A 57,671-nucleotide genomic window follows, 5' to 3' on the forward strand; every position below is an offset into this window, starting at 1 on the left:
ATAAATTATTAGTGTTTACGGATATACAAAATATATAATATCAAAAATTATTATTTTGTTCTGTTATTGATGTTTTTTTAGGTTTATAACTAATTGAAGGTTTTGAAACTAATTAACTGATTTTTAATAGTTCGAGTCCAGTTCCACTACTATCAAATATACATCGGTAGTGAGGTTAGTTAAAATAATCTAAGTTGTTAATCTATTTACTATAATTTGTTTTGGAATTAATAATTCAATATGCAGGTTTGATACATATACTGCTTCATTTAAATAGTAACATGCAGTTTTGTTCCAAAATAGTGGTTTAAGTATTGAGTTGTAATCTCGTTAATTTCCTAACTTTATTATTATATTGTAATTCCATGAAACTTCATATTCTTACATAAATATTATATATGTGTATTAGCTTTGTAAAAGTCATTGAAATCGAAATTGTTAAATCTTATAACTGTAGTTTCAATGATAGCTTTTCGCCCCACTTGTATTAATTCTTGGTTAATTTGTTACATTTTTTTCTATGTCCATAAATAATTTTAGTTTAATTAATAATTTAAGCGTTAACAATAAATCAAAAAGAGAGGGCTCTAAAACTTAAATATTATGAAGTAAAAATTACTATTATTAATTATTTTGACATTTACTTTTGCTACTATTAAAGCACAAACGTTGTCTAATCTGGTTTTGAAACTACTATCACGCCAACCACAACGAAAGTAGATTTAACCTTTGACTTTAGCGGAGTCTCAACTGGTGATACTTTTGAATGGTAGTTATATTCTAGCTTTACCTGATGGGGCTCCAGATTGGGGTTCAGTAAGAAATATAGCGTACGAAACAGCAATCGTTCCTAATACTTTGGGTTGAGGAACTCAAACAGTTAACTTTGGAGTTTATAATACCCCAGTAAAAGGTGAGGTTTTTACTTAGGCAGGAAAAGAATCCCAATGACTATATATTGCATAATAATTAAATTCTTTTAAGAAGCTAAAGCTTTTACTTTTAACCACCCGCTTTTAAAAAAGCATTTTGAATAAAATTAATTCAATTGGATTTCAAACCTCTTTTTAGAAAAACAATCTGATGGTGGGTTTTTTGGTAATGTCTTTTCGAAAATTTCTAGTTTTTTCAACAGTTCACTAACTTTTTGTGGATTCTTATTTGAGACATCATTTTGCTCCGCCCAGTCCAAATTAATATTATATAATTCTGTTTTTCCAAGTTTGGTGTTTGTTAAAAGTTTCCAGTTATCTTCTTGAATAGCAGCTGAGGGCCAAAAACCTGGCCTTTTTGAAGCATACAACCAATTCCAATAAATTGCTTTATCACGTTTAAACGCTTTACCTTTTAGCGCCTTTGCAATATTAACACCATCTGTTTGGTAACCATCTGGTAAATCGGTTTGAGCTAAATTTAAAAAAGTAGGTAATAAATCAACTGTTGATAATTCTGTTGTTTTATCTACAATTCCTGATGGTATAGTTTCTGGCCATCTAGCAATGAATGGTATCCGAACACCGCCTGCAAATAACGAGCGTTTCTCTCCTTTTAATTCTTTCGCTTCCCCAACAGAATAATAAGTCCCTAAACCTGGCCCCGTAGAATTATCATCAGTTTTAAGTTTGGTTCCTGTTATTTCTGGACCATTATCTGATGAAAACAGCACTAGTGTGTTATTATCAATACCTAAATCTTTTAAAGTCTTAAACAATTCACCAATACGTTCATCATACTCTGCCACAACTGCCGCGTAAACTTGTTGCTGTTCACTTAAATGAGAAAATTGATTCATATATTTTTCCTTTGGATAATGAGGTGTATGCGTAGCATGAATCCAAGCATTTATAAAGAACGGTTGGTCTTTATGGCGTTTTGCAAAATCTATAGTTTTATATAATGTAGAATCAACGTGCATTTGATGTAAATTACTTGGTAAATTAAACGCTCCATACTCATCGTAGCCATATTCCAAGGGAGAAGGCGCATCGGCAACATGTGTGTTAGATAAGTGCCATTTTCCAAAATGTGCAGTAGTATATCCAGCATTTTTAAGCATACGGGGCAGAGAAGGTGCCTTTGGGTCTAACCAATCTGGCATGCCTCTTTTGATATGAGATTCAACAGATGCAAAATGACCATGTACATTATGTCTTGCGGGAAATTGACCAGTCATGACTCCAACTCTACTAGGAGAACAAACAGGATTGACTACAGAGAAATTTTGAAAATCAATTCCCTCTGCTGCCATTTTATCAAGATTAGGCGTTTTACAAAATGAACTCGCATGAACTCCTAAATCACTATAGCCCCAATCATCGGCGAATATAAAAATGATATTAGGTGGCGTTTCTTTGTTTTCAATTGGTTTATTGTTGCCATTGGTTTTGCAACTATGCGCAAGTATAATAGTAAATAATAAAGATGTAATTAGATTTACGGTTTTCATAAGAAGTAATTTTGTGTAAAAATATTTAAATAAAAAATTAAACACTTGCTCATTTAGATTTAGTTTATTCTCAAATCAATCATAATTAGAGTTGTACTTAAGATATTGAGCCAAATTTTGACTCCTAAATATCATTGATTTTTAAACAAGGCATGAAATTCAATGATTTGATTTAGTATCGGTTTTATGCTCCTTGCATTAAATAAGCAATAAAATGGGTAAATAGAGAAACACAAAAGCTTGGTATTTCATGAAATTTACACTCAAATATGAAACCATGAAATTTTACATTAAGGCTTTACTAATACTAGGCGTTATTTTTTTATTTGCTTCCTGTAAGAACGAACGAATTATAAAAAAATCTGCTTTTTGCGAATCTCATGTTCCAGGAGATTATATTCTAGATGCTCCAGAAGGTTGGTGGCATTGGTGTATGGCTCCAATATATGATAGCTCTGAAAAGCTACATGTGTTTATGTCTGCTATTCCAAATGAGGGTAATTGGAGTAAGGATAGTAAGATTGTGCATTACACCGCAAATTCTCCAGAAGGACCCTATACTTTTATAGATACCACATTTGCCAGCAAAACCCATACGTATCATAATCCACAAATATCTCAAGTAGATGATACTTACGTGCTTGTTTACTTATTAAAAAACAGAGAAACCCCAGGTATAAATCAAGAAATTGGAATAGCAACATCTAAATCGTTGGACGGTCCATGGACTGAAAGCCCACATAATCCTATTATTAAAGCATCGGGAAAACAAGGGGATAACACAAATATTATACATGCATCTAATCCTACTTTTTTAAAAGACAAAGAAGGAAAATTTAGAATTTATTATAAATCAATCACAGATGCTTATAAACCAAAACAACATCGTGAAATTTCTTTAGCATTAAGCGATAACATCGAAGGGCCTTATGAAAATTATTCAAAAAATCCACTTATTTCTTATGCTAATGAAGAATTGGATATTGAAGATTGCTACGCCTTTTACTATAAAGACATGTACTATATGATTGTGGAAGATAGAAAGGGAGTGAAAAATATGTTAGAAGGTAATCCTATTCCTCAGAAAGAAATAAAACCCGGCGGAAATCGTCCAGGTCTTATTTATAAATCAAAAGATGGAATAAACTGGGGAGAACCCGAGGTTGGTTATAATACGAATGAGCAATACTTTGGTGATAAACTTGCACGCACAGAACGTCCTCATATTTTATGGAAAAACGGAGAGCCTGAATATCTTTTCCTTGCTTGTCATGATGAAGACCCCTCAGCAGGTTTTTTTGTGAAAATTGATGGATGGATTCCGAATTAATTTAAATAAATAACAAATTCAAATAATTAATGAAACAGATAAGTTTAATAATAATGGCAATTTTAGTATTGTCTTGCGGTACCTCTAAAAAAAATGTAAGTTCTAATTTAACGAATAAAAAGGTTCAATTTCTCATAAGTGACGGCTCTGAGTTTATTCCTCATAATTCTTACCCTAGTTTTAATTGGGAAGTTACTCCTCAATATTGCATGTTTGGTGATGGTACTAGATTATTGAGTTCTAAGGAAGTGAAAACAATAGCTGCTAAAACAAATTTTATTTGTATTGAAAAACATCATGCCCATAGAGCAGTTGGATATGCTGAAATTGGTGCTAAAAAGGAAATAGCTGCTTTTAAAGCTTTAAACCCAGAGATAAAAGCCTTGTACTACTTTAACTCAGCTTACGCATGGCCATTCACGTCGTATAATGAGAATTTCACAAGAAGTAAAATTGATGATTATCCAGAGTTGAAGAAATTTATATTGGTTGATAAAGAAACAGGGGAGCTTAAACATAGAAGAAATACATTCTGTTTTGATGTTTTAAACCCAGACTTTAGAGCGTGGTGGGTTAAGACAGTTGCACAAGGAGTAATAGACTCTGGAGCCGATGGTGTTTTTATTGATCAAATGCATGGTTTTGTTTGGCTTCGTAATTCTCAAAAGAAGGAAGTTGAAAAGGCAATGGGTATGATGATGATGAATTTAAAAAAAGCTATTGGACCAGAAAAGATATTGTTAGGTAATAATGCATCTGGCGTAAAAGATGTTTTTCCTGCAATAGATGCAGCTATGTTTGAGCATTATAATAGCAAAAAATTAAGTAAAGAAAACCTACTTAAAGAATGGGGATACATGTTAGCAAATGCCAAAGCAGGTAAAATGTCTATTTTTAGAATAGGTGTTGAGGCTGAAAAAGAAGAGGCAAGCCAAACATTAATAAAGGGATCAAGAGGTGCGTCTCTTAAAGGATTGTCAAAAGAACGTTTAGAGTACTACCAAGCATGTTACTTAATAGGAGCACAGCCATATTCTTACTTCCAATACGGTTGGGGTTGGCGTTTAAATACTGGGCCTTTGGTAGACTATCCTGAATTAATGAAGCCACTAGGAGCACCAAAGGGAGCATATAATCGTGTTGTAGATAATGGATGGGAGTTTACTCGGGAATTTGAACATGCAAGTGTTTGGGTAAATACAGAGATTCAAGAAGCCAAAATAACATGGAAATAGTTTTATAAAAATTAAATTTTACTAAGTAATATAATTATGGAATTAAATTCGGTTTTTAAAAGACAGTTTTTTTTAGTCTTAAATTTAGTTTTTATCTTCTTTTCTTGTTCTAATAATGATGAACCTAAAGAAGTAATAGATGAAGAAGTAGTTACCGAGTTAACAATAAGTGATGGAACTTTATTTGAACCAAAGGATTTTTATCCTAAGTTTAGCTGGAGTGTAACACCTCAATATTGCATGTTTGGAGATGGGTCTAGAACACTTACACCATCAGAGATAAGTATTATTTCTGAAAAATCCGACTTTATCTGTTTAGAAAAAGATCATGCTTGGAAAGAACTTGGCTATGCTGAAATGGGAGCAAAACATGAGGTAGCCGCTTTCAAACAAATTAAACCAGATATAAAAGTGCTTTATTACTTTAATTCAGCTTATGCATGGCCTTTCACTTCATACAATGAAAACTTTACAACAAATAAAATTGATGATTACCCTGAACTTAAAAAGTTTCTAATTATAAACGAGGAGACAGGAGAATTAGAGCACAGAAATAATATATTTTTCTTTGATGTTTTGAATCCAGATTTTCGGAGATGGTGGGTAGAAACCGTGGTTTCTGGAGTTACATTTTCTGGTGCCGATGGTGTTTTTATTGATCAAATGCATGGCTTTTCTTGGCTTCGAAATGATAAGGCCGAAGAGGTTAAATTAACTATGGGAGAAATGATGGCTAGTCTAAAAGAAAAATTAGGAGCAGATAAAATCTTGCTAGGAAACAATGCCGCTAGATTAGAGGATGTATTTCCTGTAATTGATGCTACGATGTTCGAGCACTATAGTGAAACTGTTACGAATAGTAAAGAAAATTTATTAAAAGAATGGGATGATATGTTAAGAATAGCAAAAGCTGGAAAAATATCAATATACCGTTTTGGTGTAGAAGTGGAAAATGATGTATCTATCGAAGGCTTAAGTGGGTCAGAAAAAGAAAATGCTTTAGAGCAACTATCGAAAGAACGATTAGAATATTATCACGCCTGCTATCTTATTGGGGCGCAACCTTATGCTTATTTTCAATATGGTTGGGGATGGAGATTATGGAAAGGGCCTTTGGTAGATTACCCTGAGTTAAATAAGCCACTTGGACTGCCAAAAGGAGCATATAAACGTGTTATAGAAAATGGCTGGGAATTTACTCGAGAATTCGAGAACGCTTCTGTTTGGGTAAATACAGAGACTAAGGAAGGCAAAGTTTCATGGAAATAATTTAGCTAAACCTGTTATAACTCATTTGAAAACGTAGATAAACTAATAAAAAGAGTATTTATTGAAACATAATTTATAGTTACGCAACTTGTTTCTCCATAATGGGGATATGCAAGTTTTGAGTGGTTTAGCGTAAAAGACTAAAAACTTGCATAACGATATTATTGTTTTACAGCCTAATGGAGGAAATGCACATGGAGAAAGACCTATCATAAGAAGTGAGGATGGTCATTCCATAGTTTTGAAAACAGATATGGATTTTAATCTCTTCTATCATCCATCAAATCCAGATTGGATGGAAGTACTTTTCCGTAAAATGCGTGCTGTTTGCAAAGAGCCAGCAAGTGTTTTAATTAATCTAATGTTTGCTATTACTGCAGGCGTGGAATTTATTTTTTTTAAAAAAAAAGTCCAGCTTTAGAATTAGGGATTGAAACATTAAATATGTCAAAAAAGGGGATACAAAAAATGAAATAAACAATATTATGAATTTAAACATGATAACACATTTATCATTCTCCTTAGTTTTCATTTCTATGGTTGCTAAGGCTCAAGTTGTAGAGCCTGGAGATTGGTCTTCCCTTTGCCTGTATGGATATGCCTATAACATAAATGGATTTATAGATGCAGAATATGATTTTATCGCTAATCATAACTATTTATTCACTATCGAGATACGTCATGCCCGTAATATTTATGGAAATCCGACTTTAGAATATGCATGTGGAATTGCGGCACAGGAAATTAAAGTGAATAATCCAGTTTGCAGACCTTTATTCTACTGGAATTCCAATATTGTTTACGCCGATATTTATGAAAGTATTACAACGGCTCTTGCTGAGAATCCATCTTTTGTGGCTTTCAACGAGAAATTTAATTATGAGAACGCCGATTTTCCAGACTGGTGGGTTACTGTTCCCCAAGATCAGGTAAATAATACCGTACTTGAAGGGGGTTTTATTGATGCCTGTAAGAATGTAGAAGCTGTTTGGGGAGCTGATGCGATGCCAATATTGTACAATATGCTTGATGCCTTACTTGAGGTTCCGAAAATAAATACATAATCACCAGCTCCACACCCGATGGGGTTTGGTCAAATGGAACAATCTGAAGTAGATGTAAAATTCATATTGCAAAACAAAAGGCTTAAGGATTATTCTTTTTTTGGAGCACAAGATTAAAAATAATACAAATATTAGGGGTAAATATGGATAAAATAACTTCTAAGAAATAGACAATAACTAATTACTGAATTCTATAACAAAAACAAAAAAACTCGAAATTTTAAATTATGAAAAGATATTTACATTTATTGAGACTAAAACACGCTATTACACTTATAGCTATTTTATGTACACATATTTCTAGATCACAAACCGATTTTATGGATTATTTGCCTCAGCATTTATCTCATCTCGATACCTATACTTGGGATAAAGTTCAGCGAGGAGTTTTGATACGTTATCGTCATGATCCCCCTTTCCCGAGTGAGGCTGTTGATATTATTGCTAAAAACTGTATGTTTATTCAGCTTCAAAGTAATCTCACGCAGAGCTCTAGAGAAGATTTTACAATCCCTTATCCCAATAGGATTTATAGATTTGCTTATAAAAATTTGACAAAACACTACGAAGGAAAGGATGCTATATTTACAAATGTACCAGAGTGGTTTATGCATAATGCTGGGGGATCGCCTAATATCTATCTTGATCCTACGTATCCATATTACAACTTGCGAAATGACAGTACAGAATATTCTGGTAAAAATTTACAGGAATGGTGGATAAGTGAAATGCACACAGAAATAGATTATCAGGTTCCTGGTAATGCGCTATTTGTTGATGCATTAACTGATGCCATTCGAATTGGGCAGGGAGTTTCGCGCGGTGGATATGACTATTGGGGAAACGAAATTGGAGAAGATCCTTATTATGATAATAGCTATACTGAAGATTATTTAAAACCCTTATTAGCTTCAATTCGTGATGAATTTGCCGATAAAATGATTATAACTGGTAATCTTTTAAAACCATGGTTTCTACCTGATGGAAACTATAGTTATGTGAAGGATTATGCTCATTGTAATTATATAGAGAATTTTGAACGTTATGGGGATAGTTATATAAAACACCTTAATACGGGTATTGAACTTTATAAGACCATTAGCGAAGACGGTAAAATGACTTTTTTTAATATGTCAATTGAAAAACCCACACCTGCACCAACACTTACCATTGAAGAAATGCGAACAAAAGCTTCGGATGCAATGCCAGAGTTTTATAGCTCCTTACCTAACCAAACGGAAAAGGATGATTTGGCTGAGCTGTATGCGTATTTTGAATTTAGACTCGCTATATTTCTTTTAGGAGCTAACGAGTATTCTTACATGGCCTATCAAAGCACTCCCGTTGCTGATGATGCTGGAAAAGATCTATTTAGAACAATCCCCCCGTTTCCAGAATTTAAATACCCTTTAGGTGAACCTCTTGGTGCTGCTGTCCGAAATGGAGATATATGGACCCGAGAATTTAAACACGCTTCAGTTTGGCTTGATGCGGCTAATGGTTTAGCCAAGATAGATTGGGAATTAAAATCTTTAGGTGTGGCTTCATTAAACTTAGAAGACCATCAGTTAAAGGTTGTTCCTAATGTGATTAACCAAGATACTTATGAGGTGATTATTCAAGGCGTTCCACTTGATCAAAAGGATATTAAACTTTTCAACCTTAATGGCCAAGTAATAAGTCAAAATTTTTCGTATGTAAATACATATACTGGCGCTGACGGAAGGAAATATAATAGATGGAAATTATTTGGTTTTCAAAATCGTCTCAGTAAAGGTATTTATATCCTTAAATCAGGACATTTAAACACTTACCTAATTGTTAAATAGAATAGTGAAAACATGAATAATAGAGCTTTCTGTTGTATTAATTTATGAGAAAAAAGAGAAAAATAAAGAATAAGAAATAGACAATTTTATTCAAAAAAATGAATTTTACAACAATGAAAAAAACAACATTCATCTTACTTACCATGTTTATAATGGTACAGCAAACTTATTCTCAAACTTTTGAAATTAATTCTCCGAATGAAAACATCCAATTACAGGTAATGATTAATGGTGGGATCTCCTGGTCTGTCTCTCTTAATGAAAATGTAATTATTAAAGAAGCTAAAGTAGGAATGGATTTCTCTTCAGGACAAGATTTTGGAGTGAATTCACAAGTTAAACATCATAAAATAAAAGAGTTTTCGTCAACAATTACTCCTGTAGTACCTCATAAAGATGCTGTAATTAAGGATGAGTTTGTTCAATTAACACTTACATTCAAGGGAAAATATCAGCTCGAATTTCGCGCATACAATGACGGGGTGGCGTACCAATTTGTTGATGAAAGCACCAGTAACCGAGATGTAATGGAGGAAGAAATGTTGTTAACTTTTCCTGAGGGAGCAAGATCCTTTTTTCCAAAAGAAAACAAAATGTATTCACATAATGAACGTCGCTATTTAAAAAAATCATTATTTGAAATAGTGTCTGATGAATTTTGCAGTTTGCCAGTAGTTTTTACTACAGATAACGCAAAAGTTTTGTTTACCGAAACAGCACTTCATGATTACCCTGGAATGTTTGTAAAAGGAAATGGAAACACTACTATGGATGCTATCCATCCTAAATATGTTCTTGAAATAGACACTAAAAAAAAACAAGATCGTCATCAAACCATTACCAAAGAAGCTGATTATATTGCTAAAGTATCAGGAAAAAGAGACTATCCTTGGAGAGTTTTTATGATAAGTGATGATGACCGAACATTTGTAGAGAGCAACCTAACTTTCCAATTGTCCAAACCTTTGGCTATTAAGAATACAGAATGGATTAAACCAGGTAAAGTTGCATGGGATTGGTACAATGCTAATAACATTTATGGAGTTGATTTCAAATCTGGTCTGAACACAGCTACTTATAAATATTATATTGATTTTGCTTCGTCTAATAATATTGAATACGTAATACTTGATGAAGGTTGGACTAAATCAACCACTAAAATCCTTGATTTTAATGCTGATATAGATGTGCCTGAGTTGATCAGGTATGGAAAAGAAAAAAATGTAGAAATTATTCTGTGGGTTCTTTGGAAGCCATTGGATGCAAACCTTGTTCAAATACTTGAAACTTACAAGAATTGGGGAGCAAAAGGAATTAAAGTAGACTTTATGCAACGTAATGACCAATATATGGTTAACTCGTATGAGAGAATAGCTAAGGAATGTGCAAGACTTGAGTTGTTGGTTGATTTTCACGGAGCATTCAAACCTTCAGGTTTAAGAAGAGCCTATCCGAATGTTGTTAACTACGAAGGTGTTAAGGGAAGCGAAAACAATAAATTTAATAAAGGTATAACACCTGAACACAATGTAACCATTCCTTTCATTAGAATGGCTGCGGGCCCCATGGACTATACACCAGGAGCTATGATTAATAGGCAAGATGCCAATTTTCATGTCAACTTTGAGCGTCCTATGAGTCTTGGTACACGTGCACATCAAGTAGCTATGTATGTAGTTTATGAAGCACCGCTACAGATGCTTTGCGATTCCCCTTCTAAATATTACGAAGAACAAGAAACGGTTGATTTTATCTCACAAATTCCAACAATATGGGATGAGACCATCGTGATACACGGAAAAATTGGTGATTATATTGCAGTAGCCAGAAGAAAAGGGCATAAATGGTATATTGGAGCAATGACTGATTGGACTCCAAGAAAATTAGAAATGGATTTCTCTTTTTTGAAAGAAGGAAACTTTAAAATGGAGGTGTTTAAAGATGGTATAAATGCAGACCGATTTGCAGAAGACTATAAAATAGACGTGATAGAAGTAAATCAGAATTCAAAAATTACTGCAGAAATGTCCGCTGGTGGCGGATGGGTAGCAATAATCTCAATTCAAGACATTAAATAAAGACATAAAACAAGACAATGTATTTATTGAAGAGAATTACAATTTTAACAGTTAGCATTTGTTGTCTAGTTGTACTTGGTTGTAAAAATCAACAAGTGGAAACGAATTCGGTAGATTATATAACCGACACTTCTGGGAAAGTTGATTTTGGTAAAACAGACACATCTGCCTATACACCAGAAATTAGGGTGAATATGAAGAAATTATATGAAGACAAATTTGGAATGTTTGTTCATTGGGGGCCTTATGCGCAACTTGAAGGCGTCTGGAATGATGAAGAGGTTTCAGCTGAATGGATTATGCACAACGCAAAAATCTCCGTAAATGATTATGAAAAATATGCCGCGGGTTTATTTAAACCTGATAAATTTAATGCTTCAGATTGGGTAGATATTGCTGAAAACGCAGGCATGAAATTCATAGTGCTTACTGCCAAACATCATGATGGTTTTGCAATGTACGATTCTAAACATCCATATAATTTGTTGGATTTTGCTGGTTTTGGACGAGATGTTTTAAAGGAATTATCAGATGAATGTGCAGAACGAAATATGAAACTAGGATTCTATTATTCTCAGAGCCAAGATTGGCATGAAGAAGGTGGTGCTGGTAATAGTTGGGATTTTGGTTCTAGAATTAAACCTCAAGATAAATTTGATGCTTATTTCAAAGAAAAAGCAGTTGAACAAGTAAAAGAACTCACCACGAATTATGGCGACATTTTTATGGTCTGGTTTGATACACCTATTCAAATGGATGACGAAAAGTGTCAGCTAATGATGGATGTTGTAAAAGAGAACCAGCCAGGGGCATTGGTCAACTCTAGATTAGGACAGGGTTTTGGTCATTTTGATGTTTCCATAGATAATGGAAAAACACCTAGTGTGAGCAAAGCGACATGGCTACCCGATTTAAAAGTACCATGGCAAACCCATGAATCTGTTACCCAACGGGGCTGGGGCTATACTTCTTATGGTGGTGAAAATGACCGTTCGGAGGAATACAGTGATTTTATTTATAGTCTATGCCGAATTGTGGGCAACGGAGGGGTTTACTTATTAAACCTAGCTCCACGACCAGATGGGACGATACCACAATCGCAGGTTAACAGTATTACAGCCATTGGTGACTGGTTAGAAGTAAATGGTGAAGCTATTTATGGAGCTGACCCGAGCCCGTTAAAGTTTCCACCTTACGCCATTACTAGTAAGCCAGGTAAAATATACCTTCATATAAAGGATATGGAAGGAAATAAGGTCAATCTTACTGGTCTTTTATCTAAGGTTAATAAAGCCTATTGTTTGGCGGATAAGTCAAAGCTATCATTAGCACTTAACCAGACTGGTGAAAAATTGAGTGTCATAATTCCAGAAGAACTTAAGCAGCCAAGGGTAACTGTTGTAGTATTGGAAATTGAAGACTATAATGCTAAGGTCCACAATGAAATTCTCCAACAAGTAGCAGATGGTATTATTAAACTTCCCGTAGCAAAATGCGAATTTGCCATAAGACGGATAAGCTATAATTACGAAGAACACGTAACTCACCGCTGGGGGGAGAATACCAAACAAGGTTTGGTTTGGACAGTAAATATCACGAAACCTGGGATATATAAGGTCTTAAGTGAAGACAACGGCAATGACGATTATGTTTTTGAGTTGCGAACACCTTCAGATACCTTGGATATAGAACCAAAAGGGAATATGGGAGAAATGACCTTAAAAAGTCATGGAAACATTCAAATTAATCAGAAAGGAGTCATCAAAATTTCTGCATACCCTAAAGAGACCATTAGTATGTCAAGTCAATTTAAATTCAAAGGTCTGGTGCTTGAACCAGTTAAATAATATTTGGTATGATAATGGTTATCCTTATATAGGAAATAATGAATAAAGTGATAAAAATAAGTGTTCCAATTATAAAAATGAATGAGAGATGAAGTCAAATGAATTTGTTAAGTGCACCTGTAGTAAGTTAATGGTATTATCCCTAATGGGTTTTTTGCTTTTTAGTGTTAATTTAAATGCACAGATTATTGATAAACATTTGAGTCAATTATTAGACCAAAGTGTTTATAAAAGTCCGGAGATTCATTGGGAACCCACTTTAAATCAAGGTGATATTAAAGCTCTATTTTACGAAACACTTTCTTATAAAGGGAAACCAACTCGGGTCTTTGCTTATATAGGAATTCCTAAAAGCAATAAGCCTGTTCCAGCCATGGTACTGGTGCATGGAGGGGGCGGTAAGGCTTTTCATGAGTGGGTGAAAATATGGAATAATAGAGGATATGCTGCCATTTCAATGAGTTTAGAAGGGCATATGCCGGATGCAAATGGTAATGGGAAATTATCTCACGATTTTAGTGGGCCTTCTCGGGTTGGGCGTTTTGATGACGTTAATTTACCAATAGAAGAACAGTGGATGTATCATGCTGTTTCCGATATTATGATAGGACATTCCTTACTAGAGTCATTACCAGAAATTGATGCAGACCGAATAGGTGTTACTGGTATTTCATGGGGTGGTATTTTAAGTAGTCTCTTGTCTGGGTTAGATTCAAGACTAAAATGTGCTATTCCGGTTTATGGTGCAGGCTATCTCTATGAATCATTGGGGCATTTTGGAGAGCAAGGGAATAAATCTTCAGAATTCATTGAGAAAAAGAAATTTTGGGATCCTTCACAACAGTTTTCTAAAGGCTCAGTACCGACGTTATGGGTTAATGGTGATAGTGATGGGCATTTTTCTATTAATATTACCTCTCATTCATTTAAAACTACCAAAGATCATGCTTATCTTTCTATTCATCCGGGAATGAGACATGGGCACGGTGCGGGTTGGAACCCAAATCAAGTACCAGAAATATATGCTTTTGCAGATTATATTTTGAAAGGAAAAGAAACAGGGTTAGTAAAAATTATTAAACAACCATCAAAGCGAAAAATTAGTCTTACTTATGAGTCTGAAGTTCCTATTGTTGAAGCCAATGTTTATTATTTAAACGAAAAGCTAACGTATCGTAAACTAAACCCTAAATCAAAGCACAAAGTTCCAGGTCCATGGCTAAGTATGTCAGCTGATGTTAATAATGCTAAAAATGAAGTATCAGCAATATTGCCTAATTCGGCCGTAACATATTATGTTAATTTAAAAGATTCGAGGGGGTATGTTGTTTCTTCGGTTTTGGTTGAGTTATAGTTATAGGTAATGATTGTCTATTAGAAATCATATAATTTGGTTCAATTTAGCTCCTATATAATTATATAATAAAAACACACAAATTGATGTTTTAATTTTCTTTTGAAGAAATAGCGAAACTTATTGATTGATAAGAGAAAGAGTTCTAATGTAGTTCGTAGTATTTTTGTTGTGGTATGGACTTCTATTTATTTTAGAGTCTGATAGTTTTCTAAATAAAATCCGTAATAAAATGAATAGAATCAATAGAGGCATCTTGCTAGGAGTATTTATATTATTAGCCTTTAATTCTTGCGAGCAAAAGAAATCGGAAATAGAACAAAAACCCAACATTATTTTCATTTTAGCTGATGATATGGGTTATGGCGATGTTTCTAGTTATAATAAAAATTCTAAAATACAAACAGTTCATATAGATCAATTGGCAGAAGAAGGCGTTATGTTTACAGATGCACATACCAGTAGCGCTGTATGCACTCCAACGCGTTATGGTATATTAACTGGGTGCTATAATTGGCGTTCAACTTTAAAAAAAGGAGTGTTAGGCGGCTATTCAAAAGCATTAATTGCGACAGATCGTACAACGATAGGTGAATTTCTAAAAAATGAAGGATACCGTACAGCTTACATAGGGAAATGGCACCTTGGTTGGGACTGGACTTTCTTAGAAAAAGACTCTATAAATCAAAACAAATGGGATGCTAAACCTAAAGTAGATTTTTCTATTCCAGTCAAGAATGGTCCAAATACTCGAGGATTCGAATATAGTTATGGTTTTAATGGGTCATTGGACATGGCTCCCTATGTATGGGTAGAAAACGGTAAAGCAACTATGATTCCAACGAAAGAAACTGTTGATAAAGGCAAACAATCTTGGTGGCGAAAAGGCCCAACTTCAGATGATTTTAATCATGAACAAGTATTACCAGATATTACTAAAAAGACAGTTAACTTTATTAATGAAAATGCTAAAAGTGACCAGCCGTTTTTTGTGTATATGCCTTTGCCAGCACCACACACACCTATACTTCCTACAGATGAATTTAAAGGTAAAAGTGGGTTAGATAATCCGTATGGCGATTTTGTTTTAATGGTTGATTGGATCGTAGGTGAAATAATGAAATCATTAGAAGAACAAGGCATTTCAGATAATACCATACTTGTCTTTACAAGTGATAATGGCTGTTCTAATCAAGCAGATTTTGAACAGTTGTCTACTAAAGGACATGACCCAAGTTACGTTTTTCGTGGACATAAAGCAGATATTTTTGAAGGAGGCCACCGTGTTCCGTATTTAGTTCGTTGGCCATCTAAAATAAAATCAGGAAAGTCTAATCAGTTGGTTTGTACAACAGATTTTTTTGCTACTACTGCAGATATTCTTAATGTTCCGCTTAAAGATAATTTTGCTGAGGATAGTTTTAGTTTCCTGTCTGCACTTGGTGTTGAATCTAGCTTCCCAAAAAGAGAAAGTATTGTACACCATTCAATTAATGGTTCCTTTGCTTACCGAAAAGGCGATTATAAAGCTATTTTTTGTCCAGGATCTGGTGGTTGGAGTTTTCCTAGACCAAGAGATAAATCCATTGATAGTTTACCTAAATTTCAATTATATAATTTAAGTAGTGATATTGGGGAAGAACTTAATTTACAAGATAAGAAATTTGACCTTTTAGAAGAATATAGAAAAGAACTTTCACAAATTATTTTAAACGGAAGGAGTACAGAAGGAGCCATACAAAAGAATGATGGTTCTGAAAGATGGCCTCAGTTAAAATGGATGAATGATTTGTAAGAAAGTAAGAATAACATTAATTAACAATATAAACTAAAAATTAATTATGAAGCTAAAACATTTTTTTAAATTTTTAAAAACAAGTAATTTCTCAGCATCTTACTTCTTGTTATTAACCATTTCAATACTTCTTTCTTCTTGTAACGAAGATGCAAAAAAAGTAGAAAATGAAGAAAAAGATACAAGACCAAATATTGTATTTGTTATTACAGACGATCAAGGTTATGGAGATTTAGGGCATACAGGAAATACAATTATAAAAACACCTCATATAGATAAATTTTCTACAGAGTCAGTTAACCTAACCAATTACCATGTAGGCACAACCTGTGCTCCCACAAGAGCAGGACTATTAACAGGAAGAAACTGTAATAGAAATGGAGTATGGCATACCATTATGGGAGCTTCAATGTTGAATAGAGAAGAAGTAACCATGGCAGATGTATTGCAGCAAAATGGATACAAAACAGGTATGTTTGGTAAATGGCACTTAGGAGATAATAGTCCATTTAAACCACATGAAAGAGGCTTTGATGAAGCATTTTATCACGGTGGTGGTGGTATTGGGCAAACTCCAGATTATTGGAATAATGATTATTTTGATGATACCTATTATAGAAATGGAACACCAGAGAAGAAAGAAGGGTATTGTACAGATATATGGTTTAATGAAGCTTTAAGTTTTATAGAGGCAAAAAAAGACGAACCTTTTTTTTGTTACTTAAGTTTGAACGCACCTCACGGACCTTATAATGTGTCAGCGGAATATTACGACATATATAAAGACGAAACATCTATAAGTGAGAAGCAAAAACGTTTTTACGGAATGATTTCTAACATTGATGATAATTTTTCGAAATTGTTGAAAAAACTAGAAACATTAGGGATTGCAGAAAACACTATTGTTGTGTTTACAACAGATAATGGAACGGCTCGAGGCTATAAAGTAGATGCAAAAACAAATAAGGTCTTAGGTTACAATGCAGAAATGCGTGGTACAAAAGGAAGTGAATACGATGGAGGACATAGAGTTCCTTTTATTCTAAGATGGCCAGATGGAGGCTTAACAGGAGGTAAGACTTTAAACAATTTAGTAGCTCATGTAGATATGCTACCTACTTTTGTAAGTTTGACAGGAGAAAAATTCACATCAACCAAAGCCTTGGATGGTGTTGATTTAAGTAATTATTTGTTAGGAAAATCAGTTGCTCCAAAAAGATATTTAGTAACCGATACGCAACGTGTACCTTGGCCAATTAAAGGAAAGAATAGTTGTGTAATGGATGATAACTGGAGGCTTATTAATGGAAAAGAACTGTATGATATTTCAGTAGATCCAGGTCAGGAAAATAATGTAGCCGATGCAAATCCTGAAAAAGTAGCAGAGATGAATGCATTTTACGAAGCTTGGTGGCAAGAAATTATCAAAGAGACAAAGTTTTCTGTAATAGATTTGGGTGTGAGAAGTATGGATGCTCTCACTTGTCATGATGCACGAACAATTGATTTTTACCCACCATGGAATCAGCAATTGATACGAGCAGGAAAACCGATGGAACCCGCACCTTTTACTGTAAATTTTGTAAGAGCAGGAAAGTATAAATTTCATTTAAGAAGATGGCCATCAGAGAGCGGGTTGGCTCTTGGAGCTGAATTAAAAGATGGAAGAGCAGCTACGCGCAATACTGAGGCAATTGTAAATGGTAAGGCAATGCAATTTAAAAAAGCTTATGTAAAAGTAGGAGAAGCAGAGAAAGTTTCAGTAGCTGTTGATAACAATGCAGAAGCGGCAGTTTTAGAAATGGAAGTTCCTAAAGGTGAAACAAAGCTATTAGCTTATTTCGATATGGTAGATGGAACACCATGTAACGCATTTTATATAGATGTAGAAAAAGTTGAATAATCCGTTTGAAACAGATTCAAAAGCCGTATGTTTTTGCTTTTATGGTTTTGATAATGAAATCATTTTCAAATGTATAACTACTTAAACTGTTTATTGTAGCTAAAAGAAAGGTATTTTTGTCCAAGAAATAAAAATCGTTTATATATAGTTACCTCTTGAAAAGTACTTAAAACATTATCAGACACTTCAAAAACACTTTCTTCTATGTTAACAGGATTACATATTTATAATTTGTTTTCAGAAGAAGTACAAATATGACCATCTACTCCAGAAGCTATATGACTGATTCTAATTTTTTCCGGTATGGGTAACTATAAAATTTTTCAAACCAAGGAATATATGCATCTAATATAGTTAGATTATTTGTTAGGTATAAAAACAAAGCCATTATTTAATTTATAATGGCTTTATTTTTAATTGTTCTACTAAACCAAATCTTAGTATTATTTATTTGCCGAATTGAATTGAGCTTCTAAAGGTACATTATAAATGGACTCTAACTCTTTAACACTTTTTTTATAATATTCAGTTGGGGGAGGCAGGTTAAAGTTTTTCCAAAAAAACGAATTGTATTTGACACTAACATCTTGCATTTTTTTGTCATATACGAAAGAATCTTTTGTGTCAATTTTTCTTTTATCAGTTTCTAGACCGATAACTATTATTTCATTTCTAACTGCCAATTTGGCTTTTTTACTTTTTGTTCTTAAATTATTTTGTTGATGTTCGTTTAAATCTTTAAATCTTCTTGTATAATGATTATGATAACTTAAATAAAGCTTTCCTTCTTTGTTTTTTTTGTAAATATACATGACGTTTGAAGGTCTATTCCTTGTTTTGTAAACCTTGTAAGTATCAACTCCTATATAAAAAACTGGATCTAAATAATTTTGTCTTTCTTTCGTATTACTTACCCCTTGAATAATTACAATATCTTCGCCATCATAAGAAGAGTCCCCAATTTTAGTCCACTTATAATTATTAATAGAAAGACCTCTTCTTAAGGGGTCTATCATAATCATAAAATTTATTGGATACATTTTTCTTGACCTTTCATCTTTAAAAAATCTATAGTCTGCAGATTTTCTTCCTTCTACAACTTCTATGCTATTTACGCCATCTCCTCCTCTGGGGCCTACATCTTTAACTTTTATATAATGTTCAACAAAAAACTTAGCCTCATCATTTTCTACTGCAAAAAAGCGGTTCAAAATTTTTAATTCATGTACTGAGCTTACAGTGTTGTTTTTTAAATTTTTAAAGGCCAATTTAACATATTGCTCTGGGTTAAGTATGTTTACTTCATCAAGGGAAACAATATCTTCTTCTAAAGTTATTGTTTTTTCACTTGATTCAATAAAGTCTTTTACTAATATTTTGGAAGTAATGTAACCTATACTAGAAACTTCTATGGTGTCTAATAGATTTTCTTTTGATAGTTCTAAATAAAAATTACCATCTTCGTTGCTTGAAGTTCCAATCCATTTAGAAGGAATACCAATAGCTGCGTAAGGTACGCTTGATTTGGTTTGATCTAAAACAACACCTTTAATTTTTAATATTTCTTGTTGTGATTGAACGGAATGGCACAATAGAAACAGAATATGAAAAAATGTAAATGCTTTTAATGAATTCATAGTCATAGTGATTTTTAAAAAAATGAACATCAATTTGTAATGATTTTATTTGAGGCAGTTACAGGTCTTTTGAAATTGGTTGAATAAATTTTATGAAATAATAGTTGTTTTTATGGGCAATTCAATCCGGTTAAATAAAAATATAAAATACAAACATATAAGCAATAAATTGACTAGTTGGTTATTTCCAATCTATTCTAGCTTCCTTTGTTTCAAGGTTAACCCAAATAGAAGCATGTTCAAAATCGCGTGTTAATTGCCAACCGTTTACTTTCATATCATGTAAAGGTTTACCTAATGGTTTATCAAATTCAGGATACCAATCTAATGCACCATGTTTAAATCGATATCCCCAATTATATATGAAGTAGGAGTTTTCTTGAGCACCAGCTAAAAAAGAGGCTAGGGGGAAAGTTATGTTTTCTTTTGAAATTCTCTGTTTCTCTTTTAAAGGTTTTGCCATGAAATCTTTGTCAATCCAGGCGTACCCTGGCCATCCTTTAAAAATCACTATTTTTCCAGTTTTTCCAGCTTTTTCCATTTCTTGTATATCAAATAGCATGCTTTCTTTAGAGCTACTGTTAATGATGCCAAAATGTTCGATCATTACGGCATCAGTATAATCTGGAAAATTATTCCCAATATTTCTTCTTGGGTTGCTTCGAATGCCATTGTAAACTATTAGCTTGTTATCTCCTAGAGCAATTCTGGTCTCGGCTATTAATTTTTTTAAACCTTCATGGATACTGTCGTACTTTACTTGACCCCATAATTTAATATTGGCTGGACTTGTTACTTGAATTAATGCGTCCATAAAAACACCATCGGTAGAACCGTTTAAAATTTGATTTTTTGCCGTTTCTACCCACCATTTTCTAACTTTTGGATTAGATAAATCGTAACGTTTTAACCCCGCATTTTTAAAATCTAGTTCGCCATCTTTTTTTCTTAACCACCATTCTGGATGTTTATTATAAACGTTATGGGCTTCATACATGGAGTAATCTAAAAAGGTGTTCCAATAGAAAATCACTTTCATATTGGGGTTTATAGCTTTTAGTTTTTTAGCATCTTGTTCAATCCCAGTTTCAGTGGTTTTATAATCAGGTAAGCCATGACCTTTTTCCAAAACTATAAAGTTTGAATGTGATGAAATAAACTTTGCCTCATCACTTGTTAAAGCGCCTTCTTTTCCAAAATGAAAGGCAATGGGGACTTTATCCCAACTAAATTTAGGGTAAGTACTGTTTGTTTGTCCCGTTGACTGAAAACTAATAAACAGGATTAAAACATTAATGAGAACTTTTTTATGCTCGTTTTTCATACCGTTTATTAATCATTGATAGGTCTCAATAATATAGATTTTAAACTAGCTGTTTCTCTGTCTCCTTCTACCAAAGTCGTTGTTATGTTATGGATTCCAGGTGTTTTAAATTCTAAAATACCCATGTTGTAAAATATATATTTCTCTGTAGCTGCTTGCTGGTTTTGTACCATAACACCTTCATCTGTGGTTGTTTTCCAAACCAAACGGTCTGAACCTTTATAGGCTAAATCTAAATAGTAATATCCAGCTTCTTTTACATTTATTTTCCAAGTTACTTGTCCGTTTTCTTGCCATTCACCAACTTGATTTGCATGTTTCCATTCTCCAAACTTCTCCATCCAGCGTATGTTCTCTTGTGTTGCATTATTAACTTTTCCAAACTCCGTAATAAGTTCAGTTTTTGTGTTTGGATATATGCCTAATGCGGCGTCTTCAGCAATTATGTCACCGCCATTGTGAATGTCTACTTCAACTTCAATTATAGAAATTAAATTATCTGGTGCCTTAAAAGGAATTTCAAAAGTCACCCAATTATCCTGTCCTTGATGAAACTCAATGATTTGATCTGTTCCTTCAGGGTTTAATATTTTGGCTGTCTTAATTTTAGTTATCAACCCAGGTAAATACAGTTTGCCATCCCTTGGCCATTCAGAAACAGCTAAGTACATGTTGTTATCTTTGGTTGTTACATCACCCCATGGTAATTTGTAATCCCATGGCGAAGCGTTTGCTGCATACACAACTTGAGGATATTTTTTTAACCATTTTCCGGTTTTCCTTAAAAACTCAGCGCCAATTTCAGGAACAATTCCCAATTGGTCGGGCCCTACATTAAATAAATAAGAACCTCCACGTGCTACAGTCTCTATCAATCTGCCTAAAATTACTTTAGGGCTTTTGAAGTTATTATCGTACCAAGCATAAGACCAAGAGTCGTTATTGGTATCACAGGTTTCCCATAAACCTTCAATGCGTTTTGTTGGTACTTCCATATCGCCTACACTAGCATAATCTCCCAAACCATATCCAACCCTGCTACACATCATGGCTTTTGGCTGTAATTCTCGTACCATATCAGCCAATTCTACAACATATTTCTTTGGCATATCTCCTGGGGTATCAAACCATACAAAATCTATATCTCCATAATTTGTACAAATTTCTTTTACCTGTGGTTTACACTTGTTATAAAAATAATCCTTAAAAGTAGTTTTTTTACCTTTTTTATCAACTTCAGGACCTCTGGTGCCTCCTGGAGCGGTCCAATCTTGGTTGTGTGAATAATAAAATCCAAAACCTAAACCTAAATCATGGCAAGCATCAGCCAACTCATGCATGGGGTCTCTTCCAAAAGGTGTGGCATCTACAATATTGAAATCACTTACTTTGGAGTCGAACATCGCAAAACCTTCATGATGTTTACTTGTAATCACAATGTATTTCATGCCGGCATCTTTGGCCAGTTGTGCAATTTTTTTAGCATCAAACCCAGTAGGGTTAAAACTTTTGGCAATATGCTTATATTCCTCAACAGGGATACCAGCCATTCTTGGATTCATAATCCATTCACCAATGCCATAATAGGTTTTACCATTCCATACGCCGCCTAAATTTGAAAATAATCCCCAGTGGATAAACATTCCAAAGTTACTTTCATCAAAAAACTTCCCTTTACCATTTTTTAAGGCATCTAAGGAAACATTTTTATCTCCCCACATTTCTTCCATTCCTTTTCCCTTTTTATCTTGGGAAAATGAAAGGTTTGAAATACATATTATATATACAAGCAAAATAAGTTGCTTTCTTATAGTTTTTATATTCATTCTCTTTAATTTTTCTTATTACCGTTAATTGATAAAACTCATCTTTTTTGTTAAATGACCTTATTTAAGCATAGTTTTGGAAGATCATAGAAAAAAAAGTTCAATTTTATTATTAATTTTTTTAATTTTTTACCTCATTAAAAGTGGAAGGTGTTTTATTAAAAAATAAATAATTAATAAAAAACCCCTTGTAGTTTATAGTAAAATCAAGGGGTTTCTATTTATTGTTTTTAATTATTAGTACCCTTCATTTTGTATCCATCCATTTTCTATATTCAAATCCATTTCTGATTGAGGTATAGGGAATAACCACTCATTGTCTGGCCATGCAGGTCTGTCATTATAAAATGGCGTATAGCAATTTCTATAATTTATTGCGGATCCTTGTTCTGCCGTCCAATCAAGATTAATATTTGTAGTCTCTTGAACAAGTCTATTTGTTCTGATTAGATCGAACTTTCTTTTAAATTCTGCATTAAATTCAACACGTCTTTCTTGCCAAACAGCTTCTCTAAATTCATTTTGTGATAAGCCTGAAGTTAAATCGGCTAATCCTGCTCTGTTTCTAATGGCATTTACTGCAGCATAGGCATCTGCATTTGGAGCCCCGTCGGCTTCATTTTGAGCTTCTGCATAAATTAATAGAGCATCAGCATAACGATACAAAACAATATTAGAATTGGTATATTGAAAATTAGTACCTTCCTCGCCTAGATAATAAGCGATGTCTATAAATTTTCTAAAGGTTGGTTGACAAAGATAGGTTTCAGTAGCAGATACATCATAACGTGTCATAATACTCCAGAGTCTTTCATCTTCATCTTCAAAGGCGTCATAAAGATCTGGGGTAGGTAATTGAGCACCAATACCTGGTGGAAATCCTGGAAAACGCATAGATCTAATATCCGCGTTATTGCCTTCATCAACTAAAGGCGTAATGTTAGGGTTTGCTCCCCAGTATCCTGTGCCAAATGTTGCACCATTACTTTCACGACTTAGCCAGTTTCCTTGTCCAAATACTTGTACATAAGATAATTCTAGCATAGATTCAGGAGTGAACGGGTTATTATCATCCCAAGCCATACCGAATGCTGGTGTACTTCCTGAGCCAACAAGGTTTAAGCTATGTGGTGAATCATCAATAACTTCTTTTGCTTTATCTCGTGCTAATGCCCAGTTTATTGGGTCACCTTGAATAAAGTCACCTTGGGATGTTCTTCTATGGCCTGCCCGTGTTAAATAAACTTCAGATAAAAGTAGTTTGGCTGTCCATTTTGTAATATGTCCATCATGTAAACCATCTCTACAATATACCTCAGCAAACTGAAGGTCTGGTATGATAATTTCATCATAAATAGTTTCTGCACTTGTTCTTGGCTTTTTAAAATCGGCATCGGTGGATACGGCATCTAGCATTAATGGCTGATCACCAAACGCTCTAACTAATTGATAATAATACAAAGCCCTTAAAGCTCTCGCTTCTGCTAGAACTATGTTTTTTTCACCTTCATCCATGTCTATATCTGGTACATAAGTTAATACGTTATTGGCTCTGGCAATGCCTATCCACCAGCGGCTATATATAAGAAATTGCTCGAAAATCTGATCAGATGGTGACACTGTATGGGTTCCTAAAGAATTGTAAAACCCACCAGCATTTCTACTAACCTGATCATCTGTGTAGGCATCAATAGCGCACCAAAATCTACTATATACCTCATTCATTTGTTGATAAACACCATCAACAGCTGTTCTAGCGTCTCCAGCTGTTTTAAAATAATTGCTCGCTGAAATGAAAGTTGGTGGCTCTTCAACAAGATATTCATCGCATGATATACTCATTGTCATAATAAGTAATAATCCTATTTTTACTTTTATATTCATTTTTTTATGTTTTTTAGTTTGTAACTTTAGAATTTTAAATTTACTCCCATTCTGATAACTCGACCTGCAGGATAACCTGCATTGTCATGTCCTAAATTTGTTGTTGATGAACCTCTTAAAGAGACATCTGGAGAATACCCTGTATAGTCACTCCATATATGTAAATTAGTTCCTGAAGCATATATCCTTAAAGCACTAATGTTTAATTTATCGGTAATTTCTTTTGGTAAATTATAACCAATTGTAACATTTTGTAATCTTACAAAAGAGGCGTCTTCAATATAGCGATCGCTAAAGAGTAAATTAGTGGCATTGTTTTGATCAACTCTTGGCCAAATAGTACTTGGGTTTTCTGGTGTCCATCTGTTTTGAGTTACACTTAAGCCTTGTCTCCCTGTAAAATTTAAGAGGCCAGTATTTTGCACAACAGCCATATCTCTACCTAATTGAGAATCTATAAAAATGCTTAAATCTAAATCTCCAATTTTAAATGAATTATTAATCCCAAATGTAATATCAGCTTGAGCTTGACCTATGATTGTTCTATCGTCTTCCGTAATTGACCCATCTGGAGTTACGTCTTCATATAACTGTTCTCCTGGTCTGTGACTTACATCTGTGGTAGGATAGCCTCTGTCATGACCATCAACAAAGGTGTAAGTAGCACTAGGGTCTGCATTATACATATCTATACGCTCTTGATCAGTTAGCCCTTGAAACTCCACGAAGTCATCGAACTGTGCTATTCCTGTTCTTTTATAACCATAAAATGTTCCTATTTCTTCGCCTATAATTAAACGTTGTGTTCCACCCGATATGAAACCAGGGTTCCATCCACTAAAAAGATAATCTGATGCCATATCTCTAACAATAGTTTTACCCGTAGCAGCATTAGCGTTTAGTGTCCAAGAAAATTTAGGGTTATTAATGATATTAGCATTTACAGAGGCTTCAAACCCATTGGTTTCTAAAGACCCAAAATTTTCAGTAAATGTTGTGAATCCGGATTGTACAGGTATTCTATTGCCTGTAAATAAAAGGTCGTCAGTTATTTTTTCATAGTATTCAAAAGTAGCTCTAAACTTATTTTTTAAAAAACCTAAGTCTAATCCTAAATCTAATTGTGTTGTTGTTTCCCAAGTTAAATTGTCATTTGGTAATTGACTAGCAAAATAAATAGTTGTAGATGCCTCATTAAATGGTGTTAAACCACTAGCGTATTGGTCTAAAGATTGATAAGGTTGAATGGCTTGATTTCCAGAAGTACCATAGCTTACACGTAATTTCATTTCATTTATAAAATCACTATCTTTAATGAAGTTTTCTTCTGACAGTTTATAAGCAAAGGCAGCAGCGGGGAAAAAAGCCCATTTATTATTAGCAGCAAATTTTGATGCGCCATCGTAACGCCCCGTTACAGTAAATAAGTATTTTCTATTAAGGGTTAAATTAATTCTTCCAAAAAATGAAGCTAAAGTAGTTTTTGTATAAGTAACCCTATCTGGATCATAAAAGGTAGCAGAGCCTGGATCGTAATAAGTTAATAAATCATTAGCAAAACCATAATTAGAAACAATAATACCTTCACTTTCACTAGATTCTATAGATTGCCCTAAAACGGCATTTATATTTGTCCCTCTACCTAATCTCTTTCTTAAATTTAAGGTGTTTGTAACCGTAGATCTAGTAAATCTACTATCTCCAGTTCTAGCTCTTCCGCCTTCTGCTACATTATTTGGGAAGATATCTAATTGATAATAACGCTGTGCTGTATTTCTATTCTGATAAGAAAATGCAGTTTTAAACGATAACGCTTTAGTAAAATAATATTCGGCATTAATATTACCTATCATTTGGGTAAGTGTATTATTATATCTGTTGCCTTCTAATGCTGTTAAAGGCGTCCAAAGTTCAATACCCTCATCCTCATCATCAGCTAGAAGACCAGTTGTTGGAAAAGATCTAAGTGCTCTAGAAAAAGCACTACTAGCTCCTCTAAGATTATTAACACCAGTACTAATAGCTCTCTGGTTTGAAGTAACATGAGAATAATTTATACTTGTACCTACTTTAAATTGTTCGGAGATGTTGGCATTTAAGTTAACTCTAGTTGAGGCACGTTTGTAATCCGTATCTTGTACAATACCTTGCGCATTAAGGTAATTTGATGAAATTAGATATCTAAGATCTTTATTCCCACCACTAAAACTTAAGTTAGTATTTGATGTGGTACCTATTCGCGTAATGGTTTTTTGCCAATTTGAGTTAGGTAATAATCCAGCTCTAGCAGAATCTAATTTTACTAGATTTTCTTCAGTGAGTTCATTACCTACATTTGTAAAGGCTTCTCTATTTAGTATATAAAACTCATTAGACTTTAATACATCGATATAATTTAAAACCTCCGTAATTCCATATTCTTGTTCAATAGAGATAACTCCTTTTCCTATCTCCCCTGATTTGGTGGTAATTAAAATAACCCCATTAGCACCACGAGAACCATATATGGCAGTTGATGATGCATCTTTAAGGATTTCTATAGATTGTATATCTGCGGGATTAATCATGGCTAAAGGGCTTAATGATGAACTCTCTACGTCTTGATCACCTAATCCGCTAGCACTAGTATTGTCCATAGGTATACCATCTATAACATATAGAGGTTCACTACCATTAAGGGAGCTAATGGCTCTTACCCTAATAGAAGCCCCAGAACCTGGTTCACCAGAGTTTTGTGTTACCAAAACCCCTGCAGCTCTTCCTGCTAATGCTTGATCAAGACTTACCGCACCTGCTTTGGTTAAGTCTTCTGCTTTTACAGAGGAAACAGACCCTGTTAAATCACTTTTCTTAACACTACCATAACCTACAACAACAACTTCGTCAAGTATTGTGTCTGATTTTGCTAGAGATACATTAATGGTACTTTGATTACTTACCGTTATCTCTTTTGTTTCTGAGCCAATAAAGGAAAAGACCAATATGTTGCCTGGTTTAGCCTTTAAGGTGTAATTTCCATCAAAATCTGCGACGGTACCTTTTGCCTCACCTTTAATTAATACAGTAGCCCCCAATAAGGGCTGTCCTTCTTCATCAGTTATACTTCCTGAAACACTTTTTTCTTGCGAAAAAGCTTGAAAAGTTAACATAACAAGAAAAATAATTAGTAATTTTTTCATATTTTTAATATTAGTTTAATTAGTGCAACAAATGTATATTTTGTGCTAAAATATGTTTTTCTTTATTAGCCCAATTCTTTGCTCATTTTATGCAAATAAGCTATAAATGCTCTCTGCTGAATTGGTTTTGTTTTGTGTTAAAGAATTTGTTTTGTAAGTTTTGATATTACCTATGTGTTTCGTCTTTTTGCTGATTATATTAGTAATTCAGATTATAATTCTATTATATATTATTGCAATGATGAATTAGAGCATGTTTTTGATTAATAAGAGAAAATAGCTTCAATAATTTAAAGTTATTTTTATAGAATTAATCATTACGGTTGTATATGTATAACTTTAAATTCTTTATAACTGGGTATTTATTTATTCAAGTACTAATTTGTTTTGGGCAGAAAAAACACGGCTCTTTTGAATATAAAAAAATAAGCCCAGATTGGGAATCATCTATGGCGCAAAATTATCAGGTTCCAAATTGGTTTCAAGACGAAAAGATTGGTGTTTGGATGCATTGGGGGATTTCTTCAGCAATAGATGAAAACAGACCACATGATGGATCTCACTATGGAAGAAGAATGTATGGAACTGAAGATTATGATGGTAAAAACGCTAATGATATAAAATATACAGAAAATCTTACTAAATGGCATATAGAGCAGTATGGGGCTTTAAATAAATTTGGGTATGAAGATTTTATTCCGTTATGGAAAGCTGACAAATGGAATCCAGACGAATTGGTAAAATTAGTAAAAGAATGTGGAGCACGTTTTATTATGCCTGTAGCGACACATCATGATAATTTTGATTTATACGATTCATCATTCCCATGGAACTCCGTTAAAATGGGACCTAAAAGAGATATTATTCAAGAATGGAAAGAAGCTGCTTATAAGTATGGATTAAAATTTGGAGTATCTACACATCTTTACTGGTCTCCTCGTTTCTTTAAAACAGCTCGTAAATATCAAAAAGTAAATACGCCAGAGTGGGAGTTTTTTAATATGGATTATGATCCAAAAAAATATACAAGTCAAGATACCTGGAATGTACATTGGTTTAAAAGATGTTGGGATTTAATAGAAAAATATGATCCAGATATATTTAATAACGATTCACCATACCCTTCCATAAAAACAGGAAATGGATTAGGTGTGAAGTTGTTTTCTGATTTTTTAAATAAAGATTTGTCTGAAAATGGCGGAAAACAAACTACAGTATTATCATTTAAAAATTCGAAACAAAATAAAGCCGCATTCACTTATAATCTAGAGAGAGGTATGTTTGGAGAAATTCAAGAAAATCCATGGATTTGGGCAACTGATCTTTCCGGAAATTGGTTTTATAGAAAAGGCGCAAAAACAAGAATGTCTATACCGGTTTTAATAGGAAACGCAGTAGATGCAATTAGTAAAAATGGTGTGGTGATGATGAATTTAGCTCAGAGAGGTGGTGGTACGCTACCAGAATCTCAAGTTAAAATTTTACGTGCTTTTGGAGATTGGATTAAGATTAATGGAGAAGCTATTTATGACACTCGTCCTTGGAAAACATATGGTGAAGGTCCTTTAAAAATTGTAACTAAAAGAACGGGAGAAAATTTAAAAGCCTATTCAGCTAAAGATATACGTTTTACAATAAAAGCAGATAATCTATATACTTTTGTATTAGCAAACCCTACAGAAGATGTGTTGATTAAAACATTAAAAAGTAATGTGGTTTTGGACAAAGAAATAAAAAGAATAGAGTTGTTGGGGAGTGATGACAAAATTATATGGAACTATACTACAGAAGGATTATAGATAAAATGTCCGAAAAACACTTCAAATCAACTAGTTATAGCTTTTAAAATAATCTTAAAATAATCTTTATGAAATATAATATACTTGTTTTTTTATTAGTTGTAGTATTTTTTGCAACACCAAATACAGCTCAAAATAATGACTCTGTAAAAAAAACACCAGAATTTTCTTGGGACACGATGCCTTTGTATTTGCACTTACGTAAGGCAACAGCATTCACCAAAAAAGAACTTAAGTTTATTGCAAAACACCCCTTAATTACTTTTGAAAAAACAACAGGTAGTATAACGTATGGTTCTACAGAAAATGGAACTATAAAAGCAGCTGAAGCTGTTAAAAAAATAAATCCTGATGCAAAAATATTGTACTATAAAAATGTAGTTATCAATTGGCCAAGTTATAAAGAAGATGAGGCTTTCCTTAAAAAATATCCTGAGGCAATTTTGTTAGATACTAAAGGTGAAAAAGCGTTAATGCCAAATAAAAGAACTGGCTTTTTTGACTTGTCACAAGAAAAAGTTCGTAATTATTGGTTAGATCATGTTTCTAAAATGGCTAGTAATTCAGCTATTGATGGTTTGTTTATGGATGCTAATATTAAAGTATTAGTACCTAGTTTTTTTAATAGTCGTGTAGGAGAGGAAAAGCAAAAGGCAATAGAAAATGGTTACTTATCCATGATGAAAGAATTAGATGATAGACTTGGCAAAGACAATCTTTTAGTAGCAAATATTTTAAGAGTACGTCCAGAATTTAAAGATGTTGGTAGAGAATACTTAAAATTTTTTACAGGATCTTATCTAGAAGGTTTTGATCATGAAAATTTTGGAATGACTTATGAAGATTATTTAGTTAAAGGAATTGAAGCTGTTCAGAAATCGGCTAGAGAAGGAAAAGTAATTGCTATGTCTATGGGGCTTGGAAAAGCTGCTAAAACTGCAGTAGCAGGGATTGATGATATTAGAAATAAGGTCAATCTTAATGAAGGCTTAACCAAACGTTTAGATTATATATTGGCTATCTTCCTAGTTTGCGCTGAAAAATATAGTTACATCTATCCACATGATAGTTATGGAATTGATAGATCTGCAGTGTGGTTGAAAACATTTCCTCAATATGAAAAAAGACTCGGTGCTCCTAAAGGGTATGCTAAAAAAGAGGGGTATGTTTATACAAGGTCATTTGAGTATCTAGATGTTTGGTTAGATATAGAAAACAAACAAGCAAAATTAAATTGGAAATAAAATAGATACAACATGAAAAATTTTAAGCAAATAGTTGCATTTTTTTTAATAGTATCGTTTTATACAATTTCTATTCTAGGACAAAACAAGGAAAATAAAATCCAACCTAATATTATTATTTTTTATGCCGATGATTTAGGGTGGCAAGATACCCAATTGAATAATTTAGATAATCGTTGTCCATGGGAAACTCCTAATATTTTAAAATTATCACATGATGCATTAAATTTCACGAATGCATATTCTCCGGCTCCTACTTGTGCACCATCTAGATGTTCCCTTTTAACAGGTTTACACCCAACTAAAACAGGTGTAACACATGTAAGTGGAGGAGGAGTGCCAAAAACTAGATTTTCCGATTATATAGCTCCCTTTTTCCCATTAGGATTAGATCCAGAACATTTTACAATAGCAGAAGCTTTAAAAATGAATGGCTATACAACTGGTCATGTAGGGAAATGGCATGCTGGATCTCTTAAAATTCAGAATTCAAAAAATCAAGGTTTTGATTTTGCGTTTGAATCAAGAGGGGCGCATCAGGGTCCAAAAGAACCCAGTAATCGTTTAACTGCTTTTGCAACGTATTCAGATAAGGATGCGTATCGTTTGAGTGATGAAAAATACCCTCCATATACCAAAGATGCTCCAAATGGAATTTCTTATCCAAAAGATGAGGTTACTGAAAAAGCCCTAGAATTTATTAATAAAAGTAAAAATGAACCATTCTTTTTGTATTTAGCACATTGGTTGGTTCATACGCCTATTCACACTAAAAACCGTGAATTATTAAAATATTATAGTGATAAATTAGGAGTAGATTTCCCAAAAGAAGACATTCCTGTGACCACAGAAGGACAAACCAACCCATTTTACGGTTCTATGGTCACTACTTTAGATTGGAGTTTGGGACGTGTTGTTGATTTATTAAAGAAAACAGACGACCCTAGAAATCCTGGTAAAAAATTATTCGAGACTACTTACATTATCTTTTCGTCTGATAACGGTGGTTGTGAAAGAACAGGAAAAGAAATTATTACCGATAATTTTCCTTTGGATCATGGTAAAAAATACGCTCAAGAAGGAGGCATTAGAGTTCCTATGCTTATTTCGGGACCTAATATTCCAAAAGGGAAAACATTTGATGGTTTGGTAAATCAATTAGATTTTTTTCCAACTATTTTAAGTCTTACCCAAAGTAAAATAGAAGAGAATTATGCATCTAATCTTGATGGATTAGATATTTCAGGTGTTTTGATGCATAATGAAAAAGTTATCATAAACAGCAAAGGGAATCCGAGAGAAGAACTATGGTGGCATTTTCCTCACAATCAAAATCACCAAATGCAGTCTGCAATAAGGTGTGGTGATTATAAATTATATAAAAACCATATTCAAGGTAATTATGAATTGTATCGTCTGTATAAGGATGGTGAAAGAGCTGATTTAGAAGAAAAGTTCGATATAGCTGAAAAGTCAGTTGAAATAGTTAAAGATTTATCTGAGAGATTGGAAAAATACCTAATAGAGTACCATGCTAAATACCCTTACAGAGATCCCTTAAAAGCTAAAAGTGATTTAGAAAAAGAAAATGTTGTTTTTATACCAAAAATTATAAGCGATTCTTATGATGATAAATCTCGTAAGGTTTTCATCAAATTAGAGGAAGGTAAGTCTAAAGTAATTGAAAGTTATGCATTAATAAAAATTGGTGACCCTATAAGGGTAAATAAGAATGGAAAGAAAGTAAAACAAAGAAAAAAATCAACCACTTATATAAAAGTGCCAATAGATTCTAATAACGATGGCTTAGAATATATGGTTACAATTCCAAAAGAAGCATTAGAGTATGTTATAATCTTTATTGATGAGAATAGATTTATGGTAAAAAATGAGTTTCATAAATTGATTTAGAAATACATGAAAATACTTTCATTACAGGTTTGAGTTTGTTTTTAGTGATTTTTTTCGCTGAAAAAACATACGCTCAAGTGAATTCCAATAAAAGTAGAATACCACCCGCTTCATGAGAGATAAAAGAAGCAATTGAAGAGACAAGGGATTCCTTTTTGGAGTCTTAAAAATATTAGTATAAAAATCAAAAATATATCAAAATGAATAATAGTGTATTACGTAACTTTTTATGTGGCATGGTCTTTTTGGGATTGTACGGATGTGTACAAAAGGAAAAACCGAATGAGTTTAAAAAACAAAGTTTTGACCAAACAACAAATTGGACAATATTAAATAAAACAGATGCTGTTAAAGAAGGAAATGTTTACACATGGGATTTAGAAATAAAGCATCCTCTCAACTATGTTGTACAAGTTGTTTTTAACAAGTTAGCAAAAGATTCGTTAAAAGGAAAGCTTCAATTTGATAATCAGAAATTAGAGGGTGTATTCCAACAGAATTATACAACTTATGACGATAAAATAGTGTCAGAATATCAGAAGCCAATAAAAGTTAATGGTACTATAGAAAATCATGTTTTGAGTTTTGAAACGGATGTTGATTTTAATCACATAAGAATTATTCCTCATTTTAAAAACCCTATCGGGTCAGGAATACACCATAAGGAATGGTTGTCTATGCATCAATCTCCAGAAAAGCAAGCCGTTTTAAAATGGTTTAAAGAAGCCAAGTTTGGAATGTTTATACACTGGGGATTATATTCCCAAGCCGGTGGTGTTTGGAAAGGAACTAGAATTAATGCTGCTCCTTACCCAGGACCAAAAGTGGCAGAATGGCTCATGCATGCATTTCAAATTCCAAGAGAGAAATATGCAGCTTTAGCTAAATCTTTTAATCCAGATAAATCATTTGCTCAGAACATCGCAAAATTGGCAAAAGATACTGGGATGAAGTATGTTGTAATTACATCAAAACATCATGATGGCTTCGCATTGTTTGATTCTAAAAGTTCAGATTATGATATGGTAGACGCTACTCCTTATAAGGCAGATGCTATAAAAGAACTGTATGAGGCTTGTTTAAACGAAGGTTTAGATTTTGGCGTTTACTATTCTCACGGAAACGATTGGAATGATGGTTCAGATGGTAGTTACTCAAATATTAAAAAAATAAATGATTCTTTAGGTGTTTTTACGCATCCTTCAGGTAAAAATTTGTGGGATCCTAGTCCAAATACCCATGCTGAGTATTATGAGACTAAGGCTTATCCTCAAATTAAGGAGCTTTTAGAGTTGTTACCTAAACTTAAATTAATTTGGTTTGATGGTGAAGGTTTTACCTCCGAAGAACAATCGTTCCGATTTTACAAAATGGTTTATGATATAAATCCAAATGTATTAGTAAATAGAAGAGTTGGTTGGGAGTTTGGTGATTATTTAGACGCTGGAGACAATAAAATCCCTTCTGGTAACGACACCTTAAGTAAGTATTGGGAAACATGCGGAACAACTAATAATTCTTGGGGATACAAATCATATGATAAAGATTGGAAAAGCACAAAAGAGCTTCTGTATTACCTTATAGATATTATGTCTAAAGGTGGTAATTATCTTTTGAATATTGGGCCAGATGGAGAAGGGCATGTCCCAGAAGCAAGTGCAAATGGTCTTCGTGAAATGGGGGAATGGATAAAAATCAATAACGAAGCTATATATGGTACGTCTCGTTGGAAGGTACTTAATGAAGGTAAAGAAGAAACACTTTTAGACGGCACAGGCCATAGAGCTGCCAAAGGTTTTAAAAAAACATTTACTTCAAAAGATTTTTGGTTTACTGCCAAAGATAATGCAGTGTATGCTATATCACTGACACCCTCTTCTAAGTCCATTTTTATTAAATCTTTACATGAAGGCATAGGCAATATTAAAGCTATAAGCATTCTTGGAGGTAATAAGGTTGATAATTGGAAACAGTCAAAAGATGGTCTTCTAATAAATATAGACAAACCTATAGAAAGTAATAATGGTTTTGTTGTAAAAATAGAATTGTAACGGTGGCCTCTCAAAATTTGTTTTTATGAATAAAACACAAAAAATAATTTTAACCATATCAATACTGTTTACATTAATTGGATATTCTCAAAAAGAAAAGTTAGCAGAAGATCCTTTTGAAGTAAACAAGTATAAAAACTCATATAAACAAAAGAAACCCTGGGATACTAAAACTCCTAAAGAACTTAGAGTATGGGCTCAGAAAAATTTGCATCAAAAATTAACTGCAAGAAAAGTATTTAAGGATGGAGAACATCCTGAATGGGAATGGTTTCGGAAATCTGGATTGGGTATATTTTTACACTGGGGTTTACCAAGTACTAATCCTGATACAGGAGACGCTTGGGCTATAAGATGGAGTGAGAAAAAAGAAAAGTCAGGTCGTTATATGGAACCTGCAAGTAAAATGTTTGCTGTGGCAGATTCCTGGAATCCTGAAAAATTCGATCCAAATAAATGGTTGAAAGCTGCTTCAAAAGCGGGTTTTGGTTATGCAGTGTTTACAACAAGGCATCATGATGGTTATGCTTTATGGCCTAGTAACTATGGAGAATGGGATACTGGTGATAAGATGCATGGTAGAGATTTAGTAAAAGATTATGTAGAGGCTTGTAGAGTAAATAATATGAAAATAGGGTTCTATTATTCTGGTCCTAATTGGCATTATGAATATAAAAATAAAGATTTCGAATTTCCAGATACCAAAAAATACACGATTAATTACAAACATGAAAAAGTGGCGACACTTCCAGGTTTAACCAAAGAGATGAAAGCTGCTGAAAAGCAAGAATCTAAAAATCAAGTGAGAGAATTGATGCGTAACTACGGTCCTATAGACGTGATTTGGTGGGATGGAAATGTAGCTATGGAAGAAGCAGAATTGAAAAAGATACAGCCTAATATATTTGTAGCTACAGGAAATATAGCAACTCCAGAAGGTTTAGGACATGGCAAAAGTGAAAGTCTTAAAGTTGTAAATGAAGCCAATTGGTGGTGGGAAATGTGTGTGAAATCTGAAAATAAACATTCTCCAAATTGGCATTATGGTATTGAGTGTGAAACAAATCATTGGGACACAAACAAATTACTTACAGAACTTATTAGATGCAGAGCTCTTGGAGGTAATTTATTAGTAAATGTTCCACCCAAAGGAAATGGTGAAATGATGGATTGGTTTTACGAAGTTTGTTTAGAAATGGAAAATTGGATGCAGCATTCTAGAGAAGCTATTTACGATGTAAAATTAACTGCCCCTTTACCTAAGCTAGATATTACAAAGAATTATACAACTGTGAAGGGCAAAAATTATTATTCAATGCCTGATAATGAAAATAGAATTGAAATGCATAATGTTGAAAAACCTGTTTCTGTTGTTCTATTGAGAACCAAACAAAAATTAAATTTTGATTATAATAAAAAAGCAAAAATAATTACTGTTTTCGTATCAAAAGAAATGCGAACCTCTTTACCCGATATGGTTAAAATCAGTTTTTAGATTTGTATATAATTAGTTCTCAATAACACTGTTTTGAAAAATTATTTTATTCTCTAGAATAAATTACTTCTGGTTTTTAATTATTTAGCAGTTTATTAGTTTTTTGTAGTGATGAGTTTGAGCAACAAAATGATTAATTCGAGCAATGGTATCACCATTATCATAATGATTTTTGTTGAAAATTAATAAACTTTGAATATGAGAAAAATAATCCTATTGCTTATCATTTTTATACAAGCATCTATAGATGTTACAGCAAATGTTTCAACCGAAGATAATAACCCAATACGTAAAGAAATTAATCTTAACGGATTGTGGGAAATAAAGGTAGGAAATAGTAAAAATTTCGTAGACATTCAAGTCCCCTCATCTTATGCCGGTCAGAATTTATTATGGGGTAAAGAGCACTGGGATGTATGGGGGTATCCAACAAATTGGAAAAATAAAGAAGCTGTCTATAAACGTTCCATTTCAATACCTAAAGATACCAAAGGACAACAAATTCTTTTACGTTTTGAAGGCGTTAGACATACTGGTAGAATTGAAATAAATGGAAAAGAGGTTGGGAAATGGGAAGATTCTTATATCCCATTTGAATTTGACATCACTGACTATGTTGATTATGGTAATGAAAACGAATTGTTGGTTTTCGTTGATAATAAAAACACTAGTGGGTTGTTTGAAGATTACAACTTCAACAGAAGAGGTATATATCGTGATGTAACGTTAAAGTTTGTTCCAAAGACTCGAGTAGTAAGTTCTGAAGTATATATACAAACTTCAGTTTCAAAAAATACATTAACATATGAGGTTCCTTTATTGAATAACAGCAAAAAGAAACAAGACATTAAACTACGTTTTAAAGTTCAAAATTCTGAAGGAAAAATTGTAAAAACATGGGATTATAAAGAGAATATTTCTCTTTTACCTTCTGAAATGAAAAAAATTACAACTTCAGAAATATGGAATGAAGCACATCTTTGGTCCATAGATGACCCTTATTTGCATTTTATAACTACAGAAGTGTTAAATAAAAAAGGAAAACTTATAGATAGTCATCAATTAAGATTTGGATTTCGTGAAATTACTTGGAAAAAGCACCATTTATACTTAAATGGGAATGAGGTGTTTTTAAGAGGGCATGGAGGACATTCATTTGGAGATCTCCAAGGAGGAAAAGAATATACTAGAGCATGGCTTACACAGCTAAAAGATCAAGGTGTAGAAGCTATGCGACTTCATAATATGCCTCGTCATCTAGAAATTTACGATGCTGCAGATGAAATGGGGTTTTTGTTAATTTCTGAGGCTGCTCACCATTTTAGATTGCCTTCTAAAGAGAAAGGTTTGTCACACATGGAGGCCTTAATTAAGTGGTTAAGAAATCGTCCTTCAATTATGATGTGGAGTGTTGCTAACGAATTGCATTGGAGGAATTTTGAAGAACCAGTTTATTTAATTGAGTTAAGTCGCAAATTAGATCCTACGAGACCTGCATTTAATAGTGATTTTTCAAAATGGAGTAGACATGGTGATGTGATTTCACATCATTACGCTCCAGAAAAAATTTGGACAGATTGGGAAGAATTTGGTCCGGAAAAAGTAATGATTTGGGACGAAATAGGTAGCGTATGGCAACATGATAGACCTCTAAAAACAGGTCCTGCTGGAATTGAAATAAGTTCTCAAGATGTTGCAACAGGTATCTGGAGAGATGGTTGGGAAATGATGCGAAATGACATCGAAGTTTTTGCAGATGGAAAAATGATAAATAATGCACTTTATAGGGTAAATGCTTTTTTTCCTTGGGAATTAAGTTATAACTTTTTTCGCTTTCAACCAATCAATAATTTTCAAAGATTTTACCCTAAATATGAACAAAAAGAAGGTGTGTCTGGTATTCAACCGTTGTTTATAAATCCAGGTGCAACGCCTATAAATATTTGGGATCCAACATTGCCTAAATATATTGCAAACCCTGCATTTTATTGTTTTAATGAATATTTAGCTCGTGTGCGTTTTCCAGATGATTCAAAACACAGAACTTTTTTCTCGGAAGAAACGATTACATTCGATGGTCGACTATTTTTTGAAGACCATCGTCCTGCAGACAAAGTAGAATTTAGAGTAGAAACTCCTGAAGGTAAAGTGTTAACGTCTTCTTCTAAAGATATTTCATTAAAAGCGGGTGAATATAAAAAAGAGTTTCATTCTCAATGGACACTTCCTAAAGTAGATGATGTTACAGAAGTAAGATTGGTAAGACAATTTTCAAATAAAGGTAATATAGGATATAGAAAAATTACTGAAGCTAAAATATTCCCTAATATTAAAGCAATTGATTTAATATCAAAAAAAGTTGCCGTGATTGGTAAAGCACTGCAAGAAATCCTTGGTGGTTCTGGCGTGCCTATTTCAACTGCAAATATCATTGTTTCAGAATCTTATGACGCTTCTTGGGACAAATATATTGCTAAAGGTACACGTGTATTAATTCAATCTACCCAAGAAAAGTTAAATTCTCAAAATAAGATAGGTCAGGCCGTGATTACTATTAGAGGCAAATCGAAACATTTTACAGGTAGTGTTAAAAATTTAAAACTTGCAAAGCGTCAAACCATGAATTTTGGTGCACAAGAAAAAGTGAAATCAATTATGAATGGTAAGAGTTTAACCATTGAGAATCCAGCTCCTGGAACATGGTTGACTTTTGGTTTTCCTGGACTGATAGATTTTTCGCAAACCTCAAAAATCCAATTGGATTATGGTTTGTGGGAAAACCCTAGAAAAGATGGATATCAAAAGCAATGGACAAATAATGGAGGTGCTCCATTTTACGAGAAAAAGTTTAAAATCTTAGTTTCTGATACTTCGGGAGAATGGTTTGTTAGTGATGGAGATAACGGAACCTTAGCTATGGAAAGAAAAGACCCATTTGCTTTTAATGATTTACTTAAACTAGATTGTTCAACCTTTTCTTGGAAACCAGTAAAATTTGAAAACGGAAAAATTGTAGAGAATAACAATGAAGTAAAAATAAACTTAACAGGAATAGTTGCTGTTGGTATTTTATTTACAGAAACCAACCCTAAAAGTAGAGTACAAATAAAATCTTTAGATATTAGAGGTGGTTCATTACCTAATGCTTACGTACAGCCAGGTAGTAACAAACACCTACTATTAGAAAATTTAGGGCAAGAAGACTTTTCTTTTTGGAGAGGTGGTAGTTCATTACAATCTATACCTTTCCCAGAATCTTTAAATACAAGAAGAATCTTATTTGGAAATAAAGATGGATCAAAAGCCGCACTTCAAGAAACTTTTATTGGAAAAGGTGTTCTTTTAGAAAGTGCTTTGAATATTCAAAATAATAAGGAACCTATGGCTGGATTTCTTTTAAATAGAATGTTAAATTATTTAGATGGCTATAAGCCCAGTAAAGATTTAGGAAAGGTTCATCTAATAGGTAATGGATTTTTGAGTAATTGGTTGAAAAAAATGGATATTGATGAAGTATCTAATATCTCTAAAACCTCAAAAACAGACATCATTGTTGTAGAAGCAAATGATGCAATAGAATTATCAAAAAACAAAAAAGACTTAAGTAAACATCTTAAATCTGGTGGAACTATTTTATTTTCACAAGTAAGCCCAGAGTCAATTGAGTTAATCCGTGAAATTACAGGTAGATCTTTACAATTAACAGAGCCTTATTTTGAACAACGTTTTAAATGTATTAAAGCTCCTGTTTCTTGGCAAAGAATTGGAACACCAAAAGAGTATGTTGATTATTATGAAGGTGTATTGGTTCCTTATCCATTTGAGCCAAATTTAAATCCTCTTCTATCTGGTATTGCAAATATTGATTTAGATTGGAACTCAAAAGAAATGTTTAAATACGGTATTGAAATAAAAGATATGAACCCGGTTTATGCGGTTGAAGATCATCAGATTTTAATAAGTAACTGGCATATTGGATCTGAACCTACCAACCATTTATATGGTGAACAACTTAATGGAGTTCGTGATTTACGTCAAAACAGTTGGTTTGTAAATAGAGACCCTGTTGTAATGGAGTTAAAAGCAAAAGGTGGTCGTGTATTAATATCTCAATTAGATTTAAAAGCTGGTGGAGAAAAATCACATCGTATTTTACAAACATTAATGACAAATTTAGGCGTTTCTTTTAACGGAGCTTTACCAATATCTACTGATAAGGTATATGATCTTTCTTTACAGAAAGCTCAAATTGAGCGTTTTAAAGTTTATGACAAGCAGATAGCATCTGTAAAAAGAGAATATTATGGAATACCTAAGGTTATGCCAGATTATCTTGAGGGCACAAAAATAGCACCAAATTCATCAGGTGTAGAGTTACCAACATTGCTATTTGTTGGTGATCCAGTAACGCTTAGTTTGAATTACGCTACAATGCAAACGCTTGAGGGTGTTGTAAAAACATTAGGTCCTATTAATTTAGATAATAGTAAGAATGCCGCTAAAACTATTTCTGAGAATATAGGTAAAAATAAAATTGACAGAGTTGTGTTTTCTATCGGAGAAAATAATTTGGATTCAAATATTACAGATCAAGAGTTTTTTAAATACTTAGAGGATGTTTGGAAAATTTTAAACAAAAAATCAAATAAAATTTATTGGACTCCTATTCCATCAGAATTTGGTAAAAATAAAAAGAAAGCTCTTGTTGCAAAAAGACTCAATGCTATTGCAGAAAAGTACTTTGAAGAAAAAAAAGAGGTATATGTTATTCCTTTTGTATATAAAGACGTTAGTAGTTTACCTGCTGGATATTTATCTGGGAAAACAAAAGAATTCTCTACAAAAGAAGCACGTATACTTGCTAAAAGATTGGCAAATGCCATAATCTCTTTTGGGGCACAGTAAGTAATAAAGTATATAACAATAAATTGAAACAAATTATGTTAAAAAATAATTCGCTGATTATAATAATCATATTACAATGCATCTTTATGCAAAGTAATGTGTATTCCCAAGATAAAAAACCTAATATCATCTATATTTTAGCGGATGATTTAGGTATTGGTGATTTGACAATTTATAATGAAAATGGTAAAATCCCTACGCCACATTTGGATAAAATGGGAACTGAAGGTATGAGATTTACAGATGCACATACCACTTCTTCTATTTGTACTCCTTCACGTTATAGTATCTTAACGGGTAGATATAGCTGGAGAACTCCTTTAAAAGAGTTTATCGTTTTGGGAAATGCTCCTACATTAATTAGAAAAGATCGATTAACGGTGGCTAAATTGTTGCAAGAAAACGGTTATCAAACAGCAAATATTGGTAAATGGCACCTTGGTTTAAATTGGTCTATGAAAAACAATAGTCCAGAATTTGATCATATAACAGATAGGAGGGGAGATAGATTGGACTTCAATCAAATAGACTATAGCAAACCTTTAAAATTCGGAATTTTAGATTTAGGATTTGATTATTCTTACGCTATTTCCACTTCTTTAAATATGCCTCCTTATGTATATTTAGAGAATGATAAAGCCACCCAAATACCCACAAAAATAACAGAAAGAAGCAGAAAAGAGTTTCCATTTACTGCCTGGATGAAAGGAGCTATCGCGGATAATTTTAAACACGACCAGGTTTTGCCCACTTTTGTAAACAAGGCAGTTTCTTATATTAAAGAAAAGGCAAATGATGAAAAACCCTTTTTTCTTTATTTGCCATTACCAGCCCCACATAGTCCAGTATTGCCAATAGCTCCTTGGAAAGGGAAAAGCGATATCAACGAATATGCAGATTTTGTGATGATGGTAGATGATTTGATGGGAGATATTTTTAAAACACTTAAGTGTCAAGGAATAGAGGAAAACACGATGATTGTATTTACGAGTGATAATGGATGTGCAGCATCAACAGCTAATATTGGTGTGTTAAAAAAGAAAAATCATAATCCTAGTTATATTTATAGTGGCTCTAAAGGTAGTTATTTAGAAGGAGGACATAGAGTTCCTTTTTTAGTAAAATGGCCTGGAAAAGTACAGCCTAATTCAGTTTGTAATACAACTATTTGTACTACTGATTTTATGGCTACTGTTGCGGATCTAGTAAACTATCAATTAAAAGATAACGAAGCTGAGGACAGTTATAGTATGATGCCTTTATTAACACAAAAAGGAACCTATAATAGAAAAGCTACTGTACATCATGATAAATTTGGAATTTTTGCTATTAGAAAAGGAGATTGGAAACTAATTGTTTCGCCAAACTCAGGAATTACACCTGGAGGAAAACCACATAAACTTAAAACCCCACTTCCAGAATATATATTATACAATTTAAAAACAGATGTAAAAGAAAGAAATAATATAGCAAAGCAACACCCTGATAAAGTTAAGGAGTTAAAAGAATTGTTAGCTCAAATAATAAAAGATGGTAGAAGTACTCCAGGTAAAGTTCAGCAAAATGATTCTATAAGGCATGCTTGGCCTCAGGCGGAATTTGTGAATCTTAAATAAGTAATAAAATTAATCATTACATAAATAGTGTCTGTTTCCGACTAGACACGAAATAACTGATTTGAATGCGTAAAATCAGTTAAATTAAAAGAATACAGCTATGTTTTAGTTAGCTTTTCTTATTCAAAACTATAAGGTTTTGCAAAGATATCTCACAACACTTCAATTGACAAATAATTGTTTAATCTAGCAATTTAATGGTCGAAATAAGAAAGTCTATTTGAAGTAGTTCGGTTATTTTTGAAGTTGTAATACTATTCTAACATAGAATAAACTATAAATATATTCATAAAGGTACATTGCAAAATCTAAAAGTAAATAAAAAATAGAAAAAGGAGAAGTCCTTTTGTCAGTTCCCAAAACAGATATTAAAGAACAACATGATATAGCAGATAAATATACAGATAAAGTTAAGGAATTGAAAGATTTATTAATTAGACAAATAAAAGAAGAACTAAGTACCCAAGGAAAAACACAACAAAACGATATTATTAGTTCACCATGGTCACAAGCTCAATTTGCATTTCAATAAGGCAAGTTATAGAAAACTTGAAAATGTCCGTTTCAAAAGAATTAATAAACCATCTTCAAAACAAGTAAAACTAAAAAAGCAAACACATTAAAATCACCTTATATAATTAACAATTTCAATTATGAGAAAATTTATGCTTTTAATTTTTATGAGTTCAGTTTTATTAAATAATTGTAGTCAAAGCAAACAAAAACAAAATAATAAAAAGCCTAATGTAGTACTTATATTAATAGATGATGAAGGCTATGGTGATATAGGTTGTTATGGAGCAACAGGTTTTCAAACCCCAAATTTAGATCATATAGCAAGTCAAGGCATGAGGTTTACTAATTATTACGCAGCTCAACCTGTATGTAGTGCTTCACGAGCTGGACTTTTAACAGGTTGCTATCCTAATAGAATTGGGTTAACTGGAGCTCTATTTCCAAGAGATACTATTGGAATGAATACATCTGAATTAACCATAGCCGAAATGTTTAAAGACCAAAATTACGCTACAGCTTGCTTTGGAAAATGGCATTTAGGATGGCAAAAAGAGTTTCTACCATTACAACATGGTTTTGATGAGTTTGTAGGTTTACCCTACTCAAATGATATGTGGCCATATGATAATGTTACAGGTGAAAAATTGCCAAAAGGCAGGGGTAGAGGGAGTTATCCCGAGCTACCTTTGATAGTAGGAAATGGAATTTCTGAAACAATTTCTAGCTTGAAAGATCAAGATAAACTAACAACTCTATATACCGAAAAGGCCGTTGATTTTATTAACAGAAATAAAGATAACCCTTTCTTTTTGTATGTGCCGCATACCATGGGGCATGTTCCTCTTGGCGTATCTGAAAAGTTTAGAGGAAAAAGCAAACATGGGTTATACGGTGATGTTATGATGGAAATAGATTGGTCTGTAGGTGAAATAAACAAAGCATTAAAGCAAAACAATCTAGAAGATAATACAATTTTTATTTTTACTTCTGATAACGGTCCTTGGCTGAGCTATGGTAATCATGCAGGTTCTACAGGGGGATTAAGAGAAGGGAAATTTACAAGTTGGGAAGGAGGACAACGTGTTCCATTCATAATTCGTTGGCCAGGAAATAGTCCTGAAGGAACTGTTTGTAATAAGTTAGCGTCTGCAATTGATCTGCTACCCACATTGACCTCAATAACAAATGGTAAACTATCTAATAATAAAATAGATGGTGTTGATATTACGTCACTTTGGAAAGGCGACTTTGAAGCTAGCCCACGTGAAACCATTCTTTATTATTTTGGAAAAAATCATCTAAATGGTGTGCGAAAAGGGAATTGGAAATTGGTTTTACCACATACCTATGGATCTGCTAACATAAAACCAAGAAATGATGGTTATCGTGCAAGAAAAGTAAAAATGACTATAGACCAACCTGAACTTTACAATATGATGAGAGACCCTGGAGAACGTATTAATGTAATTGAATCCTACCCAGAAAAAGTACTTGAACTAATGGAGGTTGTAGAACAATACAGAAAAGAACTAGGTGATTTAAATGTTGGAATTGCAAAAGGAAGTGAAAACAGAAAAATAGGAAAAATAGAAGGATAAATTTATTATCTAGTCGTTTGTTATAAAGGCAGTTTTTTTGTTGTAAGTCCAAAGTTTTTATGCTCTATAGATATGATATAGTGTATATCTATAGAACATAAAAATTTAGATTTCAGTATAATAATTATTCTTTTATTAATTTTACTACTGTAATTTGATTTGCAGTTTTTACAGTAGCAAAATACAAACCAGAGGTTAGGTCGCTTATGTCAAAATTAGTTTGGTTTTTGAATGATTTAATTAATTTTCCTGAAATGTTAAAAACTTCCAACATTTCAAATTTTTCATTAAAATCTCCTCCTATAACAAAACTATCTTTTACTGGGTTTGGAATAACTATGTAAGATGTATCGTTTTTAACAAAAGAATTATTTGATAATTCTTCTTGGTTTGTATAATGAAAATTATAAAATCTTGCAGCAGTTACAATTGTTGCACTACCATGGTCTAAATCGTTAACTTCTATGGAAACTTTAGTAGGTGTATTACTAAAATCTACAGTATTTGTGAAATCAAGACGGTATTGATCATATACACCTCCAGAATTTACCAATATGTCTGTATTCGTATTTACTACATTATATACTTGTGGAGTCAAACCCTCTACAGTAACGGTAACTGTAGCTTGAGTTCCGGCGACAGTTCTAAAATCAAATGCTATATTCCCTGTTTTGTTCCCTGAATCAGTTTGTACATAAAATTCTAATTTACCACTAATATTATTTAAAACGGTATTAGTTCCTCTTAGTTGTGTATATGTTTCATTAGAAGAAAATACACCTAGCAAACCTGATACAATATTAGGTTCTAGTGCTTCATTTATAGCAAATGTTTGCTCTCCTCCACCTGAAGTAACTATAACTTGAGCAGTTATTGCATTAAGTTCTTCTACAACTGTTAAAGTTCTAGTAACATCTACCGCTGCATCATACACAGAATTACCAGCTTGTGTGTGGGTTATTGTTGTTGTTCCAATACCTACAATATGAATTTGATTGTTTACGATTGTAGCTACTGATGTATCTGAACTAGTAGTTGTAACTGGTAATCCAGAACTCGCTAAAGCTCCTGTTGGCATGTCCGAGTCACCAAGTTCTTTGTCTGGAAGTTGATCAGCAAAGATAAGTTGATAACGATTATTTGTTGATTCACCAACTAATATTGCCCCTTCGGGTCTTGAATAGGGAACGTAATCAGGCATGGGGGACATTCTTAATCTTGAATCTATTGCCTTCATTATATCCATTTCCTCTGGCGTAATTTTACCATCGGTTTGCGTATTTCCCCAAGTTATGGCACAGTTACCATCTGTTAACGTACGTACAAATCTGTAGGCTTGCTCTATTTCAAACAACAAAGGGTAACTACTATTAGTCCATCTTTGTCTCATCGGCATCCAAGCATGCTTTACAAGATCTGTATCAGGATTAAAATAAGTAGTTTGAGCAATTATTTCTGGAAATGTAAATTCTTCATAAGCCCAAGAGTTAGGTGGTGCACCTTGTGCTAATGGTGTTGGGTGACCAGAAGTAAACTCTAAGTAAGGAGAGAACGTGTTAAATGTTTTTATTCTGTAATTTGTTGGATCTGTATCGTTTGGTCCATCTACATCAACTTGCATAACAGTTCCATCCGGGTATTCAAAATAATCATCAAAGTCTGTTACATTTTCCTCAACACCATTACCGGTAATAAGCAAAGTAGGGTCTACATCTTTTAACATAGCTATAAAATTTACAATGCCTCCAGGACAACTACCTGTATGATCTAGCCAATACCCATCTGCCAAACCTTTAAACCGTTCTGCAAAACCTCTAGCTAGATTTCTCCACGCTGCTCCCTCATCTCCGCCAAACGTGCTATTATAGTAGTTTGCCCATGCTGCTTCATAAGTAGCATTGTCGGGTGTACCTCCACGTGCAGATGGACCATCGGTAGCTATATAAAGAATGACTTTTTTCCCTCCGTTTTTTAATACGTTGATAACGTCTAAAATAATTTGTTCATTTTCAAGTGATGGAACAAAATCTTGATGAATTTCGTTTGCAATATCCACATTAGCATTAGTTCTTAAGGTAAAGTGATAGCCATGTGCAGGGTGTGTAAAATTAGTGATTACATGGCCAGCAGAAGGTAGTTCATTTACAATTTCTTGTGCACCTGCAACCCAGTCATCATCATCAGCATTACTATCCAATTTAGAACCGCCACTAACAATTAGACGAACCCCCCAAGAACCCTCAAGAGATTCTTGAGCATTAGCTTTAATACCCAAAAAAGCCAAAGCAAAAAGCGTACTAAGTAATATTTTTTTCATTTTCAATAAATAATTTTGGATGAACAATAAACTAAAAACAATTGATCAAAATCAATCATTATTCTCTGTATTTCATCTTTTAATAATCATTTTTATTTCAATAATTTTTAACAAATCACTTACAAGGGTTTAATAAGTAATTAACTCTCTATCTCTAAATTTGTCATTTTATATTTTAAGCTAAAAAAGCATTAACAATAATTTATTAATGCTTTTTTAACTAATAAAACAACTTTTTATTTATTTTTCATTGCACCTAATATTTCTCTAGCTCTTGTTTTACCAAAAGCTTCAAACATCGATTTATTTAACTTTTGGTTATTTTCATTTATTTTTTCTCTAAACATTTCAGGATCATCTGCTTTATATTTTTCAACAATTTCAAAATGTTTAAACAGTTGTTCTTTTTTCAAGGTAACAAAGGTCTTTTTCTCTTCTTCTTTTAAGGTTATTGTTCTCTCTATTTTTTCTATAGCTTGCTGTGTAATTCTTTCCGCGCGTCGATCGTTATTAGATTGTGCCATAGTAGTAATGTTAACTAATAATCCCAATACTAAAGTGAATAAAATTTTCTTCATTTTTTAATTTTTTTTAATTTTTAATTAGTTTTTCAGATCTTGTTTTCTTTCAACTTTGTCCATAAATATTTAATAACATAAAGTTTTGAAAACATTTCTATCTCTAACTTCAAAATTATTAAAACTTTGGTTTTACTTATTTCTGTAATCGATCAATTAATTGCTAGTTTCTTTCATTTATTCCTATTTACTGTTTGTTGTAAGCTTTAATAGATATAATAAATTGCTAATAAGTCAAACATTCGGTTTTTATTTTATTGAAGTACAAAAAAAGCAGCAATATAAATTCACTACCTTTAATTTATTAAAGCTATATTGCTAGTAGGTAAGTACATTACAACTTTAACTGAATTTCCAGATAAATCAAATTTGAAATATTTCTTTTTAGTTTTTCTGAGTGATAACTAGATTACGATTGAGGCTTTTTTTATAGGATGATTCATTTGTTACTTCTGGCTATAACTTTATTAAACGCCCAATAGCTGTTTTTCCTCCAAAATCTATTGTTTTAGCAATGTAAATTCCGGCTACTAAACCATCAATAATATACTCGTTTTCGGGCTTATTAAAAATCTTTACTAATTTCCCTGAAATGTTATAAATATTAATACTTTGAATATTGTTTTTGTTTAGTTTAAATGAAGTTTTTACAGGATTAGGAAACAATTCAATGTTATTTTCTGGATATGTAGCCGATAGGTTTAATGCCTCAAAAACCTGAACTTCTGCTAAAGATAATGGTAAGCCAGTTTTATTAATTATCTTTATCGTTTTACCTATAGCACTATTTGCGTCTATGGAAATCAAAGGGTCGGGATAGGTGTCAAATGTTTGAGAAAAGGTTAATTCTCCATTCGCATCATAAACCAACACGGTAAAATTTGAAAGACGCTCTAAGCAACAACTATCTGTTCTGCCAAAAACGTTAATGAGTCCAATAGGATATTCTGCATCTAGTTCTACCTGCCAATATGTTTCAGCATCTGAGCCAGTATGTGTTACAGATGCCCCTGAAAACGCACCGTTTGGATTTCCATCTATAGCTCTAGAAGCATCGCCACTGTGTAGGGTGGAAGATTGTGTTGCCACTCCATCTAAGGCAAGATTAGGTAAAATTTCTGAGGTTTGAACCCATAATTGGTTGAGATATTGATCTGTTAGAACAACTTTGGTATTGTCCAAAATCAAGTCATCAAGAAGTGAGAAAGCGGAGTTGCCAGACATATTTTTGTCATAGGCATATCCTAAAAGCCTAACATGTTCGATATCACTTTCATGAATTTTATATACAAACCTATTTTGATAGGTTTCATATTCAGGGTCCCCGACATTATATGGATTTACCAAAGGTTCGGTAGTGACATTGTAATAAGGATCTGGTGAAATGTATTCTTTTCCTGTTACCGTATTTTTCATAAGAAATATAGGAACCATATCTTTGGTGAAACTTGTATTTAAATAGATTGTTTGTGAGAGTCCTTCATTGGAATCTGCAACTGAAATTATTGTTTTAGGCGTTTCGGCGGCATTAGGTTCTATAAAGCCATAATCGCTATACGGAGCTAGTAGATTTGCTTTTTCTTGAACAAAATCTCTTGTTCCGTTTATATAATACGTTCTGTAATAAAATGTATCTCCACGCTTTATGTCTATTTGTGAAATAACGGTAAATAAAGTATAATCTCGCGGATTTGTATCTCCACCAACTTGTCCAAGTCTAAAAAAAACATTTCTTAAACCATGTTCCGCTAATTCAGCGGTTTTAACTTCGTTTCCAAATATCATTCCCATTGAGGCTGCAGTACTGTTAATCGTATCTTCAGACCATATAACAAACCCACCGGTTTCATCAATATCTCTGGTGTCGACTGTAGTACCTGTATTTCCTTCTGAAATTTCAATACTTCCATCTGGTAGCCCTACAAATTTACTACGTAAATTGGAAGCACGAACACCTCCCCAAGGCGCATTGATGTGAACCATGGTTTCATCTCCAAAATTTTTAATGAAGTAGGTGACTTCTAAAACACCTTCTCCAATTTCTCTATATTTTGTTGTGTATAAAATTTCTGATTTGTACAGAGAAGGAATATGTGCTTGTGCCCCCCAATTGGTAACAGAATAGGATTTTTCAGTAGTATCATAATAAGAAGCCATTAAAGGACTATACCAGGTTTTTTCAATACCATCGTTGTTATAGGCCCCAGCTCCATGAATAAAATAAAAGGCAGATGTAAAATCTCTGTTATTTAAGCCAGAAACAGAAACAGGTTGCCAAACCTCATCATTCCAAGTGGAATGTTCTTTAGACTGAGGAGGGATGCCTTCGCCATAAGCACTTTTAAAGGAGTAAATTTGTCCCCCTTGACCTATTCTAAGTTCCCATGAGTTTTCTGATGTAGTTGCTTCATGCTGTAATTTGGCTAAATAAACATGTTCTTCATCAGTTGCTGTAGGGTCAAGCCAATAACTTCCAGAAGGTGAGTAGTTGGTTGTAAAACTTGTGGTGCCACTTTGTGCTAATATGCCACTATAATCAATAGATGGTATAAATTTAAAAAAGGCCTCATCTAAAGCGTTTTCTGGATTTACTCCAATTACATTTTGTGCAATGAGTGTGCTGGAGAGCATTAGGAATATGGCATTTAGTGTTCCTTTTTTCATTGTATTTATTGATTAAAGATTTTGTAAATATGCTATTCAAAGAGCTGTTTTTGTTATCCTGATGTTCTAGTCTCACCACTAAGCCTATCCACATTTGCCTTCAAGATGAGATTAGGTGTTTTTAACCTAATAATAATTAGCTTTTATACTGTAATCAAATAAATTATTTTTTTATAAAACGATATACTTGAGTAGGCTGGTTTTCTATGTTTACTTTTAAAAAATATAAGCCATTTTTTAAATGGGATACATTAAAGTGATTTGTGTTTTTAAAAGATTGTATTTTTTGTCCTAAGATATTTAGTATTTCGGTATTTTTAGCCGTTTTGTTAATTCGTAAAATACTTTTTACAGGGTTTGGATATACTAATAATGTTTCTGAAGGTTGGAAAGAATCTTCAATAGATAAGGTTGCTCCTATATTTTCATTAGCAGTTAAAGATTCTATATAGTAAATTAAGTCTTCGTTTATTAACTCATTTCCATCTTCATCTATGGGGTATGTAAGTCCTGCAGTTGGCATAATTATCAATCTGTCATAAGCACTTAGTTCGGATAATGTGAATGTAAACTCTAGGGTTTCCCATACATTAGTTTGGGTAAAATATGCTTTTTGAAATTTTTGATTCAAATTAGTATTTCCCACTCTATCTTGCAGATAGATGCTTACACTTCTGCTATCGTCGCTTAATATGTTTATTTCTGAAATAGTTTCTGGTTTAAATAGAGCATTTAATTTAAAGGTGATACTTTCGGTGTCTTTAATTGCGCCATCTTCAAAATCATAACGCATTTGGGCAAATTGCCAGCTATTTTCTGTTGTTTTAGTAAATTTTGTAGCTATTCCCGATGTAGATCCACTACTTGTTACATCAGTATCTAATGATATATCATATAATTTGGTGTAATCACCTCCAACTTTGCTTACATAATTGATTTCTTCTACGGCAATATCTTCCGTATAATTCAACCAATTATAGTAAGGTTCTGGAGCTATATATTCAGGCTGATCTATCGTGCCTCGTAAATCATCATAATAATAAACTGTCCCTGAAGTTGTTGTGTCATCTGGAGCAAAAACTAAAATAGCTTGATTAAAACCGCCTGCATATAGAATGTCTGTAGGTATTGTTTTTGTTGTAAAGTCAAAGGTGTAATCTATCCATGATTGTCCAGAGTTTAGAATAGCTTCTTCATATAAACTGCTTGTTTTATAATCTATTTCAGAATTTGATAAATAGATTCTTACTTTATTGTTTGTAATAGAAGATAAGTCAGCATTACTTATATATAACTTGATTTTTTGCTTGAATACTGAAATATCGGTAATGTTTTCGTTTAAATTAAAAACAATTTTGGCATCATCTCCCAATGTTTTTTCAAACTTACCTACATAAGTACTTGTGTTTATACCAGAAGTATTGGGGTTTGTGGTGTCCTCTGTTAAAGTACCTCCTGAAGTATTATTAATTAGTGTGTTAAATGTATCTGTTTCATAATTATACCAATCATAATCCCTAATGGCATATTTGATAACTGAGCTATACATTAATCCATCAGTAGTATTATTTACATTTACATAGTATGCTTGGGCGTCATCTGGAAGTGTGGTTGTAATTACTCCTGAATTTACACCTTTGTTTAAGTTTGTAGTTTGTGTTAACCACAAATACTTATCATCTGCTTTACCCCATTGTAAAGTATCTTTAGTGTAAAACAACAGTGCTTCATCAACAGCTCCTTCAAAACTGTAGCTATAGTTTATGTTTTTATTATTATCAATGGTTTCAGAAGTAAATTCTAATGGTTTTACTGCATTGGTATTAAAACCAGTAATATAGTCTGCAAAATCATAAATTTCTTCGGGTTGTCGTCCAGCACCATGACCATGTCCCATTAGGTTTTCTATTCGAAGGAATTTTTCAGTACTATTAGAGGTTTCGTATGTTTTTCCGAAAATATTTAAGGTAAACTGTAAATCTTTATTGCCGTTTACATATAATATTGGTGCAGTATGTAAAGGCGCATACAAAGAAGGTTCCCAGTTTTCTAGGAAAAAATTTTGGGCAATGGTACTCATTTGAGAAAATTGGTTGGAATACACAGGTGAATTGTATAAGAAGCCACAACCATAAACAGGAATCACAAAATCTAAGCGTTCATCTATACCTGCAATAACCGTGTTTATAATTCCTCCCCAAGAAATTCCTGTAATTCCAATATTATTTTTATCTACATGCGTGGTAAAAGAATCATTTCTTAGTAAACTGTTAGAAAGCATGGAATTGGCTATGGCATGGTAAAACCATTGATCCTGTAAAAGACCATCATTGTCTGAGAAAAAAAATGGTTGACTTGGACCTGCATATTGAAATGTGTCAGAATCATCTGGCGTAGTCCCTCTATTAGACATAGCTATTGCTATATAGCCTCTATTAACCCATTCTGCTACCCACTCGGTAAAAGCTCTTCCTCCACCACCGTGTACTAATATTACGGCTGGGACTTTTTCATTTACAGCAAGACCAGCAGGTTCACCATACCATGCAAATACTTTTGTATCATTATTTCCATTTGCAGCATTAGTATAAGGAAGTCCCTCGAAGAACATCCCTCGTATTGTTCCGTTTACAGAAACAGTGTTATATGAATCGTATGCTGTTGTGAATTCAAAGTTAGGTGAAGTGTAAACACCACTATTAGTAAGTTCTTGTTTTATATATTCTGGACCATTGGTGGATTGCGAAAAAACCTGTAAAATAAACAAGTATATTATTAGTAATATGCTTTTTTTCATCAATAATTTTTCTTTTTCTAATTATAGCTTATCTCTTAAAAAATGAAATAAATAGATTAAGCTAATTGTATTAAAACACCACAACACTTATTATGGATTAGAACCAGTCCCCACAAAAAGTAAATGAATATTCTACATATCATAAAGACATTATTTTTTTGTCACTATAGTGCTGCAGTGAAATTGTAGGGGCTTAAACCCATATATGAAACCAACAAATTAAAAATAATTATCAACTAAAAAGAGACCATATTACCTTTTGATGATGGGATCTCTTTTAAGAATTATTTAAAAATAGATAATTATTTTTTTACAATTTTAACTACCTTAGAACCAAAAGCTGTATTGATTTTAGCAATATATATTCCATCTGCTAAGTCACTAACACTATAGTTGTCAGAAACCGTAAATGTTTTTAACAAAGAACCATTGATATTGTAAACCTGAATATTCTTTACATCTTTACTATCACTTAATTGAAAATTATGGCTAACTGGATTTGGAGTAATTTGTAATTTAGAATTATTTGTTAAAATTTCGTTAGAACTTAAAGTACCCAAATTTGGTCCTTGTAAAGCATCAATAAAGTATTCAAACCCTATAGCATCATCATCAGTATCTGCTGATGCGAAATATATAATCATTTGATCATAACTAGAAGCTGATTGAGTAATTCCCGAAAAATCAAAAGTGTATTCTACCCATTCTTGTCCAACACTTATGGTCTTAGTTACTATTGTTGTACTAGTGTTTGATCCAACATCTTTTAACTGAATACGGATATTACATGCAGTAGCAGCATCTACTGTAGCTTGAGCTACATCTAAATAAGCTTGAATTTTAAATGTTGTTGTTGTAAGATCTGTAATTGGAGCTGCGCTTAAATCAAATTTAATTTGAGAATGATTCCCATCGGCTTTGACAAAACTAGATACTGTGGTACTAGTGTTAATTCCAGTAGTATTTGGGTTTGTTTCTGAAGCAGAATACGAACCAAAAATAATGTTTGTAGGAGTTATAATATCATTAGTTGCATGATTTAGATACCAAGAGTTCCCTGAAATTTGAGCAGATAAACTAGTAATGTTAACAAACGCGATTGCGATTAATAAAAGTAATTTTTGTTTCATGATAGTATGTTTTTATGAATTAATATTCATCAAAATTATACTAATCACTACAAGTTTATTTGCTGTAATACGCCTTTTTTTTGCTTGTATTTACCTTTTTTAGAGTGATTACTTAGGTTTTAGGTTATAAAGAAGTTTAAAATCAATTTTTATTTTTTAAAAATTCTGAAGGCGATACACCATGTAGTTTTTTAAATGAAGTAGAAAAATAAGAATTTGATTCAATACCAATTTGATACATGACTTGAGCCACATTAAAACCTTCGTTACTTATTAGTAGTTCGGCAGCACGCTGTAATCTATAATTTCTTAAATAAACGTTAGGAACTTGACCAGTAAGCTGTTTTAGCTTACGATAAAAATGTGAAGTGCTTATCCCTACTTCTTTAGATAACTCTTCAACTCCAAAAGTGGAGTCTGAAAGGTTTGTTTCTATGACCTCAATTATATTCGCAATAAATGCTTCGTCTTTTTTCGAAAGTTCCAAGCCAATACTATTGTCTTTAGGAAGTGAGCTATTCTTTGCAAAGTATTCTTTAATTTTTAGATTAGATTGAATGAGTTTGTTAATTCGTAATTCTAAATGTTTAAACGAAAAGGGCTTGCTTATGTAGTCATCAGCACCATATTCTAAACCTTTAATAAGATTGTCGTTGTCCTCCAGAGCAGTTAATAATATGATAGGAATATGGCAAATTTCTGATGTGGACTTTAGTTTTTCACAGAATTCAAAACCATCCATTTCTGGCATCATAACATCACTTACAATTAAATCGGGTTCCTTTACTTTTAATTTTTCAAGCGCTTCAACACCATTACTAGCGATAATAATGTTATATTTTACAGAAAGTTCGGTCATTAAAAAATTCTGAATATCTAACTCGTTTTCAACAACAAGGACAGTATATTCTTTTTGATCTTGTGTATCTGATGATAAAGAGGCTAGTTCATTTACTGTATTTGATAATGGAACCCAATCTTTGATATAAGATTTTTCAATTAGCTTTGACTCATCTAATGAATAATCCTCAATTTGTTTAGATGGTATTTTTACAGAAAAACGTGTTTCAACATCCGGCTTACTTTTTGCCGAAATTTCACCTCCAAGTAAATTAGTGAGTGATTTACAAAAGGATAAGCCTATGCCACCACCACTTATATCTCCTGCTTTACTTCCTAATTGATAAAACCGCTCAAAAATATTGATCAATTTTTCCGGAGGAATTCCTTTTCCAGTATCAACAACATCAATATTAATTATTTTTTGGTCATTTAAAAATGAGATGCCAGCTTCAATACTAATATTGCCTTGTGTAGGCGTATTTTTAAACGAATTTGATAGTAAATTAAAAATAATACGTTCAACTTTTTCTACATCCAAAACAATGTCTTCATTGGGTTTTGTTATTTTATAAAAGAAATTAATGTTTTTTTCAAGGGCATAATCTTCAAAGGCTTCGGTAGAGGGGTAAATAAAGTCTCCTAATGTACATTTGGTAAGATTTAATTTGACATGGCCTTGTTCTGCTTGCCTGAATGTTATTAATTGATCCACTAAACTTAAAAGGCGTTTTGTGTTTTTTTCAATTATAGCTAAATATTTTGCTTCTTTCGAGTTGGTGTTATTAGCTATTATTCGCTCTAAAGGACCTGAAATTAATGTTAGGGGAGTTCTAAATTCATGTGATAAATTAGTAAAATAACGAAACTTTCCTTGGTTTATAGTTTCTATTCTTTCCTTGTCCTTTTTTTCATAGATAAGCCCCTGTTTGAGCCTTTCATGTTTTACAAAATAAATGATGATACCAATACCTATTGATATAAAAATAATGAAAAAAAGCAAATAGCTCCACCATGTGTTATACCAATGTGGTAAGATTTTAATATGAAGTTGTTTGTCTGTTGTGCTCCAAATACCATCGCCATTGGCGGCTTTTATTTTAAATATATAATCTCCAGCAGAAAGATTGGTATAGGTTACTGTAGTTTTACCTGTTGGCTTTTCTATCCAAACATGATTAAATCCTTCTAATTTATATGCCAATTTATTTTTTGAAGGTTCAGATGTGTGTTTTACCACCAAATTAAAAGCAATTATGTTATGTTTTTGGTTTACGGATATTTGCTCAGTTTCAGATATTGACTTTTCAAGTATAACTTTATTGCCAACCTCTTTATTGATTTTTACTAGGTTATTATCAATTGATAAAGATGTTATTAGAATTTCAGGAGGTTGCCTATTTAATTTTATGTTTTCTGGATTAAATATAATTAGGCCGTTTAGCCCACCATAGTAGAAATAGCCTGACTTTCCTTTAAAGTAACAATTTTGTCTGAAATTATTATGAGCTAACCCATCTCTTACATCAAAAACGTTAATAGTAGAATTGTCTATATTTAATTTTATAAGCCCCATATCACTACTCAACCATAGGTGGGATTTGCCATTTTGTAAAATTCCATAAATTGCATCGTCAGGAAGTATATCGTTTTTTCTAAAATATTCAATCTTAATAGGCAATCCTTGGTTGTTCAATGTCATTTTATTTAAGCCACCACCAAATGTTCCTATCCATAGATTATTATTTTCTTTGTGAAGAGAAAATATATTATCGTAACTCAATTTTATTTCGTCTATGCTATTGGCCGTATACTGTTGTTCAATTATTAATTCGTTTTGTTTAAATACGCCTTTTAATAGACCTTTATTTGTACCAAACCAAAATGAATTTTTTCCGTCTTCGAGTACAGTGTTTACACGACTGTCTTTTAAATCGGACTTTGATTTGATTTTTAAAACTGGTTTAGTTTTATTTTTTATTTCTTCCCAAGGGTTTTCTACAATTACAATCTGGTTACCAGCAAACAGTACGTTGTTTTCATCAATTTGAATAATATTTCTGAAATCGTCTTTAAATGGTACGTTTTCCTTGTTTTGAAAAGTAACTTTTTTGAATTTTTTATTTGCCGGATTATAAATGATTACTGCTTTATCTGAACCTAACCAAATAAAACCTTTTTTGTCCTCATAAATACAACGCATTATATCA

General features: G+C 32.8%; 32 protein-coding genes (1 of these 32 running past the window's edge). 20 read left to right on the plus strand and 12 right to left on the minus strand.

Features of this window, described 5'->3' with window-relative positions; all coding sequences use genetic code 11:
* Positions 1-1,039 precede the first annotated feature (1,039 nt).
* Entirely contained in the window at positions 1,040-2,446 is a 1,407-nt protein-coding gene (locus PW52_RS04930; RefSeq protein ID WP_044631835.1) for a sulfatase-like hydrolase/transferase, read from the minus strand.
* A gap of 277 nt (positions 2,447-2,723) precedes the next feature.
* On the opposite strand from PW52_RS04930, the gene PW52_RS04935 reads away from it, so the two are divergent.
* From PW52_RS04935 to PW52_RS04985, 11 genes are all read left to right on the plus strand, one after another.
* A complete protein-coding gene (locus tag PW52_RS04935) occupies positions 2,724-3,776 on the plus strand; it encodes a glycoside hydrolase family protein (protein WP_044631836.1) in 1,053 nt (350 codons plus the stop codon).
* Between the two features lie 29 nt (positions 3,777-3,805).
* Complete coding sequence (locus tag PW52_RS04940) at positions 3,806-5,011, plus strand: putative glycoside hydrolase (RefSeq protein WP_117584364.1); 1,206 nt, start codon at positions 3,806-3,808, stop codon at positions 5,009-5,011.
* 36 nt (positions 5,012-5,047) lie between these two features.
* Entirely contained in the window at positions 5,048-6,280 is a 1,233-nt protein-coding gene (locus tag PW52_RS04945; protein ID WP_082050837.1) for a putative glycoside hydrolase, read from the plus strand.
* Between the two features lie 148 nt (positions 6,281-6,428).
* Positions 6,429-6,701 (plus strand): hypothetical protein, encoded by a 273-nt coding sequence (locus tag PW52_RS04950; protein WP_044631837.1) that lies wholly within the window; start codon positions 6,429-6,431, stop codon positions 6,699-6,701.
* Positions 6,702-6,777: 76 nt separating this feature from the next.
* The gene (locus tag PW52_RS04955; protein ID WP_131453973.1) at positions 6,778-7,344 is read left to right on the plus strand and encodes a hypothetical protein; all 567 of its coding nucleotides are present in this window, start codon (positions 6,778-6,780) and stop codon (positions 7,342-7,344) included.
* Between the two features lie 455 nt (positions 7,345-7,799).
* Positions 7,800-9,173 (plus strand): putative glycoside hydrolase family 15 protein, encoded by a 1,374-nt coding sequence (locus PW52_RS04960; RefSeq protein ID WP_262509260.1) that lies wholly within the window; start codon positions 7,800-7,802, stop codon positions 9,171-9,173.
* Between the two features lie 113 nt (positions 9,174-9,286).
* Complete coding sequence (locus PW52_RS04965; RefSeq protein WP_044631840.1) at positions 9,287-11,251, plus strand: glycoside hydrolase family 97 protein; 1,965 nt, start codon at positions 9,287-9,289, stop codon at positions 11,249-11,251.
* A gap of 26 nt (positions 11,252-11,277) precedes the next feature.
* Positions 11,278-13,098 carry an alpha-L-fucosidase gene (locus PW52_RS04970; RefSeq protein WP_165586756.1) on the plus strand — a complete coding sequence of 607 codons (1,821 nt, stop codon included), beginning with the start codon at positions 11,278-11,280 and terminating at the stop codon, positions 13,096-13,098.
* A gap of 199 nt (positions 13,099-13,297) precedes the next feature.
* Positions 13,298-14,452, plus strand: coding sequence for an alpha/beta hydrolase family protein (locus tag PW52_RS04975; protein WP_165586757.1), 1,155 nt, complete (start codon positions 13,298-13,300; stop codon positions 14,450-14,452).
* 232 nt (positions 14,453-14,684) lie between these two features.
* Complete coding sequence (locus PW52_RS04980) at positions 14,685-16,247, plus strand: sulfatase family protein (RefSeq protein WP_044631842.1); 1,563 nt, start codon at positions 14,685-14,687, stop codon at positions 16,245-16,247.
* 46 nt (positions 16,248-16,293) lie between these two features.
* On the plus strand, positions 16,294-18,150 hold the full coding sequence (locus tag PW52_RS04985) for an arylsulfatase (protein ID WP_044631843.1): 1,857 nt from the start codon (positions 16,294-16,296) through the stop codon (positions 18,148-18,150).
* A 443-nt stretch (positions 18,151-18,593) separates the two neighbouring features.
* Here the strand turns inward: PW52_RS04985 and PW52_RS04990 are convergent, their stop codons facing one another.
* The 5 genes from PW52_RS04990 to PW52_RS05010 form a co-directional block, all read right to left on the minus strand.
* Complete coding sequence (locus PW52_RS04990; protein ID WP_165586758.1) at positions 18,594-19,787, minus strand: carboxypeptidase-like regulatory domain-containing protein; 1,194 nt, start codon at positions 19,785-19,787, stop codon at positions 18,594-18,596.
* Positions 19,788-19,968: 181 nt separating this feature from the next.
* Positions 19,969-21,111, minus strand: coding sequence for a putative glycoside hydrolase (locus tag PW52_RS04995; RefSeq protein WP_044631845.1), 1,143 nt, complete (start codon positions 21,109-21,111; stop codon positions 19,969-19,971).
* An 8-nt stretch (positions 21,112-21,119) separates the two neighbouring features.
* Positions 21,120-22,937, minus strand: coding sequence for an alpha-L-fucosidase (locus PW52_RS05000; protein ID WP_044631846.1), 1,818 nt, complete (start codon positions 22,935-22,937; stop codon positions 21,120-21,122).
* 237 nt (positions 22,938-23,174) lie between these two features.
* Positions 23,175-24,821: a RagB/SusD family nutrient uptake outer membrane protein gene (locus tag PW52_RS05005; protein WP_044631847.1), complete on the minus strand. Its 1,647-nt coding sequence runs from the start codon at positions 24,819-24,821 to the stop codon at positions 23,175-23,177.
* A 26-nt stretch (positions 24,822-24,847) separates the two neighbouring features.
* Positions 24,848-28,000 carry a SusC/RagA family TonB-linked outer membrane protein gene (locus PW52_RS05010; RefSeq protein WP_044631848.1) on the minus strand — a complete coding sequence of 1,051 codons (3,153 nt, stop codon included), beginning with the start codon at positions 27,998-28,000 and terminating at the stop codon, positions 24,848-24,850.
* A gap of 329 nt (positions 28,001-28,329) precedes the next feature.
* Between PW52_RS05010 and PW52_RS05015 the strand changes: the two genes are divergently transcribed.
* From PW52_RS05015 to PW52_RS05055, 9 genes are all read left to right on the plus strand, one after another.
* Positions 28,330-29,799: an alpha-L-fucosidase gene (locus tag PW52_RS05015; RefSeq protein WP_044632230.1), complete on the plus strand. Its 1,470-nt coding sequence runs from the start codon at positions 28,330-28,332 to the stop codon at positions 29,797-29,799.
* 68 nt (positions 29,800-29,867) lie between these two features.
* On the plus strand, positions 29,868-31,043 hold the full coding sequence (locus PW52_RS05020) for a putative glycoside hydrolase (RefSeq protein ID WP_052823390.1): 1,176 nt from the start codon (positions 29,868-29,870) through the stop codon (positions 31,041-31,043).
* Between the two features lie 12 nt (positions 31,044-31,055).
* Entirely contained in the window at positions 31,056-32,954 is a 1,899-nt protein-coding gene (locus PW52_RS05025; protein ID WP_052823391.1) for a sulfatase, read from the plus strand.
* Between the two features lie 200 nt (positions 32,955-33,154).
* Entirely contained in the window at positions 33,155-35,005 is a 1,851-nt protein-coding gene (locus tag PW52_RS17060; RefSeq protein ID WP_052823392.1) for an alpha-L-fucosidase, read from the plus strand.
* A 25-nt stretch (positions 35,006-35,030) separates the two neighbouring features.
* Positions 35,031-36,500, plus strand: a complete 1,470-nt coding sequence (locus PW52_RS05035) for an alpha-L-fucosidase (RefSeq protein ID WP_044631849.1) — start codon at positions 35,031-35,033, stop codon at positions 36,498-36,500.
* Between the two features lie 216 nt (positions 36,501-36,716).
* The gene (locus tag PW52_RS05040) at positions 36,717-41,405 is read left to right on the plus strand and encodes a glycoside hydrolase family 2 protein (protein WP_165586759.1); all 4,689 of its coding nucleotides are present in this window, start codon (positions 36,717-36,719) and stop codon (positions 41,403-41,405) included.
* An 86-nt stretch (positions 41,406-41,491) separates the two neighbouring features.
* Positions 41,492-43,021: a sulfatase family protein gene (locus PW52_RS05045; RefSeq protein WP_044631851.1), complete on the plus strand. Its 1,530-nt coding sequence runs from the start codon at positions 41,492-41,494 to the stop codon at positions 43,019-43,021.
* 346 nt (positions 43,022-43,367) lie between these two features.
* The gene (locus PW52_RS05050; RefSeq protein WP_044631852.1) at positions 43,368-43,553 is read left to right on the plus strand and encodes a hypothetical protein; all 186 of its coding nucleotides are present in this window, start codon (positions 43,368-43,370) and stop codon (positions 43,551-43,553) included.
* 148 nt (positions 43,554-43,701) lie between these two features.
* Positions 43,702-45,135: a sulfatase family protein gene (locus PW52_RS05055; RefSeq protein ID WP_240475149.1), complete on the plus strand. Its 1,434-nt coding sequence runs from the start codon at positions 43,702-43,704 to the stop codon at positions 45,133-45,135.
* A 124-nt stretch (positions 45,136-45,259) separates the two neighbouring features.
* Here the strand turns inward: PW52_RS05055 and PW52_RS05060 are convergent, their stop codons facing one another.
* The 6 genes from PW52_RS05060 to PW52_RS05085 form a co-directional block, all read right to left on the minus strand.
* The gene (locus PW52_RS05060) at positions 45,260-47,452 is read right to left on the minus strand and encodes a T9SS type A sorting domain-containing protein (RefSeq protein ID WP_044631854.1); all 2,193 of its coding nucleotides are present in this window, start codon (positions 47,450-47,452) and stop codon (positions 45,260-45,262) included.
* 236 nt (positions 47,453-47,688) lie between these two features.
* A complete protein-coding gene (locus PW52_RS05065) occupies positions 47,689-48,030 on the minus strand; it encodes a hypothetical protein (RefSeq protein WP_131453975.1) in 342 nt (113 codons plus the stop codon).
* 456 nt (positions 48,031-48,486) lie between these two features.
* Positions 48,487-50,694, minus strand: a complete 2,208-nt coding sequence (locus PW52_RS05070; protein ID WP_044631856.1) for a galactose-binding domain-containing protein — start codon at positions 50,692-50,694, stop codon at positions 48,487-48,489.
* Positions 50,695-50,857: 163 nt separating this feature from the next.
* Entirely contained in the window at positions 50,858-53,491 is a 2,634-nt protein-coding gene (locus PW52_RS05075) for a T9SS type A sorting domain-containing protein (protein WP_044631857.1), read from the minus strand.
* Between the two features lie 302 nt (positions 53,492-53,793).
* Positions 53,794-54,621: a T9SS type A sorting domain-containing protein gene (locus tag PW52_RS17065; protein ID WP_052823393.1), complete on the minus strand. Its 828-nt coding sequence runs from the start codon at positions 54,619-54,621 to the stop codon at positions 53,794-53,796.
* A 142-nt stretch (positions 54,622-54,763) separates the two neighbouring features.
* On the minus strand, positions 54,764-57,671 hold the 3' portion of the coding sequence (locus tag PW52_RS05085; protein ID WP_044631858.1) for a hybrid sensor histidine kinase/response regulator transcription factor. The gene runs 1,235 nt beyond the window's last position; 2,908 of the gene's 4,143 nt are visible here — the last part of the coding sequence; its start codon lies beyond the right edge, outside the window; it ends in the stop codon at positions 54,764-54,766.

This window comes from Neotamlana sedimentorum (assembly GCF_000943565.1).
Taxonomy (GTDB): Bacteria; Bacteroidota; Bacteroidia; order Flavobacteriales; family Flavobacteriaceae; genus Neotamlana; species Neotamlana sedimentorum.

Excerpts from the sequence above, each read along its gene's own strand:
- PW52_RS04930 (WP_044631835.1), bottom strand. The coding sequence starts at position 2,446 with ATGAAAACCGTAAATCTAATTACATCTTTATTATTTACTATTATACTT.
- PW52_RS04935 (WP_044631836.1), top strand. The coding sequence starts at position 2,724 with ATGAAATTTTACATTAAGGCTTTACTAATACTAGGCGTTATTTTTTTA.
- PW52_RS04940 (WP_117584364.1), top strand. The coding sequence starts at position 3,806 with ATGAAACAGATAAGTTTAATAATAATGGCAATTTTAGTATTGTCTTGC.
- PW52_RS04945 (WP_082050837.1), top strand. The coding sequence starts at position 5,048 with ATGGAATTAAATTCGGTTTTTAAAAGACAGTTTTTTTTAGTCTTAAAT.
- PW52_RS04955 (WP_131453973.1), top strand. The coding sequence starts at position 6,778 with ATGATAACACATTTATCATTCTCCTTAGTTTTCATTTCTATGGTTGCT.
- PW52_RS04960 (WP_262509260.1), top strand. The coding sequence starts at position 7,800 with ATGTTTATTCAGCTTCAAAGTAATCTCACGCAGAGCTCTAGAGAAGAT.
- PW52_RS04965 (WP_044631840.1), top strand. The coding sequence starts at position 9,287 with ATGAAAAAAACAACATTCATCTTACTTACCATGTTTATAATGGTACAG.
- PW52_RS04980 (WP_044631842.1), top strand. The coding sequence starts at position 14,685 with ATGAATAGAATCAATAGAGGCATCTTGCTAGGAGTATTTATATTATTA.
- PW52_RS04985 (WP_044631843.1), top strand. The coding sequence starts at position 16,294 with ATGAAGCTAAAACATTTTTTTAAATTTTTAAAAACAAGTAATTTCTCA.
- PW52_RS04990 (WP_165586758.1), bottom strand. The coding sequence starts at position 19,787 with ATGAATTCATTAAAAGCATTTACATTTTTTCATATTCTGTTTCTATTG.
- PW52_RS04995 (WP_044631845.1), bottom strand. The coding sequence starts at position 21,111 with ATGAAAAACGAGCATAAAAAAGTTCTCATTAATGTTTTAATCCTGTTT.
- PW52_RS05000 (WP_044631846.1), bottom strand. The coding sequence starts at position 22,937 with ATGAATATAAAAACTATAAGAAAGCAACTTATTTTGCTTGTATATATA.
- PW52_RS05005 (WP_044631847.1), bottom strand. The coding sequence starts at position 24,821 with ATGAATATAAAAGTAAAAATAGGATTATTACTTATTATGACAATGAGT.
- PW52_RS05010 (WP_044631848.1), bottom strand. The coding sequence starts at position 28,000 with ATGAAAAAATTACTAATTATTTTTCTTGTTATGTTAACTTTTCAAGCT.
- PW52_RS05015 (WP_044632230.1), top strand. The coding sequence starts at position 28,330 with ATGTATAACTTTAAATTCTTTATAACTGGGTATTTATTTATTCAAGTA.
- PW52_RS05020 (WP_052823390.1), top strand. The coding sequence starts at position 29,868 with ATGAAATATAATATACTTGTTTTTTTATTAGTTGTAGTATTTTTTGCA.
- PW52_RS05025 (WP_052823391.1), top strand. The coding sequence starts at position 31,056 with ATGAAAAATTTTAAGCAAATAGTTGCATTTTTTTTAATAGTATCGTTT.
- PW52_RS17060 (WP_052823392.1), top strand. The coding sequence starts at position 33,155 with ATGAATAATAGTGTATTACGTAACTTTTTATGTGGCATGGTCTTTTTG.
- PW52_RS05035 (WP_044631849.1), top strand. The coding sequence starts at position 35,031 with ATGAATAAAACACAAAAAATAATTTTAACCATATCAATACTGTTTACA.
- PW52_RS05045 (WP_044631851.1), top strand. The coding sequence starts at position 41,492 with ATGCAAAGTAATGTGTATTCCCAAGATAAAAAACCTAATATCATCTAT.
- PW52_RS05055 (WP_240475149.1), top strand. The coding sequence starts at position 43,702 with ATGAGTTCAGTTTTATTAAATAATTGTAGTCAAAGCAAACAAAAACAA.
- PW52_RS05060 (WP_044631854.1), bottom strand. The coding sequence starts at position 47,452 with ATGAAAAAAATATTACTTAGTACGCTTTTTGCTTTGGCTTTTTTGGGT.
- PW52_RS05065 (WP_131453975.1), bottom strand. The coding sequence starts at position 48,030 with ATGAAGAAAATTTTATTCACTTTAGTATTGGGATTATTAGTTAACATT.
- PW52_RS05070 (WP_044631856.1), bottom strand. The coding sequence starts at position 50,694 with ATGAAAAAAGGAACACTAAATGCCATATTCCTAATGCTCTCCAGCACA.
- PW52_RS05075 (WP_044631857.1), bottom strand. The coding sequence starts at position 53,491 with ATGAAAAAAAGCATATTACTAATAATATACTTGTTTATTTTACAGGTT.
- PW52_RS17065 (WP_052823393.1), bottom strand. The coding sequence starts at position 54,621 with ATGAAACAAAAATTACTTTTATTAATCGCAATCGCGTTTGTTAACATT.